Raw genomic sequence first — 57,671 nt, forward strand, 5'->3', positions numbered from 1 at the left:
AACCAGTGGACGCTCGGCGCCGATTTCCTCAAGGCGACGCTGAAGGTCAGCGACGAGCAGCTTGCCTCAATGGACTTCAACCTGCTCGAGCATCTGGGCTTCTCCAGAAAGGACATCGAAGCCGCCAACATCCATGTCTGCGGGGCGATGACCCTCGAAGGAGCACCGTTCCTGAAAGCAGAGCACCTGCCGGTCTTCGATTGCGCCAATCCCTGCGGCAAGATCGGCAAGCGCTACCTCTCGGTCGAAAGCCATATCCGCATGATGGCGGCCGCCCAGCCCTTCATTTCGGGTGCAATCTCCAAGACGATCAACATGCCGAACGAGGCGACCGTCGAGGATTGCAAGAACGCCTACATGCTCTCCTGGAAGCTCGCGCTGAAGGCGAATGCGCTCTACCGCGACGGTTCCAAGCTCTCGCAGCCGCTGAACGCCTCGCTGATCGAGGATGAGGAAGACGAGGACGCGATCGAAGAGCTGATGCAGGCGCCGGCAGCCGCCCAGGCGGTCGCCGTCACCGAGAAGATCATCGAGCGCGTCATCGAGAAGGTAGTGCGCGCCCGCGAGAAACTGCCGAACCGTCGCCAGGGCTATACCCAGAAGGCGATCGTCGGCGGCCACAAAGTGTATCTGCGCACCGGCGAATTCGGTGATGGGCGCCTCGGCGAGATCTTCATCGACATGCACAAGGAAGGTGCGGCCTTCCGGGCGATGATGAACAACTTCGCCATCGCCATCTCGCTCGGCCTGCAATATGGCGTGCCGCTCGAAGAATATGTGGAGGCCTTCACCTTCACCAAGTTCGAGCCGGCCGGCATGGTCCAGGGCAATGACGCGATCAAGAACGCGACGTCGATCCTCGACTATGTCTTCCGTGAGCTTGCCGTTTCCTATCTCGGCCGCCACGACCTTGCTCATGTCGACACCTCCGACTTCAGCAACACCGCGCTCGGCCGCGGCATTCAGGAAGGAAAGACCAACCTCGTCTCCACCGGCTGGACCCGCGGCTACAAGCCGTCCATCGTCGGCGGCACGGGCGAGCGCTCCGAACCGAAGGGGGCTTCGACGGCCACTCCGGCCCGCGCCTCGGCCGGCGCTTCCGTCACTTCGATCTCCGGCAATGCCGTGCGCAAGCTGGAGCCGGCAATCGCCGCCGCCACCTCCGAAGTCGTCGCCTTCAAGCGCGATTACGAGGAACGGGCCGTCGAACTCGCCGAGGAGATTGCCGAAGAAGCGGAACAGGAGGTGACTGCCCTCTTCTCCGACAAGGCCGCGGCAGAGGCCGCTGCGGCGAAGTCCGAGGCAAAGAAGGTCGAAGCAGAACGCCGCGCCCGCTCGATCATGCAGGGCTATACCGGCAACATGTGCTCCGAGTGCCAGAACTTCACAATGGTGCGAAACGGCACGTGCGAGAAGTGCGACACATGCGGCGCCACGAGCGGGTGCAGCTGAGATAGGCGGCGGAAGTTGTAATCAGCCATTGGTTACGACGCACTCCCACTGAAATGACGCAGTAATAGATATGGCCGCCTCCCTGGAAGCGGCCATATCTCTGTTCTGCGGAGGGATTCTCAAAGTGGCAGCGGCTGAGAATAGTCCTAGGCGTCGTTCGAAATATAATCGTTCGGCATTGAGCTGTTCTATCCGCGGGCTTCACGGAAGAGGAAACTCGGACTAGGCCGGCCGCGTCTCCTCCATCGAGCGCCTCACCGACATCCGCGCCCACCACGCAGCCAGATTCTCATGTTCCCGGAGCATCTCCTGCCCCTCCCGCGCCCTTAGGAAATAATCGAATATCGGGGCGGCATAGAGGTCGGCGAGCGACATGGTCTCGCTTGCGAGCCATGGCGACGCCCCCATGAGATCGGACATCGCCTTCAGGCAGGTCCTTGCTTTCGGCAGCGCTGCAGCGAATACCGCTTCGTCGGCAACTGCGCCGCTTGCCGGCTTTGAGACGCGCTCGACGTAGATCCCCCAGACCAAAGCGGGATAGGCGTAGTTGTCCGCGATGCTGACGATCTGGTTGCAGCGGGCGCGTTCCCGTGGATCGAGAGGCTGAAGCTGCCTCCCGTCGAATACCTCGTCGACATAGCGCGCTATCGCGCCGGTCTCATAAAGCCTGAAGCCTGCATGGTCGAAGGCGGGAATGCGGCCGAAGGGATGTCGCTCGAGGTAGTGCGCTGGCGGCCCCTCGGCAGCGAAGATGTCGACGGGGACGAGTTCGTAGCCGATCTCCTTCTCGGCCAGCACCAGCCGCACGATCCGCACGTAGACACTGTAGTCCGCTCCGAACAGGCGCGGTCTTTCCGTCATTGCATTCTCCCCTTGCATCAGTATTTCGTCCTAAGATGTAGCCGGCTTTCGCGGCATCGTTGCGACGGGACGCGGGCAGCGTTCGTCTCACGAAGGAAAAAGCAAAGGAGTCAATGTGAAAGCGATGGACTGCCGCCTCGGGATACCGCAATTTATGCGCGTCTGACGAAGCAGAATCGGAGAGTTCATGTCCCTCAAATATTTGACCGCCCTATTGGCGCTTGCCGTCCTGTCGGGGTGCACCAGCACCGGCGGAAACAACACGACCTATGCTCAATGGTACGGACCGAATCCGGTTCCCAATTTCAGCGCCGCGAGCCCCGGCGGTGTTCGCGTAGGCTATTAAGCACCTGGACCGGCCAAGGAAGCTCGCGGAATTTCGCAGCCGCCTATGTTTTCAAGGTGTGGATAAACCGGTTCCCCTGACGGAGGCGGCACAGTCGCAGCGCCTCCGTTTTGCCTTCGCGAGCCGCCGCCGCTTGGGTCGCATTGGATTTGGCCACGCAGAGGCGACGATGATCTCGGAGGCGATCACCTCGGCGGGATTAGACCATGATAGTAATCCCCGTCACCGCCGACCACCCGGTCCCCGGTGTGCGAGCACGCCGCCAGCGTGGCGAGTGCGAGCAACAACACGATCTTGCGCATAGGCCCCCATACCTTTCCTAACAGTTTGACGGCCATTGATATTCTGCCATTCGCGCCGGATCAATTCCAAACCTGTCGATCTGCAACTTCTGCGACCAGTTGCCGGTCGTAAGTTGGGACATGCGGTGCGCGGGCGCCTCTCGTGAGGCGCACCGCGACAGCCCTCTTGCGACGCGACTGAACGGATTCGTGCGCCGCGTTTCGGGCTTCGCTTCATGCTGTCGTTCTTAAAGCCGCTATGCGGCTGGGCGACATGCTTCAGAAAGGCGTCGGGGGTACGACGCCGGTATAGTATTGGCCTTCCCCCGCATAATACCGTTCGGCGCTGGGCCTTCCCGTTTGCGAGCACGCGCTGAGAACAAAGATCGCCAACAACAATACGATCGCGCGCATGGATTTACGTCCTTTCGTGAGTGACCTTCTTCAATATGACTTTTATGAACTAAATTTTTTGCCGGCGCAGAAGCCGCGCCGGTTCTCGGTTACGGCTGCGATTGTACATACCGTTCAACCGACGGTACACAAAATTGCGCAACGTTCAGCCCGCAGCCCTCGAATCGTTACGATTTTCTTAAAATTCGATCACCCGATTTCACCTGCTCGCAATCGCAGTCTGGCACAGGAAAGGATTATCGTGCCCGAGGACTGACAGGATGACCCAGGTCGTTACCATCTCCGCGACGACCGCGGCCTATGCGGCGGATGCATCGAAGCCGCCCACACGCCTGCGTGGCGATGGACCTGTCGACGAGGCAATCACACTGCTTTCCGCGCGCGGCCAAGAGCAGGCGGGAGTCCCGAAGATCAGAAGCGCGCTGCCGCTGCACCTCATGCTGATCGGCGCAGAGCGCCGTCTGCCGCAACAGACGCAGGCCGAAACGCTGCGCCGCTATCTCGAAAACGCCGAGGACGAAGACGGCCGCGAAGAAGATCGCCGGCAGGAAGATGGACCTGCCGGCGACGAACCGGAGCAAGTTGCGCTCGTCGACATGCTCGACCGGTTCATTCAGAGAACCTGAAACCGATCAAGGATCACGCCGGCAGCTATTGATGGCTATGCCCGGAATGAGCGCTGCCCGCCGCCGTGCCGACCGGCAGGACATAGTCGACCTCACCGGCCTTCTCGAAGGTAAGCGTCACCGGCACCATGTCGCCCTCGGCAAAGGGCTTCTTCACCTCCATGAACATGAGATGCAGGCTGCCGTTCTTCAGCTCGACTGCCTGACCGGCGGGAACGGCGATGCCGTCCTCGAGCTTGCGCATTTTCATGACGTCGTTCTCCATCGTCATCTCGTGAAGTTCGACTCGACCCGCGGCCGGGCTCTCGACGGCAAGCAGGCGGTCGTCGGCACTGCCGTCGTTCCTGACCACGAAGCCGCCGCCGCCGACCTTGGCACCGGGCAGCATAGCCTTCACGGCTCCGCCCGAGATCTCGAGATCGCCGACCTTGACCGCTTCGGCCGCGGACTGATGATGTCCCGCGTGAGCGGAGTGTTCATCGCCGCCCGTCGCCATGGTGACGGTGATCGTGGGCGCCGGATGCTCGAGGGAATGGGCGTCCTGGCCCTCCGCCGCCACCTGGTCCCAGACCACCTTGCCGCCGGCGCCGCAAAGCTGCGTCGTCGGAAAGGTAAGCACGGTCTCCTTGTCGAAACCCGCGAGTTTCCCGCGCATGACGAAGGTGTCGTAATGTGCGTCGGGAAGGTTGCCGCCTTTCCAGCGGATTTCCAGCGGACCGGAGGAAACCTTGGTGCCGTGATCGTCATAGGTCTTCCGGTAGTCGCCCTTGATGATCTCCAGCTCCCAGCCGGGCTTCGGCTGGGGCTTGGCAAAGACGAACCCCTCCGGCAACTGCACCCGTACTTCGGTGGTCGCCTTGCCGTCGCAGCCATGCGGCACCTGAAGGGTGGCGTTGACGGTCGTTCCGGCCGGCGCGCTGTCCGTCTCGAATGTCGCATGTGCATGGGCGGGACCGGCCACGGCAACTGTGAGGCCGGTGGCAAGCCAGGAAAGTCTGATCTTGTTCATGTCGTAATCTCCGAACCACGTGCCGGAACGCGGCCTTCGTGGGTCAATGCCGCATAGCGGCGCAAGAAATTCTGGGGTTGGATTCGAGGAGATCTACGGTTGGGCCGGCGGACCGCGCGGTGGCGGCAACAGGCGCAGGGGCAGAAGCACCGCCTCGGCGGCGACGATCGGCGTTCCGGCGATCCAGTTGCCGTTTTCGGCCGTCGAGCTTTCATCGGGCGCCGCCGGCAGGAGCACGGAGGCGGCGAGCCGGCACGCTTCGCAGACGGGAGCCGATGACGACGACTTGCCGTGGCCGGTGTCATGATCGACGCCGCCCGTGCCGAAGCAGATATCGGCGAAGGTGCCGTCGGGGAGAAGATATTCGGCGGAGATCGCCGGGCCGATGGCTGTCGCAAGGGCTGGCTTATGAGCGAAGGACAGAAATAGGAGTGCGAAGGCTGCGAGCAGCCGCACCCCAATTCCCCATTTCCGCTCGCGCCCAGTCATGGCCACCTCTCTTCGGTCTTCCCTATCCGCTGCCCAGGAAAATTGCAAAGGCCGATTTTGCCGCACCGGTCGCGGAGGATGAAGCCAGGGCGACAAAAATATGTTTGGTCGCGACATAGGCCCTTGCCAAAATCCGGCCTTCGCCGTTATCTGGATTCGACCTCGTTGGGAGAAACCGGTTCGATCCGGTGCCGAAGGAGCAACCGCCCCGGAAACTCTCAGGCCAAAGGACCAGCAAGGTGCCGGTAGGACTCTGGAGAGAAGCGTTCGCGCTCGCCGAAGGGATAACAATCTCAGGCAAAGGGACAGAGGGGGCTCGAATTTGTCGGCGCATGACGCCGGTATTGTGAGCCGGCGCGAAGACGCGCCAGACCTGGAGGCCGGACTTGGAAGACGTTTCCACCTTGAAACACACGCCGTTGCACGCGCTGCATCTTTCGCTCGGTGCGCGCATGGTGCCCTTCGCCGGTTACGACATGCCGGTCCAATACCCGGAAGGCGTATTGAAGGAGCACCTGCATACCCGCGCCGCCGCCGGCCTTTTCGACGTGTCCCACATGGGGCAGATCGTCGTGCGGCCGAAATCGGGAAAAGTCGAGGACGCGGCGCTGGAGCTCGAAAAGCTCGTGCCGGCGGATGTGCTCGGACTCCGGGAGGGCCGGCAACGCTACGGCCTCTTCACCAATGCCGCCGGCGGTATTCTCGACGACCTGATGATCGTCAATCGCGGCGATCATCTCTTCCTGGTCGTCAACGCGGCCTGCAAGGATGCCGATCTTGCGCATCTCAGGGACGGTCTCGGCAGCGCCTGCGACGTGACCATGGTGACAGACCGTGCGCTGATCGCCCTTCAGGGACCCCGGGCCGGAGCGGTTCTGTGCGAGCTGTGGGCGGACGTCGCGTCGATGCGCTTCATGGATGTCGCCGAAGCCGACCTTCACGACGTGAGCTGTATCATCTCCCGCTCCGGCTACACCGGCGAGGATGGCTTCGAGATTTCCATTCCCGCCGACGCGGCTGTGGATGTGACGCAGCGCCTGCTCGAACATCCCGACGTCCTGCCCATCGGGCTCGGCGCGCGCGACTCGCTCCGCCTCGAAGCGGGGCTTTGTCTCTATGGCAACGATATCGACACGAATACGAGCCCCATCGAAGCGGGCCTCGAATGGGCAATCCAGAAAAGCCGCCGCGCCGGCGGTGAGCGCGCCGGCGGTTTTCCGGGCGCCGGCCGGATATTGGCCGAGCTCACCGACGGAGTTTCCAGGCGGCGTGTCGGCCTGAGGCCCGAAGGCCGCGCGCCCGTGCGCGGCAATGCCGATCTCTTTGCCGATGCGGAGGGCAGGACGGCGGCAGGAACCGTCACCTCCGGCGGCTTCGGACCGAGCGTGGATGGACCGGTCGCCATGGGCTATGTCGCCGCCGAGCACGCCGAAATCGGCACCAGACTGTTCGCAGAGGTGCGCGGCAAATACCTGCCCATCGCCGTCACCGCCCTGCCCTTCATCAAACAAACCTACAAACGCTGATCAGGAGAACCTGCGTATGCTGAAATTCACCGAGGAACACGAATGGCTGAAGATCGAGGGCGACGTCGCGACCGTAGGCATCACCGAGCATGCCGCGGGACAGCTCGGCGATCTTGTCTTCGTGGAGCTGCCGGAAGCGGGTGCCAGCTTCTCCAAGGGAGACTCGGCCGCGACGGTCGAGTCCGTCAAGGCGGCATCGGACGTCTATTGTCCGCTTGATGGCGAAATCGTCGAGGTCAATCAGGCGATCGTCGACGATCCGTCCCTCGTCAACAGCGATCCGCAAGGCGCAGCCTGGTTCTTCAAACTGAAGCTCGCCGATCCGGACGCTGCCAATGCGCTCCTGGACGAAGCGGCCTACAAGGAGTTCGTCGCCTGATGAGCATGCCCAAGGACTTTACCTTTACCGATTACAAGCCTTACGACTTCGCCAATCGACGTCACATCGGCCCTTCGCCGGCCGAGATGGACGAGATGCTGAAGGTCGTCGGCTATCCCAGTCTCGACGCGCTCATCGACGACACCGTGCCGCCGTCGATCCGCCAGCGGACGCCGCTTGCCTGGGGCGAGCCGATGACGGAGCGCGAGGCACTCGACAAGCTGCGCGAGACGGCGAACCGCAACCGGAAGCTCGTGTCCCTGATCGGTCAGGGCTACTACGGGACCATCACCCCGCCGGTCATCCAGCGCAATATCCTCGAGAACCCGGCCTGGTACACCGCCTATACGCCCTATCAGCCGGAAATCAGTCAGGGGCGGCTGGAAGCCCTGCTCAATTACCAGACCATGGTTTGCGATCTGACCGGGCTGGACGTCGCGAACGCCTCGCTGCTCGACGAGGCGACGGCTGCAGCCGAAGCCATGGCCATTGCGGAGCGCGTGGCAAAGTCAAAGGCGAAGGCGTTTTTCATCGATGAGAACTGCCATCCCCAGACGATTGCGCTCCTGAAGACCCGGGCGGAGCCGCTCGGCTGGCAGATCGTCGTCGGCGATCCCTTCGAGGATCTGGACGCTGCCGGCGTCTTCGGCGCGATCTTCCAGTACCCCGGCACTTACGGCCATGTCCGCGACTTCTCGGGCCTGATTGCCAAACTCCACGAGCAGGGTGCAATCGCCGCCGTCGCAGCCGATCCGCTGGCGCTGGCGCTTCTGAAATCTCCGGGTGAAATGGGCGCCGACATCGCGATCGGTTCGACCCAGCGCTTCGGCGTTCCGGTCGGCTACGGTGGGCCGCACGCGGCCTATATGGCGGTCAAGGACGCCTACAAGCGCTCCATGCCCGGCCGCCTCGTGGGCGTGTCGGTCGATGCGCGGGGCAACCGCGCCTACCGGCTGTCGCTCCAGACCCGTGAACAGCATATCCGGCGCGAGAAGGCGACATCGAACATCTGTACCGCGCAGGTACTGCTTGCCGTCATGGCCTCCATGTATGCGGTCTTCCATGGTCCGGACGGATTAAAGGCGATCGCCCAGAGCGTGCACCAGAAGACGGTGCGGCTTGCCATGGGCTTGGAAAAGCTCGGCTATACCGTCGAACCGGATGTCTTCTTCGATACGATCACCGTCGAAGTCGGCAAGCTGCAGGGCATCATCCTCAAAGCCGCCGTGGCCGAGGAGGTAAACCTTCGCAAGATCGGAACGACCAGGATCGGCATCAGTCTCGACGAACGTTCGCGGCCGGTCACGCTCGAGGCCGTCTGGCGCGCCTTCGGCGGCGATTTCAAGGTCGAGGAATTCGAACCGGACTACCGCCTGCCGCAGGAACTGCTGCGCACCAGCGCCTATCTCACCCATCCGATCTTTCACATGAACCGCGCCGAGAGCGAGATGACGCGCTACATGCGCCGCCTCGCCGATCGCGATCTCGCGCTCGACCGCGCAATGATCCCGCTCGGCTCCTGCACGATGAAGCTCAACGCGACAGCGGAAATGCTGCCGATCACCTGGCCGGAGTTTTCGGAAATCCATCCCTTCGTGCCAACCGACCAGGCACTCGGCTATCAGCATCTGATCGAAGACCTGTCGCAAAAGCTCTGCGCGATCACCGGTTATGATGCGATCTCGATGCAGCCGAACTCGGGCGCCCAAGGTGAATATGCCGGTCTGCTCGCGATCCGCGCCTACCATATCGCCAACGGCAACGCACATCGCGACGTCTGCCTGATACCGACATCGGCGCACGGCACGAATCCGGCCTCGGCGCAAATGGCCGGCATGAACGTGGTGGTCGTCAAGGTAAGCGACGCCGGCGAGATCGACATGGACGACTTCCGCGCCAAGGCGGAGCAGTATGCGGACTCCCTCTCCTGCTGCATGATCACTTATCCCTCGACGCACGGTGTGTTCGAGGAGAACGTCCGCGAGGTCTGCGAGGTCGTGCATAAGCACGGCGGCCAGGTCTATCTGGACGGCGCCAACATGAATGCGATGGTTGGCCTTTCCCGCCCCGGCGACATCGGCTCGGATGTCAGTCATTTGAACCTGCACAAGACCTTCTGCATTCCGCATGGCGGCGGCGGTCCCGGCATGGGTCCGATCGGCGTCAAGTCGCATCTCGCCCCCTTCCTTCCGGGACACCCCCAGACCGACGGGCACGAAGGCGCCGTTTCCGCCGCACCGTTCGGGTCGGCCTCGATCCTGCCGATCTCCTGGAGCTACTGCCTGATGATGGGCGGCGAAGGCCTGACGCAAGCGACCAAGGTCGCGATTCTCAACGCCAATTACGTCGCCGCCCGGCTGAAGGGTGCTTATGACGTGCTCTACAAGTCGGCGAAGGGCCGGGTCGCGCATGAATGCATCATCGATACCCGTCCGCTCGCCGAACGCGCCGGCGTCACGGTCGACGACGTCGCCAAGCGCCTGATCGACTGCGGCTTCCATGCGCCGACGATGAGCTGGCCGGTCGCGGGCACACTGATGATCGAACCCACGGAATCGGAAACGAAGGCCGAGCTCGACCGCTTCTGCGACGCCATGCTGGCAATCCGCGAAGAGGCCCGCGCCATCGAGGACGGCCGGATGGACAAGGTCAACAATCCGCTGAAGAACGCGCCACATACGGTCGAGGATCTCGTCGGCGACTGGGACCGGCCCTATTCGCGCGAGCAGGCCTGCTTCCCACCGGGCGCCTTCCGCGTGGACAAATACTGGTCGCCGGTCAACCGTGTCGACAATGTCTATGGCGACCGTAATCTCGTCTGCACCTGCCCGCCGATCGAGAGCTACGCGGAAGCGGCGGAATGACGATGTGATCCGATCGGGTGCGGTTCAAGCGCCGCGCCTGCGTGCCACGTCAAAAGCCCGGCTAAGCCGGGCTTTTTGCTGGTCTAAGCATTTCCAGGAGAAGTGTGCAGCGGTTTTCGGTCGGGAAGGTAATTTCAAGTCTTAGAGAGTTCACTAACGGTTTCTCTAAAAAAAGAAAAAGCCGCCCGCAGGCGGCTTCTTCCTATCCTTGAGAGATGCGATTACTCGGCGCTCTCGTCCGCAGCCTTCTTCTTGGCCGGGGCCTTCTTCTTCGGCGCGGCGGCTTCTTCGCCCTCGCCGGCTTCGGCCTTGGCGGCTGCCTTCTTCTTGGAGGCCGTCTTCTTGGTCGGCTTTTCGTCGGCTTCGTCGTCAGCCGTCAGCTCTTCCTTCGAGACCTTCTTGTCGGTCACCGAAACCTCGGTGAGCAGGTGGTCGACAACCTTCTCCTCGAAGAGCGGTGCGCGCAGCGAGGCGGCAGCACCGGGCGTGTTGCGGAAGTATTCGAGGATTTCCTTTTCCTGTCCGGGGAACTGGCGCAGCTGCTCGAACAGCGAACGCTGCATCTCGTCATCGCTAACCTGGACGCCGGCCTTTTCGCCGATTTCGGAGAGAACCAGGCCGAGGCGGACGCGACGCTCGGCGAGCTTGCGATATTCGGCGCGCGCTTCTTCTTCCGTCGTATCTTCATCGGCAAAGGTCTTGCCGGCCTGCTGCAGGTCGGTGTTGATCTGGCGCCAGATGTTCTCGAACTCGGCATCGACGAGGCGCTCGGGCGTATCGAACTGATAGAGCTCGTCGAGCTGATCGAGAAGCTGGCGCTTGACCTTCTGGCGGGTGATCGAGCCGAACTGGCTTTCGATCTGGCCGCGGACGATTTCCTTCAGCTTGTCGACGGATTCGAGGCCGAGCTTCGTTGCCAGCTCGTCGTTGATCTCGATCGGGGCAGCGGCAGCGACATCCTTGACGGTGATGTCGAAGGTTGCTTCCTTGCCGGCAAGGTTGGCTGCCGGATAATCGGCCGGGAACGTGACCGTGATGGTCTTTTCATCGCCGGCCTTTACGCCGACAAGCTGCTCCTCGAAGCCCGGGATGAAGCGGTTGGACCCGAGCACGAGCTCCGCATCTTCGTCCTTGCCGCCGTCAAAGGCTTCGCCGTCGACCTTGCCGAGATAGTCGACCGTGACGCGGTCGCCATTGGCAGCCTTGCCCTTCTTCGATTCGTAAGTGCGGGCGCTCTCGGCGATGCGCTGGATCTGCTCGTTGACTTCATCCTCGCTGACATCGACGACCTCACGGGTGACCTTGATGCCGCTTGCATCCTTGAGTTCGATCGGCGGAATGATTTCGTAGGCGACCGTGAATTCGAAATCGGCTTGGGCGCTCAGGATCTTGTCGGCTTCTGCCTCGTCCTCGGTCATCGCGACTTCGGGCTGGGTGGCCGACTTTTCGCCGCGGCTCGTGAGGATTTCCGTCGGCTTTTCACGAACGATCTCGTTGACGAGATCGGCCATGATCGACTTTCCGTAAACCTTCTTAAGGTGCGCAACCGGCACCTTGCCGGGACGGAAGCCGTTGATGCGAACACGATCCTTCACTTCGACGAGGCGCTCGTTCATCCGAGCCTGCATTTCGTCGGCCGGGATAACGACCTTGAGTTCGCGCTTCAGCCCTTGAGCGAGCGTTTCGATAACCTGCATGTTAAAACCTTCACTTCACGTTGACAGTGCTCTTCCCTTGAAAGGCTAGGCGAGCACGTGAGCCGATCCATTTGCCGGGAGTGGCTTTACGCAATTCCGACCGCTTTGCAAGCAAAATGGCGCCTTGCCGGCCCTCCCAGCGCCGAATACCGACGCGTGACTGCTATATCGTCCTGGTGCGGGTAGAGAGACTTGAACTCCCACGCCTTGCGGCACCAGAACCTAAATCTGGCGTGTCTACCAATTTCACCATACCCGCGTTCAGACGACCGCACCGCCCAATCGCATTCCTCACAAGATCTCATCAGCGGAATGCCGCGGATATTCTTGGGCCATGCGAAAGGTTCAGGGCTCCCGAGCGCGGCGTCTCTATAACACTCGTTTTCATCGGATCAAAGGGAAAATGCTCGCGCCCGTTGCCCGCTCGCAGCCACGGCTTCGAACGGGCAGCTCGAGGCTCCTTAGCAAAGGATGCCGGCAGAAACGTGATGCTGTGTTCCGCCGTATGACAGCCACTGGATCCTCGCCCTCCATCGGCGGGACGGCGAACGGCAATCCGCGTTGCGCAATCCGCATATCTTCCATGTGGACATTGCACTGCACAAATCGATTTAAGGCCACTATATTTCAAATCAACGAAGCGCCGCGGTGATAGCCGAATGGACGCCGGCGGGCATGATCGCCCGCAGCGGGAAATCCCGCGAAGATCCGAGCCTGAGCTCGACAGAATTCGAAGCTGCGCACTCCTCCTCCCATCGCCGCTTCGATAGGATTGGCAATACTCCTCCTCCCGGTTGCCAATCGCATTTATGACGCCCGCCGGTCCTCCTCCCCCGACGGGCGTCATTCTCCCCTCAGATATTCCGTACGGCACCTCCATCTGCCCATTATTTCGGCATTTTGCGATCGTCCGACGCTTGAGCCATGCACCGTTTGCATAGGTGCCATTCCCGGCGGCCCCTAGCAGAATCCGGGGGGTTCGGCCTATATTCCAATCATCGATCGGGCAGCGCACTCCTCCTCCCAGCGCGCCCGATACGGATTGGCGACACTCCTCCTCCCGGTTGCCAATCAGATCAAGCAACGCCCTCTGGACCTCCTCCCCCAGCGGGCGTTGTTTATTTCTGCCAACTCCCTTGCTCCGAGAATCGCACTGCGCGCCGCGCGCTCTGATAGACCGCCAAGGTCTTTGGAACGGTCTGGAAATGCGCAAGAGGCCGGCATCGGCAACAAAAGGTTAAACTCCGGTTAATGCCGCCGAAAAGCTTTGCACGCCGCGCATGGGTGCGATGCAGCATTAGCTCTGTAATCCTGGCTCAAACCGATTATATTCCGGTTCATAAGATGACGGCCAGCAAGAGAGATAGAGCGCTGGCGAACGACCTAGAAAGGAATAGGATCATGAACCTCGCACGTTCTTTCAATAACTGGCGCAAGTATCGTCAGACCTGCAACGAGCTCGGCCGCATGAGCGACCGTGAGCTCACTGACCTTGGCATCGGCCGCGCAGACATCCCCTACGTTGCCCGTCAGGCAATCAAGTAAGCATCAAGCTTTCGCCAGATAATGGCCGTTCAAACGCCTTCCGGTTCGCCGGCGGGCGTTTTTTTATTCTGCTGAGTCGTTCTGATCTCGTGCAGCAATCCCTGCAAAAGCAACTTAACCGAAACTTAATCGATGGCGCATTTTCGGGCCGGCCGAGATGCATGCTCACGAAACGATCGATGCACTGCACAAATGCATAGCAGATGCATCTACTTTGCACTCCATCTTCCAGTTAGACAAGCGTATAAGAACCTCAACGACGCAGACAATCACTGTCGCGAGCGATCTTCTTGAGGAAACGACCATGAACCCGATTCGCATTGCAAAAAGCTGGATCAACTACCGCCGTACCGTTGCCGAGCTGGGCAGCCTTTCCAACCACGCTCTGAACGATATCGGCATTACGCGCTACGACATCCGCAACATTGCGGCTCGCTCCTTCCGCTAATCGGATCGAGCATTGCTTAGCTTGAAGACGGCGCCCTCGGGCGCCGTTTTCGTTTCTTGGAAGCGACGGATGCCTGTGGTAGGAAGCCGCCCATGAACAAAACGACGTCCTCCCATTCGCCCATCCACATCATTGGCGGCGGCCTCGCCGGGTCGGAAGCCGCCTGGCAGATCGCCGAAGCGGGCGTGCCGGTCATCCTGCATGAAATGCGCGGCGTGCGCGGCACGGATGCGCACAAGACCGAGAGCCTCGCCGAACTCGTCTGCTCGAACTCTTTCCGCTCCGACGATGCGACCAGCAATGCCGTCGGCGTGCTTCATGCGGAGATGCGTCTTGCGGGCTCGCTCATCATGCGATGCGCCGATCTCAACCAGGTGCCCGCAGGCGGTGCGCTCGCCGTCGATCGCGAAGGCTTTGCCGAGGCCGTCAGCGCAGCGATCGCAGACCACCCGCTGATCACGGTTCTGCGGGAAGAGGTCGGGGGCCTGCCGCCGAAGGACTGGGATCTCGCCATCATTGCGACGGGCCCGCTTACAGCACCGGCCCTCGCCGAGGCGATCCGCGCGGAGACCGGCGCCGATGCCCTGGCCTTCTTCGACGCCATCGCACCGATCGTCCATGCCGACACGATCGACATGGATATCTGCTGGCATCAGTCGCGCTACGACAAGGTCGGCCCGGGCGGCACGGGCAAGGATTATATCAACTGCCCGCTCACACAGGAGCAGTATGATGCCTTCGTCGATGCGCTCATTGCCGGGGACAAGGCCGGCTTCAAGGAATGGGAAGGCACACCCTATTTCGACGGCTGCCTCCCGATCGAAGTGATGGCAGAGCGCGGCCGCGAGACCCTGCGTCACGGGCCGATGAAGCCGATGGGCCTCACCAACGCCCATAATCCCTCGGTCAAGCCCTATGCCGTGGTTCAGCTTAGGCAGGACAACGCGCTCGGCACGCTCTACAACATGGTCGGCTTCCAGACGAAACTGAAATACGGCGCGCAGGGCGAAGTCTTTCGGATGATTCCGGGGCTCCAAAACGCCGAGTTTGCGAGGCTCGGCGGCCTGCACCGCAACACCTATATCAACTCGCCGACACTCCTCGACAATTCGCTGACGCTCAAGTCACGTCCGGGCTTGCGCTTTGCCGGCCAGATAACCGGCTGCGAGGGCTATGTGGAAAGCGCGAGCATCGGCCTGCTGGCGGGCCGCTTCGCCGCGGCGGAACGCAAAGGCGCCTCACCCGTCCTACCTCCGGTGACCACGGCCTTCGGTGCTCTTCTCAATCACATCACCGGCGGCCACATCGTCTCCGACGACGAACCGGGCAAGCGCTCGTTCCAACCGATGAACATCAATTTCGGACTGTTTCCGCCGCTCGAACCGGGCGCCATGACGAGGCCGGAGGGTGCCAAACGCTTCCGTGGCAAGGAGAAGGCGCTCGCCAAGAAGCAGGCGATGGCGTCACGCGCGCTGAGCGATTGCGCAAGCTGGCTCGGCAACGCCGTCTGACGAGCGACGGGAACTCCGTTGCGGATTCAGCCGGTCAGTCCAGACCCTGCGCCGCGTCACCCGGTGCTTCCAACTCCGATTTCGGACTGAAGGTGCCGAGCAGCCAGAGCGAAACCTCGGCTGCCTCGGCGGCCGTCCGAAACTCGAAAGCGTTGTCCAGATAGGCGAAATCCGGGAAGTGGACAATCAGCCCGCGCCCACTCTCGGACGTGTTGACCCGCACCTTGCCGGGCTGAATGACGTGGCAGACATAATGCGTGCCGTGCGATTGTATGAATCCGGCCTTGCCATCGTGCAGCCGCAGGAAGATCGCCGTTCTGTCGACGGTCGAATGCAGCGCCCGGATCGCTTCGTCCGGGAATGCCCGGCCGAATTCCACGATCGCCGACCCGGCATCCGGATTGTCGGCGTCGCGCTCGGCGCGTGCGTTCATCCGAATATAAAATACGCAGACGGCGGCGATCGCCACCAGGAGCAGTAACCAAAGCATCGCGTGGGTCCCTTGATCGCGACGGGATTTCGATTGAGAAGGGTCATATCCCGCGAGACTTGCGCCAGCGTGACGGGCGAGCGCCTAGCGAATGAATCCTCGTCCAAGACGGGCGCTGTAGCACTTTTCGGAGGACTGCAATCTCTCCTCCTTCATCCTCCCCCTGTGCTCGTCACAGGGATGGGAGCAGCGCCGCGTCTGCGGCGCGGAGAGAGTTCTTTCAGCCCAAGGACTTGGTCTGGCTGGATTCCTGTGACAAGCACAGGAATGAGGGACCGGGGATGTGCGGCCAATACAACTTCCGTTACGAATATGCGAGGGAACGGTCAACCTGTCACGCAATGAAAGGTCACGTCTACATTCTCGCGTCCAAACGAAGCGGGACGTGGTATACGGGCGTGACTTGGGGCCCTCCGCGCCGCCTCGCTATCTTCACGGTTATGAAACGCGCCGAGGACCGCACCCTCCCCACCTCATCCTTGTGCTCGTCACAGGGATCCAGCAGCGCCGCGTCTGGGGCGCGGGAAGCATTCTTTCAGCCCAAGGACTTGCTCTGGCTGGATTCCTGTGACAAGCACAGGAATGAGGGCCGGGATGAGCGGCTACTACATTCTCGCATCGAAGCGAAACGGGACGCTGTATACGGGCGTGACCTGCGACCTTCCGTGCCGCCTCACTATCTTCATGGTTTATGAAACGCGTCGAGGGACCGCACCCTCTCCGCCCTCGTTCCTGTGACGAGCACAGGAGATCAAACAAGCGGCGGCGGGTATCCGGAATCTCAACCGGCCTTCGTCTAAAACTGCCGGCGCCGGCTCGCCCGCCACATCCGCCATTGCCGCTGCCATTGCGGCGGACGCAGTGGCTGACGAAGGATTCGCACTCCGGCGGCCTCCGCGCGATCGAACACCGGTTCGGCCAGGGCAACGGGAAGGAAAGCGGAGAAATTCCGGGCGGAGATCGCGCCTGTACTTTCACGTGCCTTGGCGAGATGATCGCGACCGAGGCCGCAGAAGGCGCGAATGGCCCTTTCGATCGCACTCTCGTCGGTTCCGGCAAGAAGCGTTTCCCTGTCGAGGCCCGTTGCGCTCAAAAGCTCGACAGGAAGATAGACCTGGCCACGCCCGATATGAACCGGCAGAAGCAGCAGGAGACCGGCGACCGTCTGAGCAACCCCGGCATGACCGGCTGCGTCTGAGGATTTCGCAGCATTTTCGGGATCCAGGATGAGCGATGAAAGCTGAATGAGCGCCGATGCGGTTTCACCGGCATAGCCCTCCAGCGCCGCCCTGTCCTGCATCGGGTCGTCGTAAAGATCGAAAATGCGTGCATCGATCATGTCCTGCAGAACGCGGACAGGAAGGTGATGCTCGCGAATGCAACGCAGGAGCGCTTCGGCCAGCGGATGCCCCGCGCCGTCCGACTGCTGGCTTTCGAGAATGTCACGCCACCACTGCAGCCGGATCTCGCCGGGGAGCGGCTCCTTGACCGTGTCGCGGACGCGGGCGATCTCCGCGTAAAAGGCATAGAGCGCCGCGAGCGAGTGGCGCTTCTCTGCAGGAGAAAGCAGACAGGCCAGGTAGCGATCGCGGTCGGTGTCCCGCAAGGTTGCGAGAATCTGATCATCGGACTGTTGCACGCCGGGTTTCCTTCGAACGCCTCACACCGCGATCAATGCCGCGGCGACGGCCCGCGATTCCGCCAGCATTACGTTATAGGTCCGCACCGCCGCCCCCGTGCTCATCGGATCGGACGAGATGTTGGCGGCCCTGAGCGCCTCCTTCAGGTCTCCAGGCAAAGGACGGATTTCCCGGCCGGTGCCGACGAGCAGCACCTCGACGTCACGCGCCTCATCGAAGATGCGCTGGAATTTCGCGACCGCGAGCACGTCGCCTTCGGCAACGTCCCAGGCGTAGATACCGGAAGGCAACATCAGAACGGATCCGCGATGCGACATATCGGCGAAGCGGAAGCCGCCATTGCCGTAGGCGTCGACAGGCGCGCGTCCCGGAAAGTGCGCTTCGCGCATTTCGATCCCTTTTGCCATCACACCGCACCCTTTGCTTCCGTCTCCGACGAGGTATCCCGGTCCGCCGGGTCCTCCGTGCCTCCAAGACGATTGTTTCGGCGATTGAAGAGGATGAGCAGCGGTCCCGCGACATAGATCGAGGAAACGGTGCCCACAAGCACACCGAATATGAGTGTCGCGCTGAAGGACTGGACGAGACCACTGCCTCCGAACAGATACAGCGCAACGAGAGCAAGGAGCGTCGTCAAGGCGGTCAGGACGGTCCGCGACAGGGTCTGGTTGATCGACGTGTCGATCAGGACGGAAAGCGGCATCCTTCGATAGCGCACCAGATTTTCCCGGACTCGATCATAAATCACCATGGTGTCGCTCAGCGAGTAACATACGATCGTCAGCAGCGCTGCGATGCTGGCGAGATTGAATTCGATCCCGGTCACGACGAGGAACCCGAGCGTCAGCAGCACATCATGCAACGTCGCGACGATGGCTCCGACGGCAAATCGCCGGCCGAACCGAAGCCACACGTAAAGCAGCACGGCCAGCACGGCTGCGGCAACGGCGAGCGACCCTGCCCTCGTCAACTCGCCGGAAACCCCGGGGCCAACCACCTCGACACGGCGGAAGACATACTGATCCTCGAGTTCGGAGCGAACCAGCCCGACGGCCGTCTGCTCGGCATTGTCGCCGGCTTCCTGCGACGGGATACGGACGAGAACGTCTCGCGCCGATCCAAGTTCCTCGACTTGAACCTCTCCGAGGTTCAATTCATCGAGACGGGCACGGATGTCGGCACCATCGGCGACGCCGGTCCGTGCCCTCAATTCGATGACGGAGCCGCCCCTGAAATCTGCTCCCATGTTGAGCCCGAGGCTCGTCAGGAGAACCAGCGAAGCGAGCGACAATGCCGTCATCAGAATGAAGACCGGATTGCGGATCGCCATGAAACGGAAATCCGCCCGACTGAAAAATCCCGTCCGGATGCCGCGCGGCAGACGCCGCGGCAGGCGGCGGCGATACCACCCGCGAATGAGGCGGCGTGTCAGGCTGTGCGCCGTCAGAATGGTGGTGACGCTGCCGATGGCAAGCGTAACCGCAAAACCCCGAATGGCGCCCGACCCGAGATAGAGGAGGATTACGCCGGCGATGAAAATCGTCAGATTCGCGTCGACGATGCTCCTCAAGACGCGCTCGAATCCGTCGTCCAGCGCCCTTCGCAAGGGTTTGCCGCTGGTACGCGCTTCTTCCCTCAGCCGCTCATAGATGAGAACGTTCGAGTCGACCGCAATTCCGATCGTGAGGATGATCCCGGCAATTCCGGGCAATGTCAGCGTGGCGCCGGTGACGGACAGGACCGCGATGATCAGCACGACATTGACGATGACGGCAATGACGGCGACGACACCGAAGAAGCCGTAGAAGCCAATCATACAGGCTGCGACGGCAATGGCCGCGATCAGGCCCGCCGTGAGGCCGTTTGCCACGGCGTCGGCGCCGTCCTCGGGACCGACGGTACGCTCCTCGATGACGGTCAGCGAAACGGGAAGCGGGCCGGCACGCATCAGGGCGGCAAGGTCGTTCGCCCCGTCCTCCGAGAGATTTCCGGAAATCCGGACGCTATCACCGGAAAGCGCGCCGTCTAGAACGGACGTCGAGATAACCTGCCCGTCGAGCACGATCGCGAACTGCTTCCGTGGATCCGACTGCAGGACCGGCGCGATCCGTGCGGCAGCCCCGGCAGTAATCCTTGCATTGACGACAGGTTCGCTCGTTGCCGGATCGAAGCCCGGCTGCGCCTCGACGAAGTCCGGTGCCGCAGCAAAGGCGTGTCTCTCGACCAGGTAGGGTATTGGTGGATCGTCCAGCGAATAGAGGACCTCGGACCCCGCAGGCGGCCTCGTATCCACGGCCTGTTGTGCCGGCATCGAGGAATCCAGCCACTTCAGAGCGACATCTCCTCGCTGTCCGAGGAGATCCTTCAATCTTTGCGGCTCGTCCAGACCGGGGACCTGCACGCTCAGCCGGTCACCGCCGCGACGCTCTATGATCGGCACGACCGCGATGACTTCGCCGACCCGCCGGCGTACGACCTCGATGGACCGGGCGACGGCATCTGAGACCCTGAGATCTATGCCCTCGTCCGTCAGGCGAAGCCGAAGCGTGTCGCTGGTCGCGCTTCCCTCGTAGACCAGTTCCTGTATGGAACTCCCGAAAAATCCGCCCTGTCGAACGGGGGCGACCAACGCCTTCAGCGCGTCGCGTGCCGCTGGTGCTTTCGTTGCATCGCGGAGACGAAACTGCAGGCTCTGCCCGCTTCCTGACAGCCCCGTATAGCGGATATCCGCCTGTCTCAGGGCATCGGCGATCGTGTCGATGGTCGATTGCAGGCGCTCCGCGACGATGTCTTCGCGGCTGACCTTCAGGACGATATGGGAACCGCCCCTAAGATCGAGCCCGAGCGGCACCTGCCGATGCGGCAGCCAGATCGGCCAGTCGGCAAGCTGCTCTCTGGAAAGAAGATTAGGCAGTGCGAAGGCGAGGCCCGCAAGGACGACCAGCCAGATGAGAATGTTCTTGAACGGCGACAACCTGGGCATATTTCGAAATGCTCCATCCGCCGGTCTCTGCCGGTCGCGGCCCTTGCCCTAACCACGGTGATTTTGGCCTCGCGTCGCCCCAAAATCAAACCGTGATCGATGCCGATATCAAGCGCGGTATGCGGGCGAAAACCGCGCACGCTTCTTCACGTTCCCCGCGCCGGGGTTATTCCTTGACGGGCTCGCCCTTCACGCGAACTTCGGATACGCCGCTGCGCACAACGCGGACTTTGGTGCCCTCCGCGATCTCCACCTCGAGCTCCGTATCGTCGACGACCTTGGTCACCTTGCCGACGATGCCGCCGCCGGTGACGACCTGATCGCCGCGCCGGATGTTCTTCAGGAGCTCTTCGCGGCGCTTCATCTGCGCACGCTGCGGCCGGATGATCAGGAAATACATCACCACGAAAATCAGCAGGAATGGCAGGATGGACATCAGAATATCGGCGCCGCCGCCCCCAGGGGCCGCCGTCTGCGCGAAAGCTTCGGTAATAAACATCGATCACTCCTTGAGTTCAAATTGCGCGCTTGCCCCCGCGGCAAACCTGCCGGAATATAGGCAAACCGTCCCGTAACGCAAATCGTCGGTACACTTCCCCGTTTCTCCTGCCTCTGGCACAAATTCCGCAGCAGGAGAACCCCCTGGTTGCAGGCTGCCGGTCTTTTCCAGCGCAAACCGCCGTGCTACCGAGAAAAACGCCGCCGGCGGCAGCTTCAACGGATTCGACCGGAGGATGAACGTCGCGGCGATTCAAGGATTTGGGTTAAGCCGGCGCACGCCCGTTATCGCGCGGGTCGGCCGCTCATGTTCGAAATCCAGCCTGCCGGAGATAGGTGAAATGCCCGAAAGCAAGATCGACGTCCTGCTCAACGAAATACAGAAGCTTTCGGCCGCGATGGAGCGCATCGCCGGACCGGCATATGCCGTCAACGACTGGCATGAGGCGGAGTGTTTCGTCTGGGCACCGGCCACGCGCCACCTGCAGCCCGTCCCGAACCCGAATCGCATCGATCTCACACTCATTACCGGCGTCGACCACGTCCGCGACATTCTTTTCGACAACACGCTTCGCTTCGCTGACGGCTATCCGGCAAATAACGTGCTCCTCTGGGGCGCCCGCGGGATGGGCAAATCGTCGCTGGTCAAGGCCGTTCACGCAAAGGTCGCCCACGACACCGGAAGCGCACTCAAGCTCGTCGAAGTCCACCGGGAGGATATCGCCACCCTGCCGGTGCTGATGGAAATCCTGAAGGCGGCGCCGATGCCCGTGATCGTCTTCTGCGACGATCTCTCCTTCGATCACGACGATACCTCCTACAAGTCGCTGAAGGCGGTGCTCGACGGAGGCGTCGAGGGGCGGCCGGCAAACGTTCTGCTCTATGCGACGTCCAACCGCAGACACCTGCTTCCCCGCAACATGATGGAAAACGAGCAATCCACCGCCATAAACCCTTCGGAAGCCGTCGAGGAAAAGGTGTCGCTATCCGACCGCTTCGGGCTTTGGCTGGGTTTCTACAAATGCAGCCAGGACGACTATCTGGCGATGGTCGACGGATATGCGCGGTACTTCAAATTGCCTCTCGAGCCGGAAGCGCTGCATGCCGAGGCTCTTGAATGGGCCACGACGCGAGGATCGAGGTCCGGCCGCGTCGCATGGCAATTCATTCAGGATCTGGCCGGTCGTCTGCGCAGACAGCTCGACGCTCCTGCGTAATCGCGCTTGCCGTCTGCCGGCGTGATCGCAAAAGCGCCGCGTGTCTTGCCAGACACGCGGCGCTTTCGATTTGCGCATGAGCCAGGCACGGCCGGTGCCACGGCTTATTCCAGATAGGTCGCAGGGTTGACCGGGGTCGCATTCTTGCGCACCTCGAAGTGCACTTGTGGCCGGGTCGCTCTGCCTGTCATGCCGGAGGATGCGAGCGTCTGGCCGCGCTGGACTTTCTGACCGCGTTGAACCTTGAGTTCGGCAGCGTTGCCGTAAACCGTCACCGTACCGTCGTCGTGGCGCACCAGAACGGCATTGCCGAGTTCTTTCAGGCTGCTGCCCGAGTAGATCACGACGCCGTTCTCGGCTGCCTTGATGGGCGTCCCCTCCGGCACCGAAATGTTGATGCCATCGTTTCGGTTGCCGTCGACATTGGCGCCATAGCCAGCGACGACCGCGCCACGGACAGGCCAACGGTACTTTCCGATGCCGGTCGATTTCGGAAGATCCTCGTCACCATCCGACCGGATGGCAACCTCCGACACGCTCTCCTTGGCGGCAGGCGCCTTGGATTCGGTCAGCTTACCCTGCTCGGTCGAAGCCGCCTGGGCCTCGTTCTTCTTGGCCGAAACAGAAGCCGTGACCACCGCATCGGTCGCCGGCGTTTTCGCCGAGGCGCTCGGGATATTGAGTTTCTGCCCGATGCGGATGGCTTCTGTCGTAAGCCCGTTCGCCTGCTTCAGGGCAGCGACCGAAACGCCGTTCGCCTTGGCGATTCGGTTGAGCGAGTCGCCCGGCTTGACCGTATAGGCACCATTTCCACCGCCCTCGCCGGCGCTGTTGAGCTTGCCCGCCGCGACATCGCTGCGGCTTTCGCTCTTTTCACGCGACTGGGACTGGCCAGGGAGGATCGCCACCTCGCGCTGATCGGTCGGCAGCGGAGACGGACGCTTCTTGCCGCCCTCCACGTCGGCGATCGAACCCGATGCGGCCGCCTTTGCCGCGCTGCCTGCAGTACCGAACGCCGGAATGACGAGCCGCTGGCCCGGCTCTACCTGGCTTGCCGATTTCAGGCCATTCGCCTTCAGTATCTCCTTCTCGGGGACGCCGAAGCGTCTGGAGAGAACAGTAATCGTGTCGCCTTGACGGACCATGATGGTCGGCGCGTTGGAGGCGCTCCAGCCACCCTTGCTGGATATATCCTTGGCAGCCGCCGCCAGCGGCTCCGCCTTCGGGAGGGCAGCAGCCTGCGACGCGAGGGAGGCGGTCTGAACCTGCGGCTGCCGAGATGCGGCGGATGGTTCATCGAGGCTCGTGCGCTGAACGCTCATCGGCGTCGATGCGACACGGGCGCTGGATACCGGCGACGCCGCCGCCGTGTTGTAGCCTCCGTTGCCGCCGCCGGAGGGATAGGATTGACCGAGCGCTGCGTTGTTCCCGTAGGAGGGCGCCGCACCGCCGCTCGCGACATCGCCTCTCGGTACCGTGCTCGAGCCCTGCGGGATCGCACCCGTCATTATGTCGTCGGACCGCGAAAAGAGCCCGCCGAAGCGGCTGGCGTCAGAACTGCAACCGGTCGCTACACCCGCAAGCAAGATCGCCGCACAGAGACGGATCATGGACTTGCCTGCTTGGGGAGATACAAATTTACGCATGACGCTTTACCCACTCCGAACGCAACTCGCTGTAGAAGGATTAAAGCGCATTAGAGTTACCGCCCGGTTAAAGACGGCACCACTTTGGCGAAATGCTAACCATAGCCGCACCGAAGCGGGCGTTTTCCGGTCATACGTGCGCTGCGGAACCGGGATACGGATCGCCAGAGCACCTCCAGGAAAAGTGTGTAACGGTTTTCCGTGCGGAAGTGCGCAATTCGAAAAATGGCAGAGTGTTTCACTGTTTCAGCGAAACAGTGAGACACCCTATAGCAGCTCGGAATAAAGCCGTTCGATTTCCGTCATCGGTCTCGGCTCGGGCGCATTTACCTCATAGCTGATGTTGGACGCATCCCAGGCGAAAAAGACGCGCTCTGCCGGCGACATCGTGGTCGAGGCCGGCGAAGGGGCAATCTTGTCTTCTTCGAGAAACACGCTGACGAGGTTCTCGAATTTGGCATCTATGTCGAGGCCGCTGTCCGCATCATAGTCGAGCGAGCGCAGGCCCGCGACCGCCGCTTCGCGCGTCCCGAAATAGCGCAGGCTGTTCTGATCCTCCGGGCGAAGGCTGTCATAATAGTCGATGAAGGCCCGGTAATATGCCCTGTAGTCACCGGTTTCGGCGAGCTTGCCGAACGCCTGGTACTCGCGTGCCGCAAGTTGCGGCGAAAGACGATTGTTCCACTCGTCCTTCGTAAGCGGCGGCAATTTCTCAGGCGTTCTTCTGGCCCGGCCGAGATAGAGCAACGCGTCGGCGGACAGCGAAATGCGCGGTGTCGGGTCGACGAAGCCCGCAGGCGCAACCAGCGTCCCGCTCTCGCCTTTGTCCGCGGCAGCAGCCTGGTCGGCCGAACGCCCGGCGAGATTTCCCAAGCCATCACCGGACGCAGCGGCAGCGTTCAACCTGTTCTCGATCTGCATATGCCGTCTCCGTCTGTCGCATGACGACTGCGATGCGGAGCAAAGGCGTACTCCGCGTCATCTCATGCCGTCCCGGCCTGGATCACGATGATTTCAGGTCGGGTACCTAAAGAGGGAAGCTTGCGCGGGGCTGGAGCGGGTTAAGATTGTATTAACCCGCTTCCGGGAGGCGCACGCGATCACGATGTTCAGGTCGGGCCGGCCTAAAACATGAACGTCATCGATTCCAAGAAATTAGACTAAAGGAACGACGCTACCTGTGGGACGATCGGGAGGTAAGGCGCATCGAACAGGTCTTCCCGGTCGAAGCGGCTACCGGTGCGGTTGACGCGAACGATACGGCAATGCGTTTCGCTCATCATGATCGGCACCAACAGCGTGCCGCCGGAGACGAGATGATCGGAGAACGTCCGGGGAAGGCTGTTGAACGCGGCGGTAATGAGGATCCGGTCGAAGGTGCCCTCACCCGGCACTCCTGCGCTGCCATCGGCCTGGCGGACGACGACATTGCGCAGGCCCGCCTTCTCGAGGTTTTTCTGCGCCGATGCGACGAGTGTCTGGTATCGCTCGATCGTCAGTACGCGCTCGGCGATCCGCCCCATCACGGCCGCGGTAAAGCCGCTGCCGGTTCCGACCTCGAGTATACGCTGGCCAGGCTTAAGGTTGAGACAATGCAGGAGCCGCACGGCCATGTCGCAGCCCTCCATGAACGAGCCGCAATCGAGCGGAATCAGCCGCTTGGAGTAGACTTCGTCCTGGTATTGCGGCGGAGCGAAGAGCGTCCGCGGCGTCTGCTCCACAGCCTTCAGCAGCTCATGATTGACGATGCCGCCCGAGCGAAGCCGCAGCGCCATCGCTGCAAACCCCTCCTGCTGCGAAATTCGTCCGCTCAAGCGACACTTCCTTCCCGCAATGCCCGCGCGATGCGCTCCTGAGCGGCATGATCGGTCATGTCCAGTTTAAGCGGGGTTACCGAAATCCTGTTGTCTCGAAGAGCCCTGATGTCGGTGCCGGAACGGAAATCGCCGGCACGCTCGCCGAAACGGAGCCAGAAATAGGGAAAGCCGCGTCCGTCCGTGCGCTCGTCGATGCTGAGCCCGAATTCGAGCTTGCCCTGCGACGTGACTTCAACGCCCGCAACGGCATCGACGGCGCAGTTCGGAAAGTTCAGGTTGATAAGCGTTCCGTCCGGCAGATCGACTCCCATCAATGTGCGGATGAGCGCCGGTGCGTGCGTCTCTGCTACATCCCAGGGAACGTCGCGGCCAACGGCATATTGAAAGGCTTGGCTGAGTGCGATCGAGCGAATGCCCTGCAGCGTTCCCTCGATGGCGCCGGCCACGGTTCCGGAATAGGTGACATCGTCCGCAAGATTTGCGCCGACATTGACGCCGGAAAGGACGAGGTCGGGCTTGCGATCAAGAATCTTCTTGACCGCCATGATGACACAATCGGTCGGGGTACCCCGGAGCGCAAAGCGCCGTTCGGAAACCGGGCGCAGACGCAGCGGCTCCGAAAGCGTCAGAGAATGGGCAAGCCCGCTCTGGTCCACTTCCGGTGCCACCACCCAAACGTCGTCCGATATCGTCCGGGCGATCCGTTCCAGCACGGAGAGGCCCTCGGCGTGAATGCCATCGTCATTCGTCAACAGGATGCGCATTGCCGGTCTTCTTCCGCTTCATTCGTGCTTAGGCCGATTTCTCGATCCGCCGCAGGCCGCCCATATAAGGCACAAGGACGTCCGGCACCGTGATCGAGCCGTCGTCATTCAGGTAATTCTCGACAACGGCAATCAGCGCCCGGCCGAGCGCGACGCCGGATCCGTTGAGCGTGTGGACGAACTTCGTCCCCTTCTCTTCTTTCCCGCGGTAACGTGCGTTCATCCGACGGGCCTGGAAATCGCCGCAGACGGAGCAGGAGGAAATTTCGCGATAGGCGTCCTGCCCCGGCAACCAGACCTCGAGATCATAGGTCTTGCGCGCGCCGAACCCCATATCGCCGGTGCAGAGCGTCATGACGCGGTAGTGCAGGCCGAGGCGCTTGAGCACCTCCTCGGCACAAGCGGTCATGCGCTCGTGCTCGTCGATCGAACTTTCGGCGTCGGTGATCGACACCAGTTCGACCTTGTTGAACTGATGCTGGCGCAACATGCCGCGGGTGTCACGACCGGCGGAACCGGCCTCGGAGCGGAAGCACGGGGTCAGCGCAGTAAAGCGCAGCGGTAGTTTCTCACCGTCGAGAATATGATCCCGCACCATGTTCGTCAGCGGCACCTCCGCAGTCGGGATCAGCCAGCGCCCGTCGGTCGTGCGGAAGAGATCGTCGGAGAATTTCGGCAACTGGCCGGTGCCGTACATCGCATCGTCGCGGACGAGCAAGGGCGGCTGAACCTCGGTGTAACCATGCTCTGCGGTGTGCAGATCGAGCATGAACTGGCCGAGAGCCCGCTCGAGCCGGGCGAGCTGGCCCTTCAGGATGGTGAAGCGCGACCCGGCGATCCGGGCCGCTCCCTCGAAGTCCATCAGTCCCAGCGCCTCGCCGATCTCGAAATGCTCGAGAGGCTTGTGATTCCAGCCGGGCTTGGCGCCGACGACCCGCGTCACGACATTCGCGCTTTCGTCCGCGCCAACGGGCACGTCGTCGAGCGGCGTGTTGGGGATGCGCGACAGCGCGTCCGAGAGTTCGGCCTCGATCTGACGGCTTTCCTCTTCGGCCGCCGGCAACGCATTCTTGAGGTCGGCGACTTCGGCCTTGAGCCTGTCGGCCAGCTCGCTGTTCTTCTGGGCCATCGCCGCGCCGATCTCCTTCGACGCGGCATTGCGCCGCGACTGCATGTCCTGCAGGGACTGGAGGACCGCGCGGCGGCGTTCGTCAAGTGCGATCAGGGACGCCGACAATGGCTCCGCACCCCGTTTCGCCAGGGCGTCGTCGAGCCTGTCTGCATTCTCACGGATCCATTTGATATCGAGCATAGTCGTTCCACGCGTTAGTTGCTGCAGGACGTCGGAGCCGCTTACGGCGAAATCCTGCAGCGATTCAGAATGCCACAGCGCCCCTTGCGCGTGCGAGGAGCGAGGGCGCCGTGAACGGCGCAAGACGTCCGCGGTCAGCCCTTGGCGGGGTCAGCCGTCTCGGACGAGCTTTCCTGCTCAGAGGCAGCCTCGCGCTCCAGGGCCTCGGCAGCCCTTCGCCTTTCGACGATTCGCGCCGTGTAGATTGAAATTTCGTAGAGAAGGATGGCTGGCAGCGCAAGGCCGATCTGGGAAACCGGATCCGGCGGCGTCAGAACCGCTGCGACCACGAAGGCGATCACGATCGCGTATTTGCGCTTCTCGGCGAGCCCCTGGGCGGTGACGAAGCCGACACGCGCGAGGAGCGTCGTGATGACCGGCAACTGGAACACCAGACCGAAGGCGAAGACCAGTGACATGATGAGGCTGAGATACTCGGACACCTTCGGCAGGAGCTGGATCGCGACCTGCCCTTCGCCGCCGCCCTGTTCCATGGCGAGGAAGAACCACATGACCATCGGCGTGAAGAAGAAATAGACCAGCGCGCCGCCAAGCAGGAACAGGAGTGGCGAAGCGACCAGGAATGGCAGGAAGGCAGCGCGTTCGTTCTTGTAAAGGCCGGGTGCAACGAACCTGTACACCTGCGAGGCGATGACCGGAAATGCGATCACCAGCGCACCGAACATCGCAACTTTGATCTGCGTGAAGAAGAACTCCTGCGGCGCCGTGTAGATGAGCTCAACGTTGCGGTGGCTGAGTCCGGCCCAGCTCACGGCCCACTTGAACGGCAGAACAAGGAGGTTGAACAGCTGCTTGGCAAAATAGAAGCAGACGAGGAACGCCACGAAGAAAGCGCCCACCGCCCACATCAACCGCGTGCGCAGTTCGATCAGATGCTCGATAAGCGGCTGCGGCCGGTCCTCGATATCGCGGCTCATGCGTCACCTTTCTTGCGCGAAGCCGCGCGCGTCTTCGACTTGCTCGCAGCCGGCGCTTCGCCCGGCGCCTTGCGCGCCGGCGACTTCTTCGGCGCCGTTTCGCCTGCGGCCTTCTTCGTGACGGAAGCGCCCGACTTCTTCGATTGCGCTCTGGACTTCACGGCAGGTTCCGGTTCGCTCGCCTTCGGCGCGTCGGCGGCACGGTCCATCTGTCTCGATGCCGAGCTCACCGCTGCCGCCGCCACCTTATCCGTGGCTTTTGCCGCCGTTTCGCCGGCGGCGTCGGTACTGACCGGTTCGACCAGCGGTTCCGGCGTCGTGGAGGCTGGCGGCCTGTCGGGCGTGGTCGCCTTCTGCAGATCGGATTTGATCTCGTTACCGAGCTGCCGCAGCGGATTCATCGCATCCCGCAATGCCGCGGTCGGATTGAGGCTTTGCGCATCGCTGATCGTCTTGCGAACGTCGTCGAGATCGGCTTCGCGCAGCGCCTCGTCGAACTGCCGCCGAAAATCGGACGCCATCCCGCGCATCTTGGACGTCATCCGTCCAAACGCGCGCAGCATCGGCGGCAGGTCCTTCGGACCGACGACGATGATCAAGACGATTGCGATAACAACAAGCTCGGTCCAGCCGATATCAAGCATCCGACGCGCCCTAAAAACCCGTGATGCGGGCTACCGGGTGCCTGTCGCACCCAGCCCCGTCAGCTTCCGACCGTCAGCGGACTTCGTCAGATTTGTGGTCGACGGTCTTGCCGTCGATCGATTTGTCGGCCGAAGCGACCTCGTCGTCGCCCATGCCCTTCTTGAAGTTCTTGATGCCCTTGGCAACGTCGCCCATCAACTCGGGGATCTTGCCGCGGCCGAACAGCAGCAGAACCACCGCCAGAACGATCAGCCAATGCCAGATACTAAACGAACCCATCCACTTACTCCCTCGAGACCCTAAACAGATTAGAGCCCAGCACGTTGTCATTTTTCAGGCGCACCCTCCGGGCACGCCATCCTCTTGGCGGACCCTAAGGTGTTGAGGCGTCTTTTTCAAACACCAATATGTCGCGCTCGTTAACGGAAAGCGTGACGTCACGCAATCCTTGCGGCAGCAAATCGGCGCGGATGCGGGCGCGAACCGTGCGTTCGGACTGCGGCACGGCGAGTTCCAGAAGCTCCACGACGCCAAGGAAGCGCCGGGATACGATGCGTGCCGGAATTTCTCCACCGGTCTCGTCGAGCCGGATGCCGGAAAGACGCACGGCTACGCTCAGTGGCTGCCCTTCCGTATATTGCCCTGTTGCCACAACCCCCAGCGGCGTTTCGACATGACCGTCCCGCACGCGCGCATCGAAGACGTTAATTTCCGAGAAGAAGCCGGCAGTGAAGAGATCGCAGGGCCGGCGATAGAGCTCGTCCGCCGTGCCGACCTGCACCAGCCGACCGTCTTTCAGCAGTGCGATCCGGTCCGCCATACGCATCGCCTCTTCGGCGTCGTGCGTTACGACGATGGCGGTCGCGCGCGTCTCGCGCAGTATGGCCAGCGTGTCGGCGCGGATGGAATCCTTCAGGCGGGAATCGAGGCCGGAAAAAGGCTCGTCCATCAAAAGCACCGCCGGCCGCGGCGCAAGCGCACGGGCCAGCGCCACGCGCTGCTGCTCGCCACCTGAAAGGACATGCGGATACCGCTCGGCATAATGCAGAAGGCCGACCCTCTCCAGCGCGGCATCGGCCTGCAGCAATGCCTTCTTCTTCGGCAATTCGGTCAAGCCGAAACAGACGTTCTCACGGATGGTCATATGAGGGAAAAGGGCGAAGTCCTGGAACATCAGGCCGACGCCGCGTTGCTCCGGCGGAATGAAGATGGAAGGGCCGGATATTTCCTGTCCATTCAGCAGCAGACGCCCGCCCGTCTGCTTCTCTATGCCCGCGGCGATGCGCAACAGCGTTGTCTTGCCGGAGCCGGAAGGTCCGAGCAGGCAGAGCACTTCGCCGGCCTCGGCCTTGAGCGAAACACCCTTGATCGTTTCCTTGGAATGATACCGATGGCTGATATTCTCGAATGCCAGGTTCGCTGCGAACGACACACCCGAGCGCCTCGTCATCGTGACGGCGCCGCTACGCGCATCTGAAACCATGCTTGCATTCCTCGACCCGAAGATCCGGCTCTAACCTAAAGCCGATATCCATACTCAGGATTTTTAATCGTCTTCTTCAGCCTTCGGTGTCAAGAGGCCCAGTTCTTCGAGGTCCATCTGCGTGATGGGATCCTCGTTTTCGGCAAACTCGTCGTCGCCGATCGGAACCGGAATGTTCAGATTCGAAGGGACACGCCCGGACAGCAGGCCGGCCCCCTTCAGCTCCTCGATGCCCGGCAGGTCGCGGATCTCTTCGAGGCCGAAATGATCGAGAAAGTCTCTCGTCGTGCCGAACGTCACCGGACGTCCGGGCGTGCGTCTGCGACCGCGGAACCGCACCCATCCCGCCTCCATCAGCACGTCGAGGGTACCCTTCGAGGTCTGGACCCCGCGGATATCCTCGATCTCTGCCCGCGTCACCGGCTGGTGATAGGCGATGATCGCCAGCACCTCGAGCGCCGCGCGCGACAGTTTGCGGACCTCCTGCTCCTCCGTATTGACGACGAAGGACAGATCCGCGGCAGTGCGGAAGGCCCAATGATCGGCGACCTGAACCAGGTTGACGCCGCTACCGGCATATCGGTTCTTGAGCCGCGCCATAACGCTTGCGACGTCGACGCCGCGCGGCAGGCGGCCGGCAATATAGGTTTCTGAAACCGGTTGGGCCGAGGCAAATACAAGGGCCTCGGCGATCCGCTCCGCTTCCTGCTCGAGCCTCGGATCGAAAGAGAATTCTTCCTCGTAATCCTCGTCACCCGGCACGAATTTCTGGGCTTCAGCCACGTGCCGCCTCCATCTCCGCCAAGGTTGCTGCATCGATCGGATTTGGCCCGCGCCGCAGATAGATCGGCGTGAAAGCGCCCTCCTGTCGGATTTCCAACCGCCCCTCGCGCACCATTTCGAGTGAGGCCGCAAAGGAGCTCGCAATCGCCGTCGCGCGCTCCTTTGGGCTTGTCATGTAGCGGATCAGGAAATGGTCGAGCGCGGTCCAGTCGTCAAGACTGCCGACCATTCTCGCCAGGATCAAACGGGCATCGCCGAGCGACCAGACATGCCGCTTCTCGATCGTCACCTGGGTTATGGCCTGACGCTGCCTGAGCGTCGCATAGGCGGTCAGCAGGTCGTAGAGCGAGGCGTCATAATCGGACTTCCTCTCCGTGACGATGTGTTCGGGCGCGCCGCGCACGAAAATGTCCCGGCCGAGGCGGTTTCTGTTCACGAGTTTCGTCGCGGCGTCGCGCATCGCCTCCAGACGTTTCAGGCGGAATGCAAGCGCCGAGGCCATCTCCTCGCCCGAGGGGCCTTCATCCTTTGCCGGCTGGGGGATGAGCAGGCGTGACTTGAGGTAGGCAAGCCACGCCGCCATGACGAGATAGTCGGCGGCAAGCTCGATACGAATAGACCGTGCCCGCTCGACGAAGGCGATATATTGTTCCGCAAGCGCCAGCACCGAGATGCGGGAAAGATCGACGCGCTGGCTGCGCGCGAGGTGCAGCAAGAGGTCCAGCGGACCTTCGAAGCCGGCGATGTCGACGACGAGCTCGTCCTCGTGCAATCCGCGACGGGCAGACTCGTCCTGCCACAAAGGCTCCATCGGCGCCTTCGCGGAAGGCATTTCCTGCCTTTCGTCCGATTTGCTCACGCACCCTGCCCTTTCAGCAACGGATCCGCGCGCCCGGCTCGAGAGCCTAGGCGAGCGCGAACATTGCGTTGAATTCCGCGCGCAGTTCAGCTTCGACTGCGTCGTCCGGTTCCCGGAAAGCGGCCTCGGCAGCCCTCGCCCGGCGGAGCCTCTCGCCGGAGAGAACCGGAACGACATCTGCCACGGCCTTCATTTCTTCCATAATGCCATGACAATGCAAGACGAGATCAAGACCGGCCGCGATTATTCCGCCGGCACGTGCAGTCATGTCGCCGGCAAGCGCATTCATGGAAACGTCGTCGGACATCAGCAGGCCGTCGAAGCCGATGTGGCCCCGGATGATCTCGCTCACGACCTTCGCAGAGGTCGTCGCCGGGTTGTCCGGGTCGATAGCAGTGAAGACCATGTGCGCCGACATGGCCATCGCTTCGTCTTTCATGGCCGCGAAGGGCAGAAAATCGCTGCTCTTCAACTCATCGATACCGGCGCTGACGACCGGCAGGTTGTGATGCGAGTCGACGAAGGTCCGGCCGTGACCGGGCATGTGCTTCATCACCGGCAACATGCCGCCCGCCTTCAAACCTTCGCTCATCGCGCGACCGATCGCGGTTACCGTCGCCGGGTCATGCCCATAGGCACGATTGCCGATGACGTCATGGCTGCCGGGTACCGGCACATCGAGTACCGGCAGGCAATTGACCGTGATGCCGAAGCGCATCAGGTCGAAGGCATGCAGACGCCCCATGACCCATGCGGCACGCAGGCCCCGTTCCCTGTCCCGCCGATAGATTTCGCCGATCGCCGCGCCGTTCGGATATTGCTGCACGAGCGGCGGGCGTATGCGCTGAACGCGACCGCCCTCCTGATCGATCAATACCGGAGCCCGGGGGTTGCCGATGCTGTCACGCAGGCTCGCCACCAGGTCGCGGATCTGCTCTTCCTCGCCGATATTGCGTCCGAAGAGAATGAAACCCCATGGGCGCTCGCCCGCAAAGAAATCGCGTTCTTCCTGCGTCAGCGTAAGGCCCTTGCAGCCGGATATGAATGCTTTTGATTCGCTCATACGAAAAGCATACTGCATGTTTCCCTAAAGCGTAGCCGACTTGGCCATATAAACGTGCGGCAATCCCGCAACGAAAACGGGCGCGGCATCCCTGCCGCGCCCGATTCTTGTTTTCTCTTCTCAGGCTTATTTCGTTACCAGGCAGCTTCCGCCGGCGCTTTTATAGCGAGAGCAAAGCGAATTGGCCTCCTCGCGCGAACCGACGGGGATCCTGACCCGGTAATAGGTGCCCTTGCCAGCAATCTCCGCCTTGCGGATGTCCACCCCGCGACCGCCGATCACGTTCGCGAACTTCGAGGAGAGATTGTTGTAGCTCTTCTGCGCCTCGGCTTCCGAAGGCAGAGAGGCAATCTGGATCACGTAGCTGCCGGCAGGAACCGAAGCCGTCGCCAGCGGTGCGGCTGCCGTTTCGGTTGCAGGCTGGCTTTCCGCGGGGGCAGCGACGGGAGCAGCGGCCTGCGGCTGAGCGGCCGGGCGTGCCTGCGGCAGCGCGGTCGTCTTTACGCTTCGAACGGGCGTGGCCCCTTCGGAGGCTGCAGCGAGCTGATCCGGCTGCGCGGCAGCCGTTGCTTCGGCTTGTGAACCGGCGGCAATGGCTTCACCGGACGCACGGGCCGGGATCGGCGCCGCACCGCCGGCTGTTGCCGCCGCGCTTTCCGGTTGCGGAGCCGGTTCCTCACGGGGGACAAGCGTACCGTCCGGCTTGACGATCATGGTGCGGACCTTGCGCGGTGCAACGGCGGGAACCGCTTCCTCTTCATCGGCGGCATTCCCGGCATCGGTCCCCGGCAGCAAGCGGGCGACCTCGTCGTCGTCGGCGGGCGAAGCACCCGGCAACGTCTCAACGTCTCCACGTCCCTCGAGCGGCAAAGTCTCCGGCGTCAGCGTCCGCTGCACCACGTCCATCGGCTCCTCCGTCGAGGAGACCAGGCTCTGCTGGAGCGGCGCCTTGCCCGAGACGCCGGCAACGCGGTCATAAACCGCCTTGTCCTGGTTCGGCACAGTCTTGCCGCCCTTCTCCTCGGGCACGACCTTCACCGGCGCCTTGTCCGCCAGGATGATCTTCGGACCATCGCCGGAAAGCACCGCGTTGCTGCCGCCCATCCAGGCGTAGACGGCGGCGCCGCCGACGATGATGATGCCGGCAACGCTGGCAGCCAGCAACATCGAGCGCTGGGACCGCCGGCCATAACCGTCTTCTCGATATTCCTCGGACTGAGCATGGGGCATCGCCGTCATGCGCTCGGCTTCCTGCGTTGCGCTCCGGCGCTCCGCCATCGATCGCTGGAAGTCTTCCTCCATCGCCTTCTCGAACTCGTCGAAATCATCGGCCGGTGCGAATGCAGGATCCGCTTTTTCCGCCGATGCAGCCACGGGTTCGAGGTTTGCGCCGTTCTTGGCAGCAGGCGCCGGCGCGCTGAAAAGCTGCGCCATCTCGGCGTCGATATCCAGATCGTAATCGGCCGGATAAGCCGCTGCTTTTTCCTCCGCCTCGACCGGAGGGAGCTGTGGAACGTCCAGTTCGCCGATCGGTGCGACACCGCTTTCGGTCTCGCCGATCATCGCCGGGTCGAAAGGCAAGGCTACGTCGACGGATGGCTTTTCGGGCTCCACCGGCACAGGCATGTCCCGCGACGATACCGGCGCTTGATGGACGAATGTCTCCGGCTCGCGTGGCGCGCCCATAGCCTGCAGATAAGGCTGCGCAGGCGTTTCCACGAGCGCCGGGTGCGCTACGGCGGCCTGCGTAGCGACAATGCTCGCCGGCGCATCGGCAACCGGGCTGTCCGCAAGATCGAGGTCGAGCGCTATGTCGGCCAGTTCGAGTTCGAAGTCCTCGATGTCGAAGCTCGGCTCGACTTCCGCTTCCGGCATCCTGTTTTCGGGCACCTGAGGCGCTGCTTCCGCACGCATCTCGGGCGCTCGTTCCGGCGACAGGCTCTGAACGACGACCGCCGGGCTTGTGGCAGCCGGGCTTGCGACAGCCGTCTCGACGGTCGGCGTGGCAAAAGCCCGCTGCTGCGAGACGCCGCCTGACGACGCGACCGGCGTCGCGCGGCTGAACGTCGGAGTAAAAGGATAGTTGTTCTTCTTCACGGCCGCCGGAGCGGGCCGATCCTGCGTTTCGGCCACTGCCGGGGCAGCGACTTCGGCGGCGGCAGGCACCGGAAAACGTTCGACATCGGTCAGGAGCCGGTCGGCGTCAGTGGAAGCCGACGGTTGCGACGGCATTTCCGGCGGCGCGACGGCAATGTCCGTAAGCTCGTTGCTCTCGACCGCACCGGCGAGATCGCCGGCCATGTCGACATAGACGGGCTCTGCAAGCCCGGCCTGCTCGGCGAGTTTGCCGGCTACGGCCAGCTTGGCGGAAAGCGGCTCCTGCCAGTCGGAGAAGATAGGAACGTCGCTTACGCCGGCAGGCACCACATCCGGCTGGGCGGCGTCGGTCGCATCCGGCGACGCATCGTAGCCAAGCGACAATTCGAGCTCGCGCTCCAGGTCGACGGCCGGTTCGTCATGGGACGCTACGGCGACCGCAGCCAGATCCTCGTTCGACGTGCGTTCCACCGGGGTCTCGATCGAAGGCGACGCAGCGGCCTCGGCGACCCCCTCGGGGGCCGGAGCGACATCGGTGACGACTGCATTCCGAGCGACCTGTTCGTCGAAGACAGAGTGCGGGCCATCGGTCGACACTGGGGCAGACGGATGTTCGACAAGGCCGCTATCGGGCCGAACAGGCGCTGCATGGGGCGTATCGTAGCTATCGAACGCGCGGAGGAGCTCCTCCTCGAGATCGAAGGCCGGCTCGCGCCGCATCGCCTCCTGGTGGCGCTGAAGTTCCTGCAGTTGCTGAACGGCTGGCCGAGCATCGTAACCGACAATGCGGGCAAGTTCGCTCAACGGATCATCATCGGCCAATGGTTCGAATTCTGCCGGCCCGCTTCGTGCGAATTGTTTGTCTGCCATACTCTCCACTCACAACTGCCTGCGTTGAATTGCCAGTGCATTGTGGGGAATTGGTGACACGACTTACCGCATCTCATCCGGTGCAGAAGTGCCTGTGATCGACAGGCCTGACTTCAATACCGAGGCGACAGCATGCACCAGCCCGAGTCTGGCAATGCTTAATTCTCTATTCTTATCGTTAACAAAACGTAATTCCGGGTTTTCCTTACCTTTGTTCCAGTGTCCGTGGAAGACCGCGGCAAGATCATACAGGTAAAAAGCGATCCGGTGAGGCTCGTGCGAGAGTGCTGCCGCCTCCACCACGCGGGGATATTCTGCAAGCTTGGCGACGAGCTGCATTTCGGTGGGGTCGACAATCGCGCCGGCCGCGCCCGCGAGATCGACGGAGGACAGATCAAGATCAGGGAATGCTTCCGCAGCCTGGCGGAAAACGGAACGGCAGCGCGCGTGAGCGTATTGCACGTAGAAAACCGGGTTGTCCTTCGACTGTTCCGTCACCTTTGCGAAGTCGAAGTCGAGCGGCTCGGAGCTCTTGCGGTAAAGCATCATGAACCGCACGGGATCGCGCCCGACTTCGTCGACGACATCGCGCAGCGTCACGAAATCGCCCGAACGCTTGGACATCTTCACGGGCTCGCCGTTGCGATAGAGCTTCACGAGCTGGCAGAGCAGCACCGTCAGCTTCGCCGATCCGCCGGAGATCGCACGCGCCAGTGCCTCCAGCCGCTTGACGTAGCCGCCATGGTCGGCGCCGAGCACATAGATCATCTCGTGGAAGCCACGATCGAACTTGTCCTTGAAGTAAGCAACATCGGCCGCGAAATAAGTATAACTGCCATCGGACTTGATCAGCGGGCGATCGATGTCGTCGCCGACCTCGGTCGAGCGGAAGAGCGTCTGCTCCCTATCTTCCCAGTCTTCCGGCAGCTGCCCCTTCGGGGGCGGCAGCGTGCCCTTGTAGACGTGACCCTTGAAGGTCAAATCGTTGATGGCCGTGCGGATCCGCGCCGCACCGTTGTCGTGCAGGGCGCGCTCGGAAAAGAACACGTCATGGTTGACGTTGAGCGCCGCCAGATCCTCGCGGATCATCGCCATCATCGCGTCGATGACACGCTCCTTGACGAGCGGCACCCATTTGTCCTCCGGCATGATCCGGAGGCTCGTGCCGTACTCGTCCGCGAGCGCCTCGCCCACCGGCACGAGATAGTCGCCTGGGTAAAGCCCCGCCGGAATTTCGGCGATATCCTCGCCGAGCGCCTGGCGGTAGCGCAGGAATGCCGAGCGGGCGAGCACCTCGATCTGCGAGCCCGCGTCGTTGATGTAGTATTCCTTGGTCACGTCATAGCCCGCAAAGGCCAGCAGGTTGGCGAGCGCGTCACCGACGACCGCGCCGCGGCAATGACCGACATGCATCGGCCCCGTCGGGTTGGCCGAGACATACTCCACGTTGATCTTGCGTCCGGCGCCGGACGTGCTGCGTCCGTAATCGACGCCGGCACGCGTGACGGCTGCCAGAAGCTTCTGCCAATAGGAAACCGACAGGCGGACATTGATGAAACCGGGACCGGCAACCGAAACGCCGGCAACCTCCGGATCCTGCCCGAGCTTTTCGACGATCAGTTCCGCAAGCGCGCGCGGGTTCATGCCAAGGGGCTTGGCGAGCACCATGGCGGCATTGGTCGCCACATCGCCGTGACTTGCATCGCGCGGCGGCTCTACATTGATGCGCCCGAAGTCCAGCTCGGATCGCTTTTCACGAATGATCTCAATCGATTCCAGAATTCTGTTAATTCTTGCTTCGAAGTCTGTGAAAAGGTTCATCTAATCCGTCCGCTTTTTCCAGCCACACTGGAGAATGGCGCAAATTCAAAGGAGGCCGGGTCCATCGAGAACCTGCAGCCTCCACGCGGGGGCGTCACTAGCGCAAATCAGGCGTATGGTCAAACAAGCGCCTATGCACGCTTATCGCGAAAGTGTCGGTCATACCGGCGAGGTAATCGCCGACGTGGCGCGCCCGGGCCGGCACCGCCATACCGGCGATTTGGTCGATCCAGTAATGCTCCTTCATCAGCGACGGATCGTGCATGAAGGCCCGGTAGAGGTCCGTCACGATCGATGCCGCTCCCTTTCGTACCCGCATGACCTCCGGATGCCGATAGATGCGCGTCATGAGCAGATTCTTGATCTGGCGGTCCGTCTCGCCCATCTCATCCGAGAAGGTTGCCATTACCCTGCCCGCGCATCGCACGTCTTTCGCGCTTTCCGGCCGGACTTCACCGAGCCTTTTCTGCGCCACGGCGATGACGTCCTCCACCATGGCGGTGATCTGCCGCCGCATGATCTCATGCGTGAACCGGCTGCTTTCAAGGCCTGGATAGCGGTCGTGAACCTCGCGCATCAACCGGGCGAGAAACGGTATCTCTTCCAGCATTTCGAAAGTGAGATAGCCGGCACGCAGACCATCGTCGATATCGTGGGTATTATAGGCGATATCGTCGGCAATTGCCGCCACCTGCGCCTCGAGGCTCGCAAAGCTCGCAAGCTCGAGGTCGTGAAGCGCGCAGTAATCGAGAATCGGCTGCGGAACGGGGCCGCGAAGGCCCTGCCCGTCTGCCGTCATCAGCGGGCCGTTGTGTTTGACGAGCCCTTCGAGACTCTCCCAGGTGAGATTGAGGCCGTCGAACTCCGCATAGCGCCGCTCCAGCTTGGTGACGATGCGCAGCGACTGGGCGTTGTGATCGAAGCCGCCATAGGGCTCCAGCACCTCGTGCAGTGCGTCCTCGCCGGTGTGCCCGAACGGCGTATGGCCGAAATCATGGACGAGCGCCACCCCCTCGGCGAGATCCTCGTCCAGTTTCAAGGCCCTGGCGAGGGCGCGAGCGATCTGGGCGACTTCGATCGTATGCGTGAGCCGCGTGCGGTAATGGTCTCCGTCGGCGGCAATGAAGACCTGCGTCTTGTGCTTCAGCCGCCGGAAGGCCGTGGTATGAACGATGCGGTCGCGGTCGCGTTGGAAATCGGAACGTGTGGGGCTCGATGCCTCGGGATACAGTCTGCCGCGGGAAGCCCAGGGGTTCGATGCATAAGCTGCGTGTTCACCGTAACCGAAACCAAGGGCCTGCCTGTCGACTGTCATTTCACACCTGCGCGCGTCATCCCATTGACGGGACATTCAAGCCTTCATACCTATAGAAAGCGCTACAGGAAAGCGACGCCGGCCGGCGACTCCGTCCCCTCGGGGCGGAACAACGGCTTGCGGCAGCCTGAAGATCGCCTGTCACGGCATGCGATTATAGCGTCAGAGCGAAGACGAATCTCTCCGGTTCTTGACCCCGGCAGGAGGCAAATAAGATGCAGGAAACAGTTACGCTTTCGGATGCGGCGGCCAGACGCATTGCCGCAATTCTCCAGGCGGAGAAGGACAAGAGCGCGATGCGCGTCTCCGTCGAAGGCGGCGGGTGCTCGGGCTTCTCCTACAAGTTCGATTTGGTGGACGCCGCAAATGCCGACGATCTCATCCTCGAAAAGGACGACGCCAAAGTCCTGATCGACAGCCTGTCGCTGGTCTATATGGGCGGCTCGGAGATCGATTTCGTCGACAATCTTCTCGGACAGTCGTTCCAGATCAACAATCCGAACGCGGTCGCAAGCTGCGGGTGCGGAACGAGCTTTTCGATCTGACGCCTCGCGCCACATCGTTATCGATTCCAGGACGTTAGAGCGGGATGCGGGCGGAAAACCGCGCACGCTTTTCCTCATCCAGCACTAAAGATAGGGCGATCCGAGCCAGAGCAATCGGTTTGCCAGCCGGTTTACGAGCGGCTGCGCGCGGAGCCCCGCAAGGGTCACTTCATCCGCGGTCGCGCGTATGGCGCAGACCTTTTCGCCGATTGCGCGTGCGAAGGCTTCGTCGAGTATTTCGAGGTCGAACTCGAAATTGAGGCGCAGGGAGCGAGGATCGAGATTGGTCGATCCGACATAGACCCAGCGATCGTCGATGACCATCAGCTTGGAATGGTTGAAGGCGCCCTTTGCCCGCCAGACGCGGCAGTGACCTTTCAGCACCTGGTCGAACTGTGCCGTCATCGCGCGGTCGACGAGTGTCAAATTGTTGACGGAGGGCACGACGATGTCGACCTCGACACCCTTCCTCGCCGCCGTCACGAGCGCGCTGATCAATTCCTTGTCGGGCAGGAAATAGGGCGACATCAACCGGATATGTTTTCGCGCCATCGAAAAGGCGCCCATAAGCATCTTGTGATTCGTCTCGTTGGTGTTGTCAGGACCTGAGGGAACGGCCCGCATCAGCACCGATCGCACGTCCGGCTCCGCGGGAAGGTCGGCCAGCCGCCAGCCATCGCCTGTCAGTACCTCCTCGCTCGAGAACTGCCAATCTTCCGCAGCAACCTGAAAGATATCGGCGACAACGGGTCCCGTAACGCGGAAATGCGTGTCGAAAGAAGCAGCCTTTCCTGCGATTTCAGCGGCAAAGCCCGCACGGATGTTCATGCCGCCGGCGAAAGCGACCGTACCGTCGACAACCATGATCTTGCGGTGTGTCCTGAGATTGGCATAGGGCAGCCGCAGGCCCATGATGATATTGCCGTTGAAGACGGCGGTCGGCACGCCTCCTTCCTTCAGATAGCCCACAATGGACGGCACGGAATAGCGCGCACCCACGGCATCGATCAGGACGCGCACGGCGACGCCGCGTTTCACTGCGGCGATCAGGGCATTGGCGAAACGCATGCCGATGGGATCGCGGTCGAAAATGTAGCTCTCGATGAGAATGCTGCGACGGGCGGACGCGATCTCGTCGAGCATCGCGGCATAGACCGCGTCGCCGCCCTCGAGCATGGTGATGTGGTTTCCCGCCGACATCGTGAAGCGCGCAACGCGGTCTCCAAGCATCTTCATTGCCGCGAAACGCTGCCCGAAACGGGCCACCACCTGATCATGCGTGACATCGAAGCGCCCGAACGGGTCCCGCTCGGTCGAGCGCAGCAGCGAACGCTGCAGGCCGATAGACGAGCGGCGCATCCGATTGATGCCGGCGACCGCGTAGATGACCGCACCGATGACCGGTGAGAGCAGCACAACCCCGACCCAGCCGGCAGCCGCACGCACATCGTCTTTCGTCATCGCCGCATGGATGATTGCCGGGACGCCGAGGACGACCGAAAGCAGCGCCAGAAAATGCGGCCAGTAACTCTCTATGAACGCGATCATGCGCGGGACTATAGACGGACGCGGAGCGGAATCAATTCGGCTACTTAAGGGTGAAACCTAACGTGGGGAAGAAGCGGAAGATGCGCCGGACCGCGGCCGCCCGATCCCGGACCCAAATGGCGGATCCCGGATTTGTCAAAAGAATTTCCAGCCGCTAGAACCAATCGACCGAACGGACTCAAATGTCATGAGAGGCAAGGCTGCCCAATGAAGATTGCCACATGGAACATCAACGGCGTCAAAGCGCGTCTCGACGGCCTCGTCGGCTGGCTTAGGGAGTCGAACCCCGACATCGCCTGTCTGCAGGAGATCAAATCCGTCGACGAGACATTTCCGAGAAGCGAGATCGAGGCGCTCGGCTATCATGTGGAGACGCATGGACAGAAAGGCTTCAATGGCGTTGCCCTGCTCTCCAAGATAAGACCGGACGAGATCAATCGAGGATTGCCGGGGGACCCTGCCGACGAACAGTCGCGCTTCATCGAAGGCGTGTTCTCCGTCAATGGCGGAGCCCTTCGGGTCTGCTGCCTCTATCTGCCGAACGGAAATCCGGTAGAGACGGAAAAATACCCCTACAAGCTCGGATGGATGCGGCGTCTGGCAGCCTTCGCGGAACAGAGGCTCGCCCTGGAGGAACCGCTCATCCTGGCCGGCGACTACAACGTCATCCCGGAGGCGCATGACTGCTGGGACGTCAAGGTCTGGCGGAACGACGCTCTCTACCTGCCAGAGACACGTGCCGCCTTTCGGCGGCTGCGCAACCTCGGCTTCACCGACGCGGTGCGCGCGACCTCCGACGAGGCGCCGCTCTATTCGTTCTGGGATTATCAGGCCGGCTGCTGGCAGAAGAATTTCGGCATCCGCATCGATCATCTGATGCTGTCGCCGGAGGCGGCCGACAAGCTCGTGTCGACCTCTATCGAAAAACACGTCCGCGCCTGGGAAAAGCCGTCCGACCATGTGCCCGTAACGGCTGAATTCGCGTTCGCGACGACCTGAGGCGAGGCGAGCTTTCCTGCCCTGCGGCCGCCATCCTCGGGTCAGGCCGCACAGGACCTCAATCGTCGTCGTTCTGCAGATGCATGTTCTGGGACATGGTTATCGCCACCCGGCGATCGTCTTCGGTGGCGAGCGAGAACGCCTGTTCCTGCATCGCCTGAAGCCAGGGCCGGTCCTTGGGAGAACATTGGCCGAGCGCCGCCGTCATGTATGCGAGACCGCGAGCGGTCTGACCTTCCTGGAAAATGACGTTGCCGAAAACGCCCATGGCGCCGGCATGACCATTCTTGCGCGCCCGGTTGAGCCATTTCTTGGCCTGCTGGACATTGACGCTTCCGCCCTCGCCCGAAAGCAACATGCGCGCGAGCTGGAATTGTGCTTCCGCCACGCCGAAGGTGGAGGCCGCCTGGAAATACAACTGCCTGGCCTGCGACAGGTCGGACCTTACCGGGGTGTCGGGAATGCCGCGCCGGTAGTAGCCGGCAAGCGAAATCAATGCATTGACGAAGTAGCCCGTATCTTCCGAGCCCGGCTCGACACCCTGTTGTGCGATTTCGCTGTAGATCTTGAATGCTTCGAGATCGTTCTCCGCGACACCATCGCCATAGGCATACATATTGGCGAGCGCCCAGCGAGAGCCCGTGTGCCCCTTTTCGGCAGCATATCGATAGGCCTCGACCGCTTCGTCTTTCCGGCCGCTCTTATAGGCGGAAAAACCGAACTTGAAGAGCGCGAAGGGGCCGGACTCCTTGGTCACGCCGGCTCCGGGATCGAAAGCCCGTGCCGGCCCGGCCGCGGTTGCGCCAACCGCCAGCGACATGCCAAGCACCGCAACCCTAAGCGACTTCAATTCACCCGCGCGCATAACAATCAGTTTCTTTCGTTCGAGCCGGCCACGCCGACCCCATCACCGTCGCGAAGATGCTGCACATACTGGCTCCTGCGCCCACCGGTGCTCCGGCTGCGCGCCTGAGGCCAATTGCTACGGGATGTCATGACGGCACACAAACTCACTTCACCTCAACGCGGGCATGGAACTCGACTAGCCTTCGTCCCTATATCGCTGCTCTCATTTTGTGGCGGGAAATGGACATAATCGACCCGGCCCGGATAGTAGCAAACCGTAGCAGGAAATGTGTTGCTGAATCGTCACATTCACAACCGCTTATAAGCGTGGTTACCAGACATAAAAAAAGGCCCGGCGGAGACCGGGCCTCGAGCAGTGGATTTTAGGAGATCAGAACCTGACCTTCAGCGATGTCGAGATCGCACCGACGAAGTCATTGTCGAAGTCGTAGGAGACATCGCCGCCGATCGTCTCCCCTTCGAAATCAACCGGACCGGAACTGCCGCTGGTCAGGATACCGACGACGCCGGCAAGACGGATTTCTACATTCTCGGTCGGCGTATAGGAAACGCCTGTGCCGAGCGTCCAGGTATCGGTCTGAGCCCCGTAGCCTTGGCTTGTTCCACGATCCCAGGTGAGGCTGACTGCACCGCTCCATTGATCGTTGAACTTGTGGCCGATGCCCCCGGTGACGGTCCAGCCATCCCGGTAAAGGAGATCGAGGCTGGTGCACGGCGTAGTAGGCGATATCGTCGCAGGGCAGAATGTTACAACCTGCAACTGACTCCAATCGGTCCATTTGATGGAGCCAAACGCCAACCACCCGGGGGCAATGCCGGATTGAACCTTGAGTTCAAGCGAATCCGGCATCGAGGCCGAACCCCGAACGTCATATTTGGTGCCGGTGATCAACGGAGGACCGACCGGGAAAGGGTTCGGAAACGCAAGCTGACGCAGATCGATGAAGCCTGAAAGATCATCCAGATCTACAGCACTGTTGTACACCAAGCTCGCCCGCATAGCATATTCAGGAATTTCGTATGCAACGCCGGTGCGCCAACCCCATCCGCTGTCTTCCAGCTCGAGACGACCGACGCCAGAAAAGGTCGAAAGCGGAAACGGCGCGAAGGTGTAATCCTGCACGAGTCGCTCTTTAAAGCCGCCCACTTCCTGATAGAATCCACCGCCAATAACCCGGAAATAGCCAGGTCCCATTTCCCACTTGTAGGAACAGGTGGCCGCATAGTTGTCGCTCTCCACCTTCGTCTCGATGTTGTTGTTGGCACCGGCCCAGTTTTTGCCGGGGTTGGTATGGGCGCCCCAAGGCTGCGAGTAGTCCGCCATACAGTCAATACTGTCACCCAAAGCAGCCTTAACGCCGATGCGGGGCGCCCAATAGCTCTCAGTGTCGTCCGCGGTGCTTGGACGATAATTCAGGTTTCCGCCACCAAATGTCCCTCCGAGAATGTCCGTATTGGCGGTATCGGTGTCCTCGACATTCTTCAGCTTACGTTGCGGATTGACATAGGTCGCCGTCGCTTCGGCCGCATAGTCCGACGGGTCGAACAAGAGATCGATATTATAGCCGCTGCGCTCGAGCCCTCCCGCCTGCGCAGCCGAGGCCACGAGCACCCCGGCCACCGCAGCCAGAACACCCTGCTTCAATCCAATTCGAGCCATCAAGCTCCTCCCCTGCATTCCAATTCTGCGGCCATCCGCCTCGAGGCCGCGCTTGGGGGAAGTATCCTCACGATTGCGTGAAATGGCAAACTGGAAGCCCCTGAGCCGACCGGGCGAGACCGGTCATCGGATTTACGTAAGAATTCCCACTTCTCGCCACAATTCGGCCGCTAATAGAATTTCTTTTCCCGAAAGACCGCGATTTCATCAACCGATGGAATTAAATACTACCAAATCGCGGTGTGTGACGCTGTAACAACATCATGGCTTTTTACACGACGCCCTTGCCAGACACCATTGAAACGCCGGCAGCTAAAACCCATGCGTGCATTGTCGATCGCCCCACCTGCGTTGCCGCCGAGCCAGACCAGGAACCGATTCGCCGCATGGGTCAGAAATTGGAAAATCCGCGGCATTGCTGCCGCGGATCGTGTCTGCCTTCGAGTTTGTCTCGCAGATGAAAAGCTACCCGGCTTCCGTAACGCGGGACAAAGCAACGCCGAGCGAGTCTCTTTGCAGGTCGAGTTCGACCAGCCGCTCGCGCTCGGCCTCGACCAGTTCAGGCTTGGCATTGGCGACGAATTTTTCGTTGGCGAGCTTGCCGAGGATCCGTTGCCGCTCGACGTCTACCTTTGCGATGGCCTTTTCCAGACGCAATTTTTCGGCCGCGAGATCGATGAGACTGCCGAGCGGAAGGCAAGCCGTCGCTTCGCCGACCACGATCTGAGCGCTGCCGCGGGGCGCCACTGACGCGCGCTCGATATTCTCCACTCTCGCCAGACGCTTGATCGCAGAGGCGTGCCGGTCGAGCCGCTCGCTCGTCAGCGCCTTCGCCCCGACGATGACCAATGGAGCCATCGCCGCCGGAGGGACATTCATTTCGGCGCGAACCGAACGAATGCCGGAAACGAGATCGATCAGCCAGTTGATTTCGTCTGCAGCCGCGTCATCCGCATAGAAGGCGGCCGGCCATTCGGCATGGCAAAGGAGCGTCGTACGCTCTCGCCCGGGGCCGGTCGTCTTTTCCCAAAGCTCTTCCGTCATGAAGGGCATGAACGGATGCAGCAGCTTGTAGATCTCATCCAGGACATAGGCCGTGCAGGCCTGGGACTCGCGCTTGGCCGCTTCATCGTCGCCATTGAAGACAGGCTTCAGGAGTTCGAGATACCAGTCGCAGAACTGGTTCCAGACGAAGCGGTAAAGGGTTCCCGCCGCCTCGTTGAAGCGGTAATCTTCGATCGCCTCGCTCACGTCGCGGATGGTGCGCGACAATTCCGTCAGGATCCAGCGGTTGATCGTCAGCGACGCTGCCTCGGGAATAAAGCCGTCGCTGCTTACTGCCCCGTTCATCTCGGCAAAGCGGGTCGCATTCCACAGCTTGGTTCCGAAGTTGCGGTAGCCTGCTATCCGGGCCGGGTCGAGCTTCACGTCGCGCCCCTGAGCCGCCATGATCGCCAGCGTGAAGCGCAGTGCGTCGGCGCCGTATTCGTCTATGAGCTCCAGCGGGTCGATGACGTTGCCCTTGGACTTCGACATTTTCTGCCCGTTCTTGTCACGGACGAGCGCATGAACATACACCGTGTGGAAAGGCTCGACAGGTGTGCCGTCCGCATCCTTCATGAAATGAAGACCCATCATCATCATCCGGGCGACCCAGAAGAAGATGATGTCGAAGCCGGTTACCAGCACATCGGTCTGATAATATTTGTCGAGCTCCGGCGTCTCCTGCGGCCAACCGAGCGTCGAGAAGGGCCAGAGCGCCGAGGAGAACCAGGTGTCGAGGACATCCTCGTCGCGCGTCAGTATCTCACCCGGCTTGAAGTTTTCGAGCAGGTCTTCGACATAGGCCTTCATCGGTCCTTCATGGGCGATGTAATGCTGAATCGCCGCGTGCAGCGCTTCCTCCTCGTTTCGTTCAACGAAGATCTGCCCATCGGGACCGTACCAGGCGGGGATCTGGTGGCCCCACCAGAGCTGGCGCGAAATGCACCAGGGTTGGATGTTCTCCATCCATTCGAAATAGGTCTTTTCCCAGTTCTTCGGGACGAAATTCGTCCTGCCTTCCTTGACCGCCGCAATCGCCGGCTTCGCCAAGGTCTTGGCGTCGACATACCATTGCTCGGTCAGGCGCGGCTCGATCGGCACGCCGCCGCGGTCACCATGGGGCACCATGTGCTTGTGAGGCGCGATGTGATCGACGAGCCCGGCCTCTTCGAGCATCTCGACGATAAGCTTGCGCGCTTCGAAGCGATCCTTGCCCTCCAGTTGATCCCAGGCGCCGTGCAGCGCCGCCGGGTGGTCGAGCCCCTCGAGGAAATCCTCGTTGTTCTTGATCGTTATCCGGCCGTCTGCCGTGAGAACGTTGACCTGCCGCAGTCCCCTGCGTTTTCCGACGTCGAAATCGTTGAAGTCGTGCGCAGGCGTCATCTTCACCGCGCCGGTGCCGGTCGTCGGATCCGGGTACTCGTCGGCCACGATCGGAATGCGGCGGCCGACGATCGGCAGAATGACGTGCTTGCCCACGATACCCTTGTAACGGGCGTCATCGGGGTGCACGGCAACGCCGGTGTCGCCGAGCATGGTTTCCGGACGCGTCGTCGCGACGACGAGATAGTCGCGCGCCTCCCATTCCGTCGCATTGCCTTCCTCATCGAAGGCGACGGGATGCTGATAGGTCACGCCCTCTTCGAGCGGGTAGCGCAGATGCCAGAGATGGCCGTTGACCTCGACCGGCTCGACCTCGATGTCGGAGATCGCGGTTTGCAGCTTCGGGTCCCAGTTGACCAGACGGGTGTCGCGATAGATGAGGCCTTCCTTGTAAAGGCTGACGAAGACCTCGATGACCGCCTCGGACAGCCCCTCGTCCATCGTGAAGCGCTCGCGCGACCAGTCGCACGAGGCGCCGAGCCGCTTCAATTGATTGAAAATCAGGCCCCCGGATTCGGCTTTCCACTCCCAGACCTTCTCTATAAAGGCCTCGCGGCCCATATCGCGGCGGTTCGGAAGCTGACGTTCCATGAGCTGGCGCTCGACGACCATCTGGGTCGCGATACCCGCATGGTCCATACCCGGCTGCCAGAGCACATCCTTGCCGCGCATGCGCTCGAAGCGGACCATGATGTCCTGCAGCGTATTGTTGAGCGCATGGCCCATATGGAGCGATCCCGTCACGTTCGGCGGGGGGATCACGATCGTGAAGGTCTCCGCCTCCGGCTTCGCGTTGACACCGGCGCGAAAGGCATCCGCTTCGTCCCAGGCCTTGGCGATCTTCGGTTCTACCGCTGCGGAATCGTAGGTTTTATCAAGCATTCTTTGGCCGATTTCTGGAGATTGATGTCAGCGTTTGTAAACCGGAAGGCCCGGGGCAAGTCAACCTGAACGGGGAAAAAGCCGCAGCCATCGTGCATGCCGCTTCCATCTTAGATTACTTCCGGGAAAAGTGTGTAACGCTTTTCTGTCCGGACGTGCGCAGGTTCGAATGCGCTACTGGGGAAAAGAGCTCGGCGAGTTTCCTGAAATCGTCCACGGGCGGCAGACGCAAGTCGGGCACGTCTACCGTTTACGTCAGCGCCGGGGCCCGCGTGCCACGCGCTCGATTTCCTCGCGCACCAGTCTTTCGACCAATGTCGGCAAGTTGTCGTCCAGCCATTCCTGCAACATCGGACGCAGCATCGCCTCGGCGATCTCGTCGAAGGAACGCCGGGGTCCGTTCTCGACGGCATGTGCCAATTCGTCGAAAGCGCGCGCAACCTGACGGCTGACAGCCGGGGAAACGATCGTTCCAGGCGTGCCTTCCGGCTCCGTTGCCTCGTCCGAGGCCGCATGCGCGGCCGCCGACACATCCCCGGCCACAGGAGCCGACCCGGCGTCCGCTGCCGCACTCGCCGGGATGGCCGAAGAGGGAAACGCAGCGATGCGGGATATCATCGCCGGACTGTCCGCTGGCGACCGCGCCTCCTCGCCTCCTGCTTGATCCCTCGGAACCGTATGCACCGCCTGCCGCTCCGAAGCGGCCCTCACCCTTGCCGCGACATCGGCAAGCGAAAGCGGTGCAGACGACGCTACCGGCGCGTCGGTACGGTTATCGACCGCCGATGGTGACGTCCTGACCGAGGAGAATTGGTCGTCGGCGGATCCGAACGCATCCGCTTCGACCTCCGGATCCATCGACAGTTCGACATCGTCGCGGGCGCCGTCCTCGAAGCTCTGCTGCGCGGAGGTTCCGGCCGGACCAGGCTCGTTACTCTCGATGATCTTGCGAATGGATGCCAGAATCTCATCCATCGAAGGTTCACGTGCGACGTTGAGCTGCGCCATTTCAATCCCCGTTTGCTGCGGACGAACACGGAAAAGCCGCTCCGTGTGCCGATTCGAACAAACCTTAAGTGAGTTCGCCGACGAAACAAACGCCGCGAATCAGCTCGGTAAATTCTTGCACAGATTTGTTTTTTTCGGCAGGGGCAATGGCACTTGCGCCCTAAAGCCCGTTGAGATTCGGGCCACCCGCCGCTTGTTTGATTTCCCCATCCCTGTGCGCGTCACAGGAATGAGGACGGGGATGTGCGAAGCGGGACGGGACACTGTCCACGGGCGTGACCGGCGAACTTCCGCGCCGCCTCGATATCTTCACGGTTTATGAAGCGCGCCGAGGGGCCGCACCCTCTCCGTCCCCATCCTTGTGCTCGTCACAGGGATCCAGCAGCGCCGCGTCTGCGGCGCGGGAAGAGTCCTTTCAGCCCAAGGACTTGGGCTGGCTGGATTCCTGTGACGAGCAAAGGAATGAGGGACCGGGGATGTGCGAAGCCGGACGGGACGCTGTACACGGGCGTGACCGGCGACCTTCCGCGCCGCCTCGATATCTTCACGGTTTATCCAACGCGCCGAGGGGACCGCACCCTCTCCACCTCATCCCTGTGCTCGTCACAGGGATCCAGCTGCGTCGCGTCTGCGGCGCGGGAAGAGTTCTTTCAGCCCAAGGACTTGGGCTGGCTGGATTCCTGTGACGAGCACAGGAATGAGGGCCGGATGTGCGGCTGCTACAACTTTCGCTTGCGAATTGCGAGGAATGATCAGCCTGTGACGCAATGAAAGGTTACGTCTTACGCCGAGGGGCCGCACCCTCTCCGCCTCATCCCTGTGCTTGTCACAGGGATCCAGCAGCGCCGCGTCTGCGGCGCGCGAAAAGTCTTTACAGCCCAAAGACTTAGTCTGGCTGGATTCCTGTGACAAGCACGGGAATGAGGAAATCAAACAAAACGCGGCGAATGTCCCGTATCTCAACAGGCCTTAGCACAAAACGCCGCGACCCTCGGGGACGCGGCGTTTCGTGTCGAATTGGCTAAGGGCCGTCTAGCGCCCGTCGACGGTGCGCAGGCCGAACCACTTGTCCTTGACGGCCTCGTAATGTTCCTCGGCCCGATATTCGGCCACCTGCAGGCCCTGGCTCCTGACTGTCAGGTGGCCCATTGCGGCGAGCAAGGCATAGCTTGCAACCACCGCATCGCGTTGCGCGCCCGCCAGCGACTCCTGCGCGTCCAGCACGTCCTGCTGCGCGTCGAGCACGTCCAGCGTAGTGCGCTGACCGACCTTGCGCTCTTCGATCACGCCTTCGAGCGCGAGATTCGCTGCGGAGATCTGCGACCGGCTGGCCTTGATTCGGGCAAGTGCCGATTCGAGCTGCGCATGCGCCGATACGACGGTCTGCTGCACCGAGGCCCGCTCGGAGTCGACGAGGATCCGTTGCTGCCCCAGAATTTCCTTGGCCTGGCGAATCTGGCCGTATTCCGCACCGCCCTGATAGATCGGAACTTCGAGCCGAGCAGTGACGCTCGCCGTCGTGTCATCAAGTCCCAGATTACCGGCATTACCGGTGTTACGGCTCACGGCACCCTGGAGAACGACGCCCGGCAGCATCGTGCCTTCCGCCGATTTCACCTGGTAACCGGCCGAATCGACGGCATATTGCGCCGCCAGGATTCGCGGGTTCTCGCGCAGCCCCGTCGCCACGGCCTGATCGAGGGACCTCGGCATGGCCTTCGTGGCCGGTCCAGGCTGTCTGATGCCGGTCGGCGCTGCGCCGACGATCTGCACATAGACCGCTTCGCTCTGTTTCAGCTGCGCGATTGCAGCAACGAGCAGCGACTGGGCGTTGGCGAGTTCGGCTTCCGCCTGGCTCACATCCGTCCGCGTGCCTTCGCCCACATCGAGGCGGGCCTGTGCGGCGCTCAACTGTTCCCGAAGGAAGGCGAGGTTCTGACGACGAATGGAAACGACCTGCTGATCGCGGGCTATGTTCGCATAGGATTGCGCGGCCGAAAGAAGAATCTGGATCTCATTGGCCTTCAGCGTCTCGCGGCTCGAAAACACCTCCGCTTCGGCCGCCCTGACATTGTTCAGGGTCTGAAATCCATCGAAGATCGTCTGCGTGATGGAAATCCCGACCTGTCCGGAATGAAAGTCGCGGGTGCCGGTCCGTTCGGCGTCGACCCGTGAGAGCGTCCCAGTCGCCGACGCGGAAACCTGCGGCCGGTAGCCGGCCTTCGCAATCGGAACCCCTTCATCGGTCGCGCGCAGCCCGGCGCGAGCGGCGTTGAGATCCGGGTTGTTCGCATAGGCCTTGGCCATCGCCCCGAAAATCGTCTCCGCGAGAACGGCGTGGGGCGCGAGCAGCACACTGGTCGAGACAGCCGCCCACAAGGCTGCTTTGCGGACAATCGACACCATCTTCCCTCCGATCAATCGGGGCAGCGTCGCCACCCCGCATTTTTCAGCAGGCCCTTTGGCGGCCTGCACAAACACTGCAGTGAAGCCCCGCGCCACCCATGGCGGGCAAATCACCGCTTCCAGGCTCTTTTGAACTCCGGATTCGGGTCTACGACAACTGCGCACCGACCCTCTGCACGGCCATTTCAAAAAGAAACAAATAATACGTTGCCGATTGGCAACATTGCAGTTTTCGCTTCAACACTCATATGTTGAGCTACCTCAATAAGAGGCACATCAAAAAACAAAAGAACGGTTGCGGCGGAAGCCGGGAAGCGGCTTCACGGCGGTGTTGAAGTCAGCTCGCTCCGACGTCATGCCCGATTCGCGCACGTAAAGTTTCGCACGAGATGCGTTACCAAAACCTTCCACGACCACGAGCCGGCCTCCGTCGCGAAGCTGCTCGAACAGCTCGGCAGGGATCATCTCGACGGCACCGTTGATGAAGATGACGTCATAGGGCGCCTCCGCCGCGTACCCCTTGGTGAGATCGCCGCTCACCACGGCGATATTATCGTAGCCGAGGCGTGCCAGCGTCTCCGTGGCCGTGGCGGCCAGGGCTTCGTCGCTCTCCAGCGCCACGACGGAACCGGCGAGAAGCGACAGCAAGGCAGAGGCGTAACCTGTCCCGCAGCCGATTTCGAGGACCAGATCCGAGTTGGAGATCTCCGCAAGCTGGAGAAGTTTCGCCAGCGGCGACGGCTCCATCAGGTAACGCGGCTGGGGACCGCCGACGAGCTCGATATCGGTGTCGATATAGGCCAGCTCCCGCATCTTGGCAGGCACGAACTCCTCACGCGGGACCGACAGGAAAGCAGACAGGACTGAATGGGAGGTCACATCCGTGGTCCGGATCTGATTGTCCACCATCTTGATGCGGGCTGCTTCGAAATTCATGATATTGCCTCGTGTCGGAATGGGCGCGGCGCCGGGAAGATCGTGCGTTCGGCGGCCGCTAGCCCGTTGCCTGAAGCGCGAAGCGCCGTATTGATGCGTCGCGCCTCAGGTTGTTGTCTCTGTGCCTGTCGTCGGTCCGAAACCGCTCCGCGCTTTCGGACACATTCATAAAGCTCATAGATCGCCGCACGGCCGGTTTCAAGCGACTGCGTCTCCGTGCACGCAAAAAGGCACCGCCAGCCCACATCGGAACTGGCGGCCGGGCTATCAGGAACCTGCCGAGACGAGGATGCGGACGGAAAACCGCTAGCGGGCGGGAGCGGCCTCCAGGCCGACGAGTGCGATCTTGCCGTAGCCGGCATTCTGAATGAGGTTCATCACCGTCATCAGTTCGCCGTAGTCGACCAGGCGATCGGCGCGCAGAAGCACGCGCGTATCCGTGTTGCCGCCGGTTATCCGGTTCAGCTCGGAAACGAAGGCTTCGCGAGGCGCCTCTTCATTGCCGATGGCAAGCGTGAGGTCGGCTTTCAACGTCACGAAGACCGGTTTGTCGTCGCGCGGCGTCGGCTTTGCGACGGATTGCGGCAGGTCGACCTTCATGTCGACCGTCGCGAGCGGCGCAGCCACCATGAAGATGATGAGCAGCACGAGCATGACGTCGATGAAGGGGGTGACGTTGATCTCGCTGTTCTCGTCGAGATCGCCGCCGCTCTCGGAAATTCTTCCAGCCATTTTCGCTTATCCGATTCTGGCGATCGAGTCGGGGCCGTGAACGAAGCCGTCCTGGCGGCGCGGCGGCGCTCTGCGGGCGTGGCGATGATCGAGATCGCGGCTTACCAGTCTTTCGACGGCCGCCGCCGCATCTGCCAGGATGAGCTTGTACCCCCCGACGGACCGGGCAAAATAGTTGTAGATCACCACCGCCGGTATTGCCGCGACGAGACCGATCGCAGTCGCCAGCAGCGCCTCGGCGATGCCCGGCGCAACGATGGCGAGGTTGGTCGTCTGCGCCTTGCTGATGCCGATGAAGGAATTCATGATTCCCCAGACGGTACCGAAGAGGCCGACGAATGGACCGACTGACCCGATGGACGCCAGGATCCCGGTACCGGCACTCATCCTTTTGCCGGCGCGAACTTCGATACGCGTGAGCAGAGAGGAGACGCGTTCCTTGACACCTACTGCCGGCGCAAGGTCCAGAACGGCGTCCGAGCGCGTCATTTCGTCGACCGCTGCGGCAATCATCTCCCCAGCCACGCCAGCGCGGCGCTCGAGCTTTGGCTGCACGTCGGCGAGACCATTCGCGGAAACGAGGGCCGCCACGGCGCGCTTGAGGCGTGACTTGGCATATATGAGCTCCAGCGTCTTCACGAGGAAGATCGCCCAGGTGGCGACGGAGGCGAGCGCCAGAGCGACCATCACCGCCTTTACGACGATGTCGGCAGCGAGAAACATGCCGACCGGCGAAAGATCGTGCGGAAGCACGGGATTTGCTCCCCCCGCCGTTGCGTCGCCCACCGCTGCCTCGGCCGGCGCCGGTGGCACGCCCGGACTATCGCCGCCGGGAAGGTCTGTCGCCGGCGGCTGCGCGTCGACCGAAACGGACGAGGGCTGTTGTGCGGTCTGCGCGAGGCCGGTCGCGACCGGGCCGGCAAGGAAAACAGTCAGCGTTGCCGCCAGCAACATGTTCAATTTCGGCCGGATCCGATCAGACATCTCGTTCCTCGTTTTTCCGTATTCGCCCGAGCGTCACGGGCCTGCAATCGATTTCAACAATCAGGTAGGCGCGGGATGCAAACCGCGGCCGCTCGCGCCCGCCCCTGTCGGTGAAGCGCTTTCGCAACGCTCTTTACGACAAACAATGGCGGGATGACAAGATTGTGGAGTACGATAATCAAGAATATCACGACAGATGGGCGATGAGGAACGCGCGGTCGTCAGGGCGGTGAACCCTGCAGCAAAAAACTGCCGGTGCGCCAGTCGTAGCGGCGATGACGCTGCCAGGGGCGCTCGGTGGAGGAGAACGACGTGACGACGCGCATGCGTGGCGGCACGCCCGGTCGTTCCTGCTGCTCGGCATGGATCTCGACCGCCCCCGTCCGCCGCAGCGTTTCGGCGCTTATGACCAGCGAACCGCCGGACGGGCAGGCTGCGGACGGCCGGCGGCTGGCGACGACGACCAGATCGGCGCGACCGCACAGGAAGGAGAGCGATTCGGCCTTTTCGATAACAGCCACTGTCCATCCCTCGCGGCTGCGCCCGGCGCACCCTATTCCCTTTCTGCAGGCGAAGACGCCGGGCTGGGCCGAGGTCAGGAAGGCTGCTGTCTCGACGGCGGTGTCCGGCTCCGCCTGAAGGTCGAGCGGTGCCTTATGTTCCGCGATCGCAAGTGCGCGCTGCCATTGCGAGAAGATGAACTCCGGCGGACGGCTCCGATTGGTCGCGATTGCATCCGCGGCGATCAGGCCGACCAATTGCGCATCCTCCGATATCGCGATCGATGGGCGCTCCTTCCGCGGCTCGAGCGCGATCGCGCATATACCCAGAGCGATCAGCCCCGCGCCGACGAGCGCCAGCCGCGTTCTCAGAACGCAGACCAGGATGCCGCCGAATGCGATAAGGAAGAACGGCGCGTCGCCCATGCGGCCGGTCATCCACTCCCCGTCGAGCGATGCGACATATCTCGCGACGGCCAGCATCCAGTCCAGCCCCTGCCCCATGACCACGAGGGGATAATATTCGAGCCCGAAGGGCATAAGCAGCATCGCGAACAGCGCGAAAGGCATGATCAGCACGCTGATCAGAGGCGTCGTGAGAACGTTTGCGGCCAGCCCGTAACCGGGGAGCCGGTTGAAATGGGCAGCCGCGTAAACCGCCGTCGCCAGGCCGCCGATGACGGAGGTGGCGACAGTACCGATGGCGAGGCCGGACACGACCCCCACGCTCCCCCGCTTCTTCGAGGTTTCGGGATCCTTTCTCCTGTGGTCGCGCCAGCGGGAATAGCTCGCAACGAGGGCCAGCGTCGCCGCAAAGGACATTTGGAACCCGGGTCCGGCTACCGCCGACGGCGTCCAGGCAAGGATGATGAGCGCGGCAAGCGCCACGTTGCGCAGGCTGATCGAGACGCGGTCGAAGAACAATGCGACGAGCATGATCGAAATCATGATCCAGGATCTGAGCGCTGAGACCGCACCTCCGGAAATCAGAATATAGAAGAACACCATGAGAAGAGCGCCGACGGCAGCGATCTTCTTGACGGAAGCTCTTTCCGCCAACCCCGGAACGAAGCTCAACAGAGTCCGGGCGCCGATGAGAAACGTGCCCGCCGCCAGCACCATGTTGAGTCCCGAGATCGCCAGGACATGCGACAGGCCCGCGGCGCGCAGCATCTCGACGGCCTCGCGGCTGATCGCGCGCTCCTCGCCGGTCACGAGCGCCGCAGCGATCGCACCGGTATCGCCGCCGATCGCTGTCCGGATGCGATTGCCGATCACTTCGCGGATCAGTGCCAGATATGCGGCCGCTTTCGCCGGCAGCGAGGCTTCGGACCGACCGGTGACAGCGCCGGCATCCACCGGCGCTCGCGGGGCGCCATAGAAATACCCGACCGCGCCTACGCCTTTGAAGTAGGATCCGAACGCGAAGTCGTTGAGACCCGGGAGAGCCGGCCCGGAGGGCGGCGACAAACGCGCCTTGCCTTCAATGATAGCTCCGACCGGAAACGGTTCGTGGCGGCTCCGCGCCAGCAGCGTCGCCCTTTCCGGCGCCCGGCGCAGCCGCGGGCCGGATGTTTCTTGTATGCGAACGAGATAACGCCAGCGTCCCCTGTCGTCGGGATCCCGGGTGAGGACCGTTCCGCGAACGGTCGTCGTCACGGGCGTGTCGAGAATGACCGTATCCAGCCTCGCTGTTTCGGCCGCGGCTAGCAGCATGCCCGTGGTAAAGAGAGCGGGCGCGATCACCAGCGGCCGCCAGGTTCGCAGGTCCCCCCGGCAAAGCACCGCAGATATGCCGAAAACGCAAAGCAGCGCTGCAAGTTTGGCAATTCCGACGGATTCGGGCACTGCGAGCCATGCAAGCGAGCCAAGCGCAAGCATGACCGGGATCAGGACGAAGCCGTGGCCGTATTCCTGCTCTTCCGCAACTGCAGCGCCTATGCCGAGGGAAACCGCCGTGGCCGCCGAGCCTATCCGATGGCGAATGTTTGCCGCATGCCAGCCCGCAGGCGCCCGGCGGCCGGAGCCGATGGCGGGCAAATCGCCGGTGAGAACCCGCGTGCCCTCGCTCCGGGGCCACGCGCTGCGCTCCCCATCGCGCACAACCGCTCGTGCCCCGCTCTCCCCCATTCCGCTCCGCCCGCGCCTGTTTTCTCGATCCTGCAGCCAACCGCGCAATCTTGCAACTCGAAGGCTGATGCTCAAAAAAGAGGCAGACTAGATAGAATGGTACCGCATTATCAGCTTAGCGATCATTGATCTCTTCGAACGAATTGCCGTAACATGCGTTTGTTGCGTTGCCATATGCGTTTTCGCATCGCACAAGTTTGCCTTTGGTACTGCTTGGCAGTCGAAAATAAATCATATAGCAAATTCGCAACGCTCAAATTCGCGGCACAGAGCTATGCCACGATGTCACAAAAACGGAGGGTCCCATGTCAGAAAAAAG

The 57,671-nt window shown here is 62.0% G+C and carries 47 protein-coding genes, 1 tRNA gene, 1 pseudogene and 1 riboswitch (2 of these 50 cut by a window edge); of the genes and pseudogenes, 14 read left to right on the forward strand and 35 right to left on the reverse strand.

What is annotated here, in order from left to right:
• Positions 1-1,452, forward strand: the final stretch of a protein-coding gene (locus ACFHWW_RS22205) for a vitamin B12-dependent ribonucleotide reductase (RefSeq protein ID WP_379940852.1). Its footprint begins 2,340 nt before the window's first position; the window shows 1,452 of its 3,792 coding nt (coding positions 2,341-3,792); its start codon lies off the left edge, out of view; its stop codon occupies positions 1,450-1,452.
• A 222-nt stretch (positions 1,453-1,674) separates the two neighbouring features.
• Here the strand turns inward: ACFHWW_RS22205 and ACFHWW_RS22210 are convergent, their stop codons facing one another.
• Positions 1,675-2,313 carry a glutathione S-transferase family protein gene (locus ACFHWW_RS22210; protein ID WP_379940854.1) on the reverse strand — a complete coding sequence of 213 codons (639 nt, stop codon included), beginning with the start codon at positions 2,311-2,313 and terminating at the stop codon, positions 1,675-1,677.
• Positions 2,314-2,500: 187 nt separating this feature from the next.
• Between ACFHWW_RS22210 and ACFHWW_RS22215 the strand changes: the two genes are divergently transcribed.
• Positions 2,501-2,659, forward strand: coding sequence for a hypothetical protein (locus tag ACFHWW_RS22215; RefSeq protein WP_018097708.1), 159 nt, complete (start codon positions 2,501-2,503; stop codon positions 2,657-2,659).
• A 955-nt stretch (positions 2,660-3,614) separates the two neighbouring features.
• Entirely contained in the window at positions 3,615-3,980 is a 366-nt protein-coding gene (locus ACFHWW_RS22220) for a hypothetical protein (RefSeq protein ID WP_379940856.1), read from the forward strand.
• Between the two features lie 25 nt (positions 3,981-4,005).
• Here ACFHWW_RS22220 and ACFHWW_RS22225 read toward each other — a convergent pair whose 3' ends face one another.
• Together ACFHWW_RS22225 and ACFHWW_RS22230 are read right to left on the reverse strand one after the other, a co-directional pair.
• Positions 4,006-4,989: a DUF1775 domain-containing protein gene (locus tag ACFHWW_RS22225; RefSeq protein ID WP_379940858.1), complete on the reverse strand. Its 984-nt coding sequence runs from the start codon at positions 4,987-4,989 to the stop codon at positions 4,006-4,008.
• 93 nt (positions 4,990-5,082) lie between these two features.
• Positions 5,083-5,478, reverse strand: coding sequence for a hypothetical protein (locus ACFHWW_RS22230; RefSeq protein ID WP_379940860.1), 396 nt, complete (start codon positions 5,476-5,478; stop codon positions 5,083-5,085).
• A gap of 156 nt (positions 5,479-5,634) precedes the next feature.
• A riboswitch (glycine riboswitch) is annotated at positions 5,635-5,722 on the forward strand.
• Positions 5,723-5,864: 142 nt separating this feature from the next.
• Here ACFHWW_RS22230 and gcvT point away from each other — a divergent pair.
• From gcvT to gcvP, 3 genes are read left to right on the forward strand one after another with little or no spacing between them, the layout of a single operon-like run.
• The gene (gene gcvT, locus ACFHWW_RS22235) at positions 5,865-7,004 is read left to right on the forward strand and encodes a glycine cleavage system aminomethyltransferase GcvT (RefSeq protein WP_379940862.1); all 1,140 of its coding nucleotides are present in this window, start codon (positions 5,865-5,867) and stop codon (positions 7,002-7,004) included.
• Positions 7,005-7,020: 16 nt separating this feature from the next.
• Positions 7,021-7,383 carry a glycine cleavage system protein GcvH gene (gene gcvH / locus ACFHWW_RS22240; RefSeq protein ID WP_029962390.1) on the forward strand — a complete coding sequence of 121 codons (363 nt, stop codon included), beginning with the start codon at positions 7,021-7,023 and terminating at the stop codon, positions 7,381-7,383.
• On the forward strand, positions 7,383-10,247 hold the full coding sequence (gene gcvP / locus ACFHWW_RS22245; RefSeq protein WP_100674020.1) for an aminomethyl-transferring glycine dehydrogenase: 2,865 nt from the start codon (positions 7,383-7,385) through the stop codon (positions 10,245-10,247). Before gcvH ends, gcvP begins: the two co-directional genes overlap by 1 nt.
• A gap of 221 nt (positions 10,248-10,468) precedes the next feature.
• Here the strand turns inward: gcvP and tig are convergent, their stop codons facing one another.
• The gene (gene tig / locus ACFHWW_RS22250; protein ID WP_379940865.1) at positions 10,469-11,944 is read right to left on the reverse strand and encodes a trigger factor; all 1,476 of its coding nucleotides are present in this window, start codon (positions 11,942-11,944) and stop codon (positions 10,469-10,471) included.
• A gap of 174 nt (positions 11,945-12,118) precedes the next feature.
• Positions 12,119-12,203, reverse strand: a tRNA-Leu gene (locus ACFHWW_RS22255).
• A 1,142-nt stretch (positions 12,204-13,345) separates the two neighbouring features.
• On the opposite strand from ACFHWW_RS22255, the gene ACFHWW_RS22260 reads away from it, so the two are divergent.
• From ACFHWW_RS22260 to trmFO, 3 genes are all read left to right on the forward strand, one after another.
• Entirely contained in the window at positions 13,346-13,489 is a 144-nt protein-coding gene (locus ACFHWW_RS22260) for a DUF1127 domain-containing protein (protein ID WP_003529522.1), read from the forward strand.
• Between the two features lie 304 nt (positions 13,490-13,793).
• On the forward strand, positions 13,794-13,937 hold the full coding sequence (locus tag ACFHWW_RS22265) for a DUF1127 domain-containing protein (RefSeq protein ID WP_003529520.1): 144 nt from the start codon (positions 13,794-13,796) through the stop codon (positions 13,935-13,937).
• 92 nt (positions 13,938-14,029) lie between these two features.
• The gene (gene trmFO, locus ACFHWW_RS22270; protein WP_379940868.1) at positions 14,030-15,448 is read left to right on the forward strand and encodes a methylenetetrahydrofolate--tRNA-(uracil(54)-C(5))-methyltransferase (FADH(2)-oxidizing) TrmFO; all 1,419 of its coding nucleotides are present in this window, start codon (positions 14,030-14,032) and stop codon (positions 15,446-15,448) included.
• Positions 15,449-15,482: 34 nt separating this feature from the next.
• Here the strand turns inward: trmFO and ACFHWW_RS22275 are convergent, their stop codons facing one another.
• Complete coding sequence (locus ACFHWW_RS22275) at positions 15,483-15,938, reverse strand: hypothetical protein (protein ID WP_018097719.1); 456 nt, start codon at positions 15,936-15,938, stop codon at positions 15,483-15,485.
• A 594-nt stretch (positions 15,939-16,532) separates the two neighbouring features.
• On the opposite strand from ACFHWW_RS22275, the pseudogene ACFHWW_RS22280 reads away from it, so the two are divergent.
• A pseudogene (locus ACFHWW_RS22280) lies at positions 16,533-16,613 on the forward strand (GIY-YIG nuclease family protein); the annotation flags it as partial.
• 121 nt (positions 16,614-16,734) lie between these two features.
• Here the strand turns inward: ACFHWW_RS22280 and ACFHWW_RS22285 are convergent.
• The 4 genes from ACFHWW_RS22285 to yajC all read right to left on the reverse strand — a co-directional run bounded on the left by ACFHWW_RS22285 (position 16,735) and on the right by yajC (position 21,060).
• On the reverse strand, positions 16,735-17,577 hold the full coding sequence (locus ACFHWW_RS22285) for a phytoene/squalene synthase family protein (protein ID WP_379940870.1): 843 nt from the start codon (positions 17,575-17,577) through the stop codon (positions 16,735-16,737).
• A 21-nt stretch (positions 17,578-17,598) separates the two neighbouring features.
• The gene (locus ACFHWW_RS22290; RefSeq protein WP_003529512.1) at positions 17,599-17,985 is read right to left on the reverse strand and encodes an Mth938-like domain-containing protein; all 387 of its coding nucleotides are present in this window, start codon (positions 17,983-17,985) and stop codon (positions 17,599-17,601) included.
• Positions 17,985-20,561, reverse strand: coding sequence for a protein translocase subunit SecDF (gene secDF / locus ACFHWW_RS22295; protein ID WP_379940872.1), 2,577 nt, complete (start codon positions 20,559-20,561; stop codon positions 17,985-17,987). Before secDF ends, ACFHWW_RS22290 begins: the two co-directional genes overlap by 1 nt.
• A gap of 166 nt (positions 20,562-20,727) precedes the next feature.
• A complete protein-coding gene (yajC, locus tag ACFHWW_RS22300; protein ID WP_011975343.1) occupies positions 20,728-21,060 on the reverse strand; it encodes a preprotein translocase subunit YajC in 333 nt (110 codons plus the stop codon).
• Positions 21,061-21,400: 340 nt separating this feature from the next.
• Here yajC and ACFHWW_RS22305 point away from each other — a divergent pair, with 340 nt between their 5' ends.
• Positions 21,401-22,276, forward strand: a complete 876-nt coding sequence (locus ACFHWW_RS22305) for an ATP-binding protein (protein ID WP_100674024.1) — start codon at positions 21,401-21,403, stop codon at positions 22,274-22,276.
• Positions 22,277-22,380: 104 nt separating this feature from the next.
• Here the strand turns inward: ACFHWW_RS22305 and ACFHWW_RS22310 are convergent, their stop codons facing one another.
• The 15 genes from ACFHWW_RS22310 to ACFHWW_RS22380 form a co-directional block, all read right to left on the reverse strand.
• On the reverse strand, positions 22,381-23,922 hold the full coding sequence (locus tag ACFHWW_RS22310) for a LysM peptidoglycan-binding domain-containing protein (RefSeq protein WP_379940875.1): 1,542 nt from the start codon (positions 23,920-23,922) through the stop codon (positions 22,381-22,383).
• A 267-nt stretch (positions 23,923-24,189) separates the two neighbouring features.
• Positions 24,190-24,843, reverse strand: coding sequence for a biotin biosynthesis protein BioC (locus ACFHWW_RS22315; RefSeq protein WP_379940877.1), 654 nt, complete (start codon positions 24,841-24,843; stop codon positions 24,190-24,192).
• A 239-nt stretch (positions 24,844-25,082) separates the two neighbouring features.
• Positions 25,083-25,736 (reverse strand): protein-L-isoaspartate(D-aspartate) O-methyltransferase, encoded by a 654-nt coding sequence (locus ACFHWW_RS22320; protein ID WP_100674027.1) that lies wholly within the window; start codon positions 25,734-25,736, stop codon positions 25,083-25,085.
• Positions 25,733-26,503, reverse strand: coding sequence for a 5'/3'-nucleotidase SurE (gene surE, locus ACFHWW_RS22325; RefSeq protein ID WP_102762919.1), 771 nt, complete (start codon positions 26,501-26,503; stop codon positions 25,733-25,735). Before surE ends, ACFHWW_RS22320 begins: the two co-directional genes overlap by 4 nt.
• A gap of 28 nt (positions 26,504-26,531) precedes the next feature.
• The gene (gene serS / locus ACFHWW_RS22330; RefSeq protein WP_379940880.1) at positions 26,532-27,815 is read right to left on the reverse strand and encodes a serine--tRNA ligase; all 1,284 of its coding nucleotides are present in this window, start codon (positions 27,813-27,815) and stop codon (positions 26,532-26,534) included.
• Positions 27,816-27,949: 134 nt separating this feature from the next.
• Positions 27,950-28,792 carry a twin-arginine translocase subunit TatC gene (gene tatC / locus ACFHWW_RS22335; RefSeq protein WP_379940882.1) on the reverse strand — a complete coding sequence of 281 codons (843 nt, stop codon included), beginning with the start codon at positions 28,790-28,792 and terminating at the stop codon, positions 27,950-27,952.
• Positions 28,789-29,436: a Sec-independent protein translocase protein TatB gene (tatB, locus tag ACFHWW_RS22340; protein ID WP_100674030.1), complete on the reverse strand. Its 648-nt coding sequence runs from the start codon at positions 29,434-29,436 to the stop codon at positions 28,789-28,791. The genes tatC and tatB overlap by 4 nt, the downstream gene beginning before the upstream one ends.
• 73 nt (positions 29,437-29,509) lie before the next feature.
• Complete coding sequence (locus ACFHWW_RS22345) at positions 29,510-29,716, reverse strand: twin-arginine translocase TatA/TatE family subunit (protein ID WP_003534564.1); 207 nt, start codon at positions 29,714-29,716, stop codon at positions 29,510-29,512.
• Between the two features lie 94 nt (positions 29,717-29,810).
• Positions 29,811-30,920: an ABC transporter ATP-binding protein gene (locus ACFHWW_RS22350; protein ID WP_275597998.1), complete on the reverse strand. Its 1,110-nt coding sequence runs from the start codon at positions 30,918-30,920 to the stop codon at positions 29,811-29,813.
• 63 nt (positions 30,921-30,983) lie between these two features.
• Entirely contained in the window at positions 30,984-31,703 is a 720-nt protein-coding gene (gene scpB, locus ACFHWW_RS22355; protein ID WP_100674032.1) for an SMC-Scp complex subunit ScpB, read from the reverse strand.
• Positions 31,696-32,535, reverse strand: a complete 840-nt coding sequence (locus ACFHWW_RS22360) for a ScpA family protein (RefSeq protein WP_164867107.1) — start codon at positions 32,533-32,535, stop codon at positions 31,696-31,698. Before ACFHWW_RS22360 ends, scpB begins: the two co-directional genes overlap by 8 nt.
• Positions 32,536-32,608: 73 nt before the next feature.
• The gene (gene nagZ / locus ACFHWW_RS22365; RefSeq protein WP_100674033.1) at positions 32,609-33,643 is read right to left on the reverse strand and encodes a beta-N-acetylhexosaminidase; all 1,035 of its coding nucleotides are present in this window, start codon (positions 33,641-33,643) and stop codon (positions 32,609-32,611) included.
• 108 nt (positions 33,644-33,751) lie between these two features.
• Positions 33,752-36,592, reverse strand: a complete 2,841-nt coding sequence (locus tag ACFHWW_RS22370; RefSeq protein ID WP_379940885.1) for an SPOR domain-containing protein — start codon at positions 36,590-36,592, stop codon at positions 33,752-33,754.
• Between the two features lie 63 nt (positions 36,593-36,655).
• Positions 36,656-38,413, reverse strand: a complete 1,758-nt coding sequence (gene argS / locus ACFHWW_RS22375) for an arginine--tRNA ligase (protein WP_275598003.1) — start codon at positions 38,411-38,413, stop codon at positions 36,656-36,658.
• Positions 38,414-38,510: 97 nt separating this feature from the next.
• Positions 38,511-39,728, reverse strand: a complete 1,218-nt coding sequence (locus tag ACFHWW_RS22380; RefSeq protein WP_275600024.1) for a deoxyguanosinetriphosphate triphosphohydrolase — start codon at positions 39,726-39,728, stop codon at positions 38,511-38,513.
• Positions 39,729-39,943: 215 nt separating this feature from the next.
• Between ACFHWW_RS22380 and erpA the strand changes: the two genes are divergently transcribed.
• The gene (erpA, locus tag ACFHWW_RS22385) at positions 39,944-40,273 is read left to right on the forward strand and encodes an iron-sulfur cluster insertion protein ErpA (protein WP_018097738.1); all 330 of its coding nucleotides are present in this window, start codon (positions 39,944-39,946) and stop codon (positions 40,271-40,273) included.
• Between the two features lie 84 nt (positions 40,274-40,357).
• Here erpA and ACFHWW_RS22390 read toward each other — a convergent pair whose 3' ends face one another.
• Entirely contained in the window at positions 40,358-41,821 is a 1,464-nt protein-coding gene (locus ACFHWW_RS22390) for a phospholipase D-like domain-containing protein (protein WP_275598004.1), read from the reverse strand.
• Between the two features lie 207 nt (positions 41,822-42,028).
• Here ACFHWW_RS22390 and xth point away from each other — a divergent pair, with 207 nt between their 5' ends.
• Entirely contained in the window at positions 42,029-42,820 is a 792-nt protein-coding gene (xth, locus tag ACFHWW_RS22395; RefSeq protein ID WP_379940888.1) for an exodeoxyribonuclease III, read from the forward strand.
• Positions 42,821-42,878: 58 nt separating this feature from the next.
• On the opposite strand, the gene exoR is transcribed toward xth, so the two are convergent.
• From exoR to ACFHWW_RS22440, 9 genes are all read right to left on the reverse strand, one after another.
• Positions 42,879-43,685: a two-component system ChvIG regulator ExoR gene (gene exoR, locus ACFHWW_RS22400; RefSeq protein ID WP_003534542.1), complete on the reverse strand. Its 807-nt coding sequence runs from the start codon at positions 43,683-43,685 to the stop codon at positions 42,879-42,881.
• Between the two features lie 372 nt (positions 43,686-44,057).
• Complete coding sequence (locus tag ACFHWW_RS22405) at positions 44,058-45,347, reverse strand: OmpP1/FadL family transporter (protein ID WP_275598005.1); 1,290 nt, start codon at positions 45,345-45,347, stop codon at positions 44,058-44,060.
• Positions 45,348-45,812: 465 nt separating this feature from the next.
• Positions 45,813-48,656, reverse strand: a complete 2,844-nt coding sequence (locus ACFHWW_RS22410; RefSeq protein ID WP_275598006.1) for a valine--tRNA ligase — start codon at positions 48,654-48,656, stop codon at positions 45,813-45,815.
• A 255-nt stretch (positions 48,657-48,911) separates the two neighbouring features.
• A complete protein-coding gene (locus tag ACFHWW_RS22415; RefSeq protein WP_275598007.1) occupies positions 48,912-49,664 on the reverse strand; it encodes a PopZ family protein in 753 nt (250 codons plus the stop codon).
• 1,032 nt (positions 49,665-50,696) lie between these two features.
• Complete coding sequence (gene tolC / locus ACFHWW_RS22420; RefSeq protein ID WP_275598008.1) at positions 50,697-52,070, reverse strand: outer membrane channel protein TolC; 1,374 nt, start codon at positions 52,068-52,070, stop codon at positions 50,697-50,699.
• A 276-nt stretch (positions 52,071-52,346) separates the two neighbouring features.
• Positions 52,347-53,006: a protein-L-isoaspartate O-methyltransferase gene (locus ACFHWW_RS22425; protein WP_275598009.1), complete on the reverse strand. Its 660-nt coding sequence runs from the start codon at positions 53,004-53,006 to the stop codon at positions 52,347-52,349.
• A gap of 306 nt (positions 53,007-53,312) precedes the next feature.
• Positions 53,313-53,738, reverse strand: coding sequence for a TonB system transport protein ExbD (gene exbD / locus ACFHWW_RS22430; RefSeq protein ID WP_018097747.1), 426 nt, complete (start codon positions 53,736-53,738; stop codon positions 53,313-53,315).
• A 6-nt stretch (positions 53,739-53,744) separates the two neighbouring features.
• A complete protein-coding gene (exbB, locus tag ACFHWW_RS22435; RefSeq protein ID WP_379940892.1) occupies positions 53,745-54,722 on the reverse strand; it encodes a tonB-system energizer ExbB in 978 nt (325 codons plus the stop codon).
• A 221-nt stretch (positions 54,723-54,943) separates the two neighbouring features.
• Positions 54,944-57,352, reverse strand: coding sequence for a ComEC/Rec2 family competence protein (locus ACFHWW_RS22440; protein WP_379940894.1), 2,409 nt, complete (start codon positions 57,350-57,352; stop codon positions 54,944-54,946).
• Between the two features lie 305 nt (positions 57,353-57,657).
• Between ACFHWW_RS22440 and gltA the strand changes: the two genes are divergently transcribed.
• Positions 57,658-57,671, forward strand: partial view of a citrate synthase gene (gene gltA, locus ACFHWW_RS22445; RefSeq protein WP_003537363.1) — the 5' end (the start) only. It continues 1,276 nt past the right edge of the window; the window shows 14 of its 1,290 coding nt (coding positions 1-14); the start codon lies at positions 57,658-57,660; its stop codon lies off the right edge, out of view.

Origin of the sequence: Sinorhizobium sp. P24N7 (genome assembly GCF_042436655.1) — a bacterium.
Classification (GTDB): Bacteria; Pseudomonadota; Alphaproteobacteria; order Rhizobiales; family Rhizobiaceae; genus Sinorhizobium; species Sinorhizobium meliloti_A.

What these genes read in the sequence shown, in the direction of transcription:
- ACFHWW_RS22275 (WP_018097719.1), bottom strand. Translation starts at nt 15,938, where the DNA reads ATGCTTTGGTTACTGCTCCTGGTGGCGATCGCCGCCGTCTGCGTATTT.
- serS (WP_379940880.1), bottom strand. Translation starts at nt 27,815, where the DNA reads ATGCTCGATATCAAATGGATCCGTGAGAATGCAGACAGGCTCGACGAC.
- tig (WP_379940865.1), bottom strand. Translation starts at nt 11,944, where the DNA reads ATGCAGGTTATCGAAACGCTCGCTCAAGGGCTGAAGCGCGAACTCAAG.
- ACFHWW_RS22265 (WP_003529520.1), top strand. Translation starts at nt 13,794, where the DNA reads ATGAACCCGATTCGCATTGCAAAAAGCTGGATCAACTACCGCCGTACC.
- tatB (WP_100674030.1), bottom strand. Translation starts at nt 29,436, where the DNA reads ATGCTTGATATCGGCTGGACCGAGCTTGTTGTTATCGCAATCGTCTTG.
- ACFHWW_RS22390 (WP_275598004.1), bottom strand. Translation starts at nt 41,821, where the DNA reads ATGATCGCGTTCATAGAGAGTTACTGGCCGCATTTTCTGGCGCTGCTT.
- argS (WP_275598003.1), bottom strand. Translation starts at nt 38,413, where the DNA reads ATGAACCTTTTCACAGACTTCGAAGCAAGAATTAACAGAATTCTGGAA.
- ACFHWW_RS22225 (WP_379940858.1), bottom strand. Translation starts at nt 4,989, where the DNA reads ATGAACAAGATCAGACTTTCCTGGCTTGCCACCGGCCTCACAGTTGCC.
- ACFHWW_RS22410 (WP_275598006.1), bottom strand. Translation starts at nt 48,656, where the DNA reads ATGCTTGATAAAACCTACGATTCCGCAGCGGTAGAACCGAAGATCGCC.
- ACFHWW_RS22215 (WP_018097708.1), top strand. Translation starts at nt 2,501, where the DNA reads ATGTCCCTCAAATATTTGACCGCCCTATTGGCGCTTGCCGTCCTGTCG.
- ACFHWW_RS22260 (WP_003529522.1), top strand. Translation starts at nt 13,346, where the DNA reads ATGAACCTCGCACGTTCTTTCAATAACTGGCGCAAGTATCGTCAGACC.
- ACFHWW_RS22210 (WP_379940854.1), bottom strand. Translation starts at nt 2,313, where the DNA reads ATGACGGAAAGACCGCGCCTGTTCGGAGCGGACTACAGTGTCTACGTG.
- ACFHWW_RS22380 (WP_275600024.1), bottom strand. Translation starts at nt 39,728, where the DNA reads ATGACAGTCGACAGGCAGGCCCTTGGTTTCGGTTACGGTGAACACGCA.
- gcvP (WP_100674020.1), top strand. Translation starts at nt 7,383, where the DNA reads ATGAGCATGCCCAAGGACTTTACCTTTACCGATTACAAGCCTTACGAC.
- ACFHWW_RS22230 (WP_379940860.1), bottom strand. Translation starts at nt 5,478, where the DNA reads ATGACTGGGCGCGAGCGGAAATGGGGAATTGGGGTGCGGCTGCTCGCA.
- secDF (WP_379940872.1), bottom strand. Translation starts at nt 20,561, where the DNA reads ATGCCCAGGTTGTCGCCGTTCAAGAACATTCTCATCTGGCTGGTCGTC.
- exoR (WP_003534542.1), bottom strand. Translation starts at nt 43,685, where the DNA reads ATGCGCGCGGGTGAATTGAAGTCGCTTAGGGTTGCGGTGCTTGGCATG.
- tatC (WP_379940882.1), bottom strand. Translation starts at nt 28,792, where the DNA reads ATGAGCCGCGATATCGAGGACCGGCCGCAGCCGCTTATCGAGCATCTG.
- nagZ (WP_100674033.1), bottom strand. Translation starts at nt 33,643, where the DNA reads ATGCAGTATGCTTTTCGTATGAGCGAATCAAAAGCATTCATATCCGGC.
- trmFO (WP_379940868.1), top strand. Translation starts at nt 14,030, where the DNA reads ATGAACAAAACGACGTCCTCCCATTCGCCCATCCACATCATTGGCGGC.
- exbB (WP_379940892.1), bottom strand. Translation starts at nt 54,722, where the DNA reads ATGTCTGATCGGATCCGGCCGAAATTGAACATGTTGCTGGCGGCAACG.
- xth (WP_379940888.1), top strand. Translation starts at nt 42,029, where the DNA reads ATGAAGATTGCCACATGGAACATCAACGGCGTCAAAGCGCGTCTCGAC.
- ACFHWW_RS22305 (WP_100674024.1), top strand. Translation starts at nt 21,401, where the DNA reads ATGCCCGAAAGCAAGATCGACGTCCTGCTCAACGAAATACAGAAGCTT.
- ACFHWW_RS22425 (WP_275598009.1), bottom strand. Translation starts at nt 53,006, where the DNA reads ATGAATTTCGAAGCAGCCCGCATCAAGATGGTGGACAATCAGATCCGG.
- ACFHWW_RS22345 (WP_003534564.1), bottom strand. Translation starts at nt 29,716, where the DNA reads ATGGGTTCGTTTAGTATCTGGCATTGGCTGATCGTTCTGGCGGTGGTT.
- erpA (WP_018097738.1), top strand. Translation starts at nt 39,944, where the DNA reads ATGCAGGAAACAGTTACGCTTTCGGATGCGGCGGCCAGACGCATTGCC.
- ACFHWW_RS22220 (WP_379940856.1), top strand. Translation starts at nt 3,615, where the DNA reads ATGACCCAGGTCGTTACCATCTCCGCGACGACCGCGGCCTATGCGGCG.
- ACFHWW_RS22415 (WP_275598007.1), bottom strand. Translation starts at nt 49,664, where the DNA reads ATGGCGCAGCTCAACGTCGCACGTGAACCTTCGATGGATGAGATTCTG.
- ACFHWW_RS22315 (WP_379940877.1), bottom strand. Translation starts at nt 24,843, where the DNA reads ATGCAGATCGAGAACAGGTTGAACGCTGCCGCTGCGTCCGGTGATGGC.
- ACFHWW_RS22290 (WP_003529512.1), bottom strand. Translation starts at nt 17,985, where the DNA reads ATGGCAAAAGGGATCGAAATGCGCGAAGCGCACTTTCCGGGACGCGCG.
- ACFHWW_RS22310 (WP_379940875.1), bottom strand. Translation starts at nt 23,922, where the DNA reads ATGCGTAAATTTGTATCTCCCCAAGCAGGCAAGTCCATGATCCGTCTC.
- ACFHWW_RS22360 (WP_164867107.1), bottom strand. Translation starts at nt 32,535, where the DNA reads ATGCCTTCCGCGAAGGCGCCGATGGAGCCTTTGTGGCAGGACGAGTCT.
- ACFHWW_RS22370 (WP_379940885.1), bottom strand. Translation starts at nt 36,592, where the DNA reads ATGGCAGACAAACAATTCGCACGAAGCGGGCCGGCAGAATTCGAACCA.
- tolC (WP_275598008.1), bottom strand. Translation starts at nt 52,070, where the DNA reads ATGGTGTCGATTGTCCGCAAAGCAGCCTTGTGGGCGGCTGTCTCGACC.
- yajC (WP_011975343.1), bottom strand. Translation starts at nt 21,060, where the DNA reads ATGTTTATTACCGAAGCTTTCGCGCAGACGGCGGCCCCTGGGGGCGGC.
- ACFHWW_RS22350 (WP_275597998.1), bottom strand. Translation starts at nt 30,920, where the DNA reads ATGGTTTCAGATGCGCGTAGCGGCGCCGTCACGATGACGAGGCGCTCG.
- exbD (WP_018097747.1), bottom strand. Translation starts at nt 53,738, where the DNA reads ATGGCTGGAAGAATTTCCGAGAGCGGCGGCGATCTCGACGAGAACAGC.
- surE (WP_102762919.1), bottom strand. Translation starts at nt 26,503, where the DNA reads ATGCGCATCCTGTTGACGAATGACGATGGCATTCACGCCGAGGGCCTC.
- ACFHWW_RS22440 (WP_379940894.1), bottom strand. Translation starts at nt 57,352, where the DNA reads ATGGGGGAGAGCGGGGCACGAGCGGTTGTGCGCGATGGGGAGCGCAGC.
- gcvH (WP_029962390.1), top strand. Translation starts at nt 7,021, where the DNA reads ATGCTGAAATTCACCGAGGAACACGAATGGCTGAAGATCGAGGGCGAC.
- ACFHWW_RS22405 (WP_275598005.1), bottom strand. Translation starts at nt 45,347, where the DNA reads ATGGCTCGAATTGGATTGAAGCAGGGTGTTCTGGCTGCGGTGGCCGGG.